Genomic DNA, 57,671 nt, shown 5'->3' with positions numbered 1-57,671 from the left:
CCGCACTTGAAACTTGCCCGGTGAGCAACACAACTTGATTGAAAACATTCACTTGGACACTCGAAAATGCAAATTTCGGATCGCGCACAATTCTCTTATGAACAAGATGGAAAATTCGAGCATCTTTTTCGATTTCAATCAGGTTCCTGCTATCATACACCACCGCTCCAGCAGCAGCCCCAGCAACAACAAACCCTGCACAACGGGTGAGGGACATTAGAATTAGGATGGAAACGAGCAACTTTTTCATTTTTTTACCCCAACAATTGGTTGAATAACATTTGTTCGATTAAGTCGGCTAATCCATGTAAAATAAATAAGTGGATTTCTCTAATCTGTGCCGCATGCTTCCCTGGCGCTCTTAATTCAATATCTTCTGGCCCAAGATGATTGGCTAATATACCACCATCCCTCCCACTTAAAGCAATGGTGTCCATTCCTCGATCTTTTGCTGAATTAACGGCATTCAAGATTGAATCGGAATTTCCTGTTGTGGTCAATACAATGAGCAAATCATGTTGATGACCAAGAGCCTGCACCTGTCTTGAAAACACTTGATCATAATGAGACTCATTAGCAATTGAACTGATGCTGGCACTATCCACGCTTAAATTAACAACCGGCAAGGACGGGCGTTCAACACTATAGTGATTCAGCAAAGCTGAAGAAAAATGGCAAGCATTTGCAGCTGATCCGCCACTCCCACATATAAATATCTTCCCATCTTGCACTAAACAACTTGTTAACCGACTGGCTGCTTGTACAATTTTCTCTGATAGCAAATCAGCTGCAGCAATTGTATTTTCAATGCTAATACCAAATTGGTGGCGAATACGTTCTTCTGCCGGAGTCATGAATATCCTCTTGTTAATGCGAAAATGCGTTTTTTATCCAACAAACCTGCTCAAGGCTTCCTTGAAATGCGATGACGTCAAATCGATACTCACAATCATAGCGTTGGGCATTGTATTGAAGAAAATGCTGTGCAGTACGCCATATTTTTTGCTGCTTTGCATAAGTGATGCTCCCTATGGCCCCACCATAGGCCTGAGAACGTCTATGGCGTACTTCAATAAATACTAAATCATCTTTATCCAGCATGATTAGATCGATTTCGCCCATTTTACACAAATAATTGCGCTCAATCGTGGTTAAGCCCTTCGCCTGCAAGTATTGCTCTGCAGCTTTCTCTGCTTGCTTTCCAATGAGTTTCGACATTAACTGATGCGCTGTGCTTTCCCTTCCACCATTTGCCCCCAATTTGATTGGTAGGTTATCTGTGTTGGTGTTGATAAATAAACAGTATCATCCCCATCTTGTAAATTTATGGCAGGAAATTGAACGATCTTCTCTAATTTTTGCGAAATTAAGAAACTATCACGTCCTATTGCAAACAATCGATTATAGCTATTTAATTTTTCAGGCCACCGTCGAGGAATGAGTTTATCTTGCTGATAAATATAGGCAACATCTGAAAACACAACGCCATCCAAATCACGATTGTCCGCAACTCGTAAATCGGCTGAGTGAATGGTTGAGATACCATAAATGGGGGTTTCTCCAATGTAGTAATATTTTAATAACGGAACGATTTGTCTTGCTTTCGAAGGGTGCGTCATCAACACCACGACATCAAAATCCTCTCTTCTGCGCAAATTGCCTTTTACATCTCGGCCTAATAATTGTTTTAAGGATTTTTCTCGTTGAGCGCTACTATCAATATGTAATAATCGGCGAACTGCCTCGTTATAATGGGTGTCTTTTGCGACAGCTAATTCATCTACAATCCGATTACCATTCTGCAACCATTTTCGATTAAATGCTGATTTAACTTGATCACCCCATTCACCTTGAGAAGTTATCAAAATAGCGTGCTTAAAGCCCTGCTCTGTTAATTTATCCGCCAGTTGAAGTGCTTCATAACTGGGCGACAAGCCAAATTCCCAAGCATTAGCTGACACCGATGAAGATGCATAATTAAGCAAAAGTGTTGGGACTGGATGGGATTGACTAGCGATAATATCGACTTGATTTTTACTTAATGGCCCAATAACCATGTCTGCGCCGTCTTCTATGGCTTTATGGTATAACGCTAATACCGATCCTTTAGCCACATCATAGGTTTTCACTGATATGGATTTGGGATATTGATTTTTCGCATCCAAAAAGCCATCTTTGATGGCCTGTCCTGGCCCTGATAAACTACCGGTCATCGGCAATAATAAGGCTATATTTTTTGCGCCAGTTCGTGGCAAAAGATGCTGCCTGGTTGCATAAATCAATTGATTTGCTTGATGAGCTGGATAAGATGTTTGCCATTTATGGATAGAAGATATTGAGTTTAGTTGTTGTGCAATGGCGGCTAAACTCGCCCATCCCTGAACGATTGGATCATTGGCTTCAATGGCCAGTGTTTGTAGCTCAGCTTGTGGCATATGGATGAGATCCATCCAAATGCGCATATTATTTGCAATTCTTGCATCAGTCTGTTGGAGATGATCATTAAGCTTAATCCGCTCCTCAACAGCTTCAATTGACCTTCCTTTCCGTTCATAGCTATCAATTAATAGACGTCGGTATAGATTTTGATAGAACGGGGATAGCTGATTACTGTTATGAACTTGTGCTAAATATAATGAGGCCTGTTTCGGATTATTGACCATCATATTTGCTTTAGCCATCAAGACATTTTTTTCATCCGCTTGCTCGGGGTGATTGATTGACAGATTTTTTAAGATTGCGACGCCATCTTGAATCTGTCTATCGTAGATTAATCGCCCAGCTGCTTTGATTTTCAGCTCATTCTTTTCTTCCAATGCAGCACTTTTAGCTTTCGCCAAATAAGCATCTGCCTGCTCAACAAACGGGACATTATGGGAAATTTGTGTCGTTTGTTGTTGGGGAACCGTGCTACAATTGGTCAGAGATAATAAAGAACACACGTATGAAAATACTGTGAGAAGATAACATTTTTTATTCATAAACTTTTTTACCGTTGGCCTTGAACGACAGAGCTTAAACTATGAAGAATCTTTCATCAATAGGATACGGAACAATTTTTGTTATTGCCACCCCAATCGGTCATTTAGATGATATCTCTAAACGTGCCATTGACACCCTTAAATCCGTGGACTTCATTGTTGCTGAAGACACCAGACATTCGAAAACGCTTTTACAAGCTTATCAAATTAATAAGCCGATGTATGCCATGCATGCTCATAACGAGCAACAGAAAGCTCAATCGATCCTCAACCGCGTTAAAGAGGGCGCGTCTATTGCCTTGATCAGCGATGCAGGCACACCATTAATTAGCGATCCGGGTTATCCTCTGATTCAACTCGCCCACCAACAACATATTCCCGTCAGCCCCATTCCAGGAAGTTGTGCACTAATTGCAGCACTTTCTTGCGCTGGCATTCCTTGCCAGCAATTCACCTTTTTAGGTTTTCTGCCACATAAATCAGAGCAGAAGATGACACTGTTGCGTCAGTTTACACAACAGGGTTTAACCCTGGTTTGTTATGAATCACCTCATCGACTTTTGGATACCCTCTCCTGTATTGACCAGTTATTTGATCAACACTATCACTTTGTTCTGGCCAAAGAGCTCACGAAAGCATTTGAGACTATTCGTTATGGAACAGCAGAACAACATAGACAATGGTTAGTATCGGATTTAAATCACCAAAAGGGTGAGTTTGTTCTATTGTTTCCGCCAATGATTATCGAAGAAAAAGATAATTCGGAAACAATCTTAGCGTTATTATTATCTGAATTACCTGTCAAACAAGCCGCTCATTTATGTGCCAAAATCACTGGAAAACCCAAAAATAAGCTCTATCAATTGGCGCTGTCGTTGCAAAATAGCAAAAATTAACTGTTATTGCACCATCCAAGCCTATTATGATAGGAACTTGTCCTTTTATAACCTGTAGTTGGCCATTATTACCAAGCTAAAAATCACTTTGTAAACTATATTAATCCTATGTTTACTAAACAACCAGTTTACTATGTTAAATCGCAAAAAATATTGTTTCCTATTTATCTATCTGCTCCTCCCTTTGCCTTTTATAAGTCTTTACTTGGGTGGTATCTATGTGTTGTTGCCATTTTTTGTCATCTATGTGGGGATACCTCTACTCGATTATTTCGTGATTGATGCGAATAATCCGACGCTAGAACAAGAAAAAATCTTGTTGAATGATAAATTTTTTCGGCGGATTGTCTTGCTCTACGCTCCGATGCAAATCAGTATAATTGCATTAGGATGCTATGCTGTAACTTATCAAACGTTAACGCTACTTGAATGGTGGGGTTTTACATTGTCTATTGGGCTATTGACTGGCGGTGTCGGGATTACCTTATCCCACGAATTAATCCATAAAAAAAATAACGTGGATCAAGCATTGAGTAAGCTTCTTCTTTGTTTTGTCTGTTATGGTCACTGGTCAATTGAGCATGTCAGAGGCCACCATTTTAATGTTGCTACAAAACAGGATCCTGCTTCAGCACCGCTTGGAATGAATGTCTACCGTTTTTTGCTAAAAACACTCCTTGGCACGGTTCGTTCTTCCTGGAATATCGAACAAAAAAGACTACAACGAAAAGGGTATTCGCTTTTTAGTTGGCATAATAATTTTTGGTGGATTATCTTTGGTCCTATAGCCATTATCGTAGCAGTTACTGCTATTTTTGGGGCTTCTGCTCTCGCTTTTTTTGTGGTTCAATCGATAACAGCAATCTTGCTATTAGAAATTGTCAATTATATTGAACATTATGGTTTAGAACGTCGTAAGCTAGCCAATGGTCGTTACGAGCCAGTATCACCTATCCACTCCTGGAATGCCAATCATTGGTTTAGTAATTTAGTCCTCTTTCATCTGCAACGTCACTCTGACCATCACACTTATGGTGCTAAGCCCTATCAGGTGTTAAGGCATCTCGATGAAAGCCCGCAACTTCCTTCAGGGTATTTGGGCATGATGTTGTTGGCAGTTATCCCACCCTTATGGTTTTGGGTTATGGATAAGCGTGTGTTGACGTACCGAAATGAGCTGTCTCGTAAAAATTCCTTGGAAGAGGTAGGTAGTGCGGTGAGTGTTTAAAATGTTTAATCCAGCATCACCCAAATGATGAATAACTGTTTGGGTGATACTGTTTATGCAAAGCCGGGCTTTTGCGCTTTGAATGTTACATCTTTATCAGCTTCTTCAACCAAATTTGCTGCTATATGTTGTTGATAATATTTAAATCCTTCAACAACAAGATAACTAACCGTTAAAACAAGAGCCGCTTCCCAACACACCAAGAAGGTTCCAATCAAAATTGAAGGGACGACAGTATTTTTCACTAAGTTTTTTACTAAATCCTGTCTGGCCTGCTGATATTCTTTCTCAAGCACTGCTTTATCCAATTCCAATGCGTCTGCATGTTCAATTTTTCCTTTAATTGCTTGTAATTTCCCATAATCATTACCTGCCAAAATCATCGATACGGCTACTAAGCAAATTGAATAACAGGCAATGACCACAATGGGTGAGGCAACGAGAATTGAAAAACTAAACCCTGTGCCAAGCATCAAAGCAGCCAATGTTTGGAAATTATAAACAGCCGCTGTTTGTCGCCAATTGATTTGGTTATACATTTTTTGTTTTTCTAATACCTTTAATTGCATTAAAAGGGAATTTTTTTCTACTTCCGATAGAGATTGTGCACTGAGGCTATCAAGCAACGCCTTGATTTCTTGATCATATTGTTGCTGCTTTTTAATATAAACTTGCTCATCACAGTATTTTAAGTATAACAAAACAGCCACATCAAAAAACATAAAACCGGCGGTTATACCCATAGAAGCAAAGGCAGACATACCAAATAATTGATAATTTGTGACACCATTGATCACCACCCAAACGCTGTCATTCAGTAACGCGCCTTTCTTCTGATAGAGCTGGTGATATAAGCGACTTAACACATCAGGCAACGCTTTTTTTGCCTCTTCCGTTGGACAAAATGTGAAATAGAAAGTTGCAGCAAGATTTCTTACCAACCTCGAACCAAACATGATGACACTCAAGGCATTAAATAGCCCACTGACGGTTCCCATCTTTGCAATGATTTCTGCAGAAGTGATATTTCGATTAAGAAGTTTACCGAGTTTTTCGAGAATTTTATTCTCTTCAAGCACCACAAAAACTTGGCTTAAACTTAACCGTGACAACACTAAAACAATTCTTGATAAATTGATATAACCGATTGTTTGTGCGAATTTTCCTGGGTTAAGCACTGACTGCTTAGCCTCATCCCATGTATCTTGGAACGTTTGCGACAAGGCAGCTAAGAATTGTTTTCTTTGTTCAACGTTTTGCACATTTTCAACGCGATTTAACTTGTCAATTAAGGCTTGTGCCTTTTGTTTATAATGCTGCGTTTTGTAAAAATCACCGCATGCGGCATGATATTTTTCCAATAAATAGCAGCAATATAATGAGAAATAGAAAAACTGCTCCGTGTTTTCATCGACATTCATCGTATCCAAAACGGCACTTAGATCGTCGAATTCTTGATGTATAACATCCTGATTAACAAATAATTCTGATGATGTCATGTGATCGGATAGCAAGGCAGCATATCGCACTTCATTTTTTGCTGAGCCATCGAAAAAAGACTTTTTATGAGCGTAAAAAGGGACTATTTTCTCTTGAGCAGCAGTAGCTGTTATATTTGTCATTAACATACACTCATAAAAAACAGACAGACTAAAAATATACCACTTTATTTCTTTTTACACAATACTGTTTGTATAATATGAGTGCTTATCCATGACTCTTTTACAACGTTACTCCTCAAAAGTTAATCATTTATCCTATTTTCCAATACAAAACGATGAAAAAATCTCGCCTAACAGATCATCTGCGTGATACTCACCGGTGATTTGCGAAAGGGCGCGATGAGCGTGGGTTAAATCATCCGCAAGCAATTCACCTGCTTTATGCTGATGGAGCTGTTCCTTCCCATTAACAAGCAGTTGCAGGCATTGAGTTAGGGCATCGACATGTCGTCGTCTTGCCATAAATTGCCCTTCGAAATCATATTGGCCAATGAGTTGTTTAATTTTCTGTTTCAATGCATCTAAACCAATTTCTTTTTTTGCACTGATATAGGCTGTGTTTTCAGATATTTTTGCTGGCAGTTTTACCGTATCAATTTTATTATACACCCGTAAGATAGGTGTCGATTTGGCTAGCTTTTTTTTTATCTCTGCTGTCAGAGGATGCTCCTCATCATGTTCGTTGATATCAATCAAATATAAAAGACAATCTGCCTGCGCTAACGCTTGCCATGCTTTAGCAATACCAACCTTCTCAACAGGATCATCACTTTCCCTTAAACCAGCTGTGTCAATGATATGCACCGGGATATCATCAATTAATATATATTCCCGCATTACATCGCGTGTTGTTCCAGCGATATCTGTGACAATGGCAACTTCTTTTTCAGCCAAAGCATTAATTAACGTTGATTTGCCAACATTGGGTTGCCCAGCTATCACAATGGTAACCCCTTCTCGCATCATCACACCTTGTCCAGCTTGAGAAATTATTATTCGGACTTGTTCAATAATACTATCCAGCTGTTCAGCAACATGCCCCTCGCTAATAAAATCGATTTCTTCTTCTGGGAAATCAATAGCTGCTTCAACATACATTCTTAAATGAATAATCCGTTCATTTAACTCATTTATTCGGCGAGAGAAATTACCCTGCAATGATTGGCCTGCCATTTTCGCTGAAGTAAGTGATTGTGCAGCGATTAAATCAGCGATAGCTTCTGCTTGAATCAAATCGATTTTATTATTTAAAAATGCACGCAGTGAAAACTCTCCAGGTTGAGCTAGTCGAGCGCCTTCTTCCGTGATTTTTTTGATAATTGCGTCGAGCATTATTGGTGAACCATGTAGCTGCAGCTCAAACACATCTTCACCTGTAAAGGAATGCGGTCCAGGAAAATAGATCCCAATTCCTGAATCTAACGTGTTGTCATCTAAATCGTAAATATGGATATAGGTTGCATAACGCGGCTTAAACTGCTGTCTTCGAGTCAAAGCTTTGATGAGTGATAGTGTTTTTGGTCCGGATATTCTTAAAATGCCAACACCACCTTGTCCAGGTGGTGTTGCACAGGCCACAATGGTGTCATCGCTCATAATTAAGCTTTTTTCAATTTTTTCAATGCCTTATTTTCACTGAATTTATTGGTGATATACCACTGCTGCAAAATTGAAAGGGTATTATTGACTATCCAATAGAGTACTAAACCAGCTGGGAATCCCCAAAATAAGGCGGTGAAAACAACAGGCAAGAACATCATCATCTTCGCTTGCATTGGATCGGGCGGAGCGGGGTTTAACTTTTGTTGAATAAGCATCGTCAAGCCCATGATGATTGGTAATATGTGATAAGGATCGGCGACAGATAAATCCTGTATCCAGCCAATAAAGGGGGCTTGACGTAATTCAACACTTTCTAATAATACCCAATACAAGGCAATAAACACAGGTATTTGAACAAGGATTGGTAAACATCCCCCTAATGGGTTTATCTTTTCTTTACGATATAAAGCCATCGTTTCCTGGCTTAGTTTGGCTTTATCATCACCATATCGTTGGCGTAATGCTTCGAGTTTAGGTTGGAGTTTACGCATATTAGCCATCGACTTATAGCTCGTCGCCGATAGTCGATAAAAGGCGAGTTTAATTAACACCGTTACTAACACGATTGACCAGCCCCAGTTTCCAACCACACTATGAATTGCTTTCATGACGGCAAATAATAGTGACGATAGGAACCATAACAAGCCATAATCAATGGTCATATCTAAACCTGGCGCTATTGTTTTAAGCACGCTGGTAATTTCTGGTCCGATATAGATCTGTTGATTAAACTGATGGGATTTTCCTGGTGATATTGCCACAGAAGGCCCAACTAGTCCGATAGTATATAATTCATTGGAAGAGCGGGTAAAAATAGTGTTCTTTTGATTTGCTTCGGGTACCCATGCCGTTAAGAAATAATGCTGTTGCATAGCAATCCAACCACCTTGCGTTTTCACATTGAGGTTCGATTTAGTCATTTGTTTAAAACTGACTTTTTGATACAGCTTTTCCCCAGGGTTAGAGTAGGAGGCCCCTGTAAATGAACCTATATGAAATAACCCAGATGGATCTTCTTTAGGTTGTTCACGAACAATCTGATTAATCTGATAAATTCGCTTTGTTGTATTTGTACTGTTGTTGAAATCATAAGAGACATTTACTAAATAATCGCCTCGTTTCAAATAGAAGTGTTTTTTAACTTGATTGCCTTGTTTATCTCTACCAACTAATGTAACGGTTAACTGATCATCGCCTGTGTTAAGTTGATAATCACTCTTTGCAGTTTGCCATTCAATCTTTAATGGTTTAGGTGCTTTATTTTCTAAAGCAACCATTTGGCTACGTGCTATATATGTCTCATTTTCACTGTTATTTAATAACGTGATGGGTTTGTTTTTTTGTTCAACACTTACGGGATAATCCAACAGTTTTGCTTCAACGATATCCCCATGGGCCAGATCAATTTTCATACTTAAAACATCGGTTTTGACGGATATAAGTTGCTGTTTATCAGCTAATTTATCGATTTCAGGTGCACTGGTGTCTACCGACGCTTGCTCTTGATTTGGGTTTTGGGTTTGAATCACTTCCCCATGAGGCATTGGTAAATCAGACGAAGCGGTTGAAGGGGTGCTATTCGTTGCACTCAGTTGGGAGTCAACTTTCACAGGGGGATAATCTTGTTGCCAAGCAATCCAAAGATTATAAACAATTAGCGCTAAAATCGAATATAAAACAACACGACGTAAGTCCATAATTAATTCTCTTCAGTCAATTGAACGGGATCGTACCCCCCTTTACAACCGGGGTGGCAGCGACATAAACGATGAAAAGTTAACCAAATCCCCATGACAATCCCGCGATGTTGAATCGCATCAATCGCATACTGTGAGCAACTGGGATAAAATCGACAATGCTCCCCAAGAAGAGGGCTGATAATTAGTTGATACAATTTTATTGGTAAACAAATTAGATGGCGTAATACTGTGTTAATTTTAACCATATCTTACCTAATTGCCTAAATAAAACGGCGTTTTCTTGTAGTTCTCCCCCAAAATGAGCGATAACAACCACATCAACCGCTGGGAGATGTTGCTGCCTAAACGATTCTCGGACAATCCGTTTAATCCGGTTACGATCGTGGGCTTTGGCAATTTTCTTTTTTGATATTGCCAAACCCAATCGACTTTCTAATGTTAAACCCGGCTTATGTAATACCAGGAACGAGGGGCTTTTGATTTTGTTTGCCTGATCAAAAACAAATTTAAAATCGGATGCCTGAACTAATCGCTTCGTTTTAGGGAATGTGTTCACTACGCGGATAGACGTTTACGTCCTTTAGCTCTACGCCGACTTAGAACAGCTCGTCCACCACGAGTGGCCATGCGTGCACGAAAGCCATGATCACGCTTACGTTTTAAATTACTGGGTTGAAATGTACGTTTCATGATAAATCATACCTTTGACTGAATTATATAATTAGGTAGGCAATAATAGGGAATATGATGCCTTGTGTCAATTTTTTTCATCTTTTTTTCGTTGAGTGAAGAAAAAATGTCGTTGTTAGATAGCCCTAGTGAATAGGGAAACAAAATTTATAAAATGAAACCGATAGTTTGCCAAAATATGATTTACTAATAATAAAATAAATTAAGAAAAAATACTTATATTTGTTATTATGTTTTAAAATTCTGTGGTTAACTCATAAATAATATTAATTATCATATGGATACGGGAATTAATACCTGTTTATATTCCATGAATAGTGCAGTGTTATTCTGATAATAACTTTTAACTTTTGTCAGTGACAACCAATTTATTATTAAGTTATTCACCTCTATCCACAGATCAATATTCAGGTTATTATTCTACGAAATGGTTTTTAAAATCGAAAAAGATTGTTCTATTTTAAATGATAAGGCATAATTTTTTTTACAAACCCGTTGACCTGTGGATAACTTAAATCATACACTGATGATTCATACAGCCATTATCAATTAATCGTGTGTTGAACTTTCTAGTTATGTAATTCTGTTCCTCACACCTTAGGATAACCCTCAAATTCTGGAGTTTTTGGTGACTATATCGAGTAACAAAAAACTTGATGTTTGGGATAGGTGTCTTCAAATATTGGAAGACGAATTCTCTGAACAACAACTTAATACTTGGTTAAGACCACTTCAGGCTGATATTACTGATTCAATATTAACTTTGTATGCACCAAATCGATTTGTTGTGGATTGGTTAAAAAAACACTTTTTAAATCGCATTATTGAGCTGGTTAATCATTTTGAACCCACGGCCATACAAGCCGTTTCAATAGAAATTGGTTCTTCCAACACGAACATTCCTGCAAATAAAACTAAGAAAATTAATAAGGTTCCTGAGCTAAATGAAGTCACAGACCGTCCTTCAACGTCTGTTCGTAAAGTCATGAAAAAGGCCGCTGATTATAAACATAGTCATTTAAACCCTGATTTTCGATTTGACCGTTATGTCGAGGGCAATTCAAACCAGCTTGCACGTGCTGCTTCACTTCAAGTCGCTGAAAAGCCAGGTGGTGCTTACAATCCGTTATTTATTTATGGAGGTGTTGGCTTAGGCAAAACCCACCTAATGCATGCCATAGGAAATGAAATTCTTAGTAAAAACCCTGATGCAAAGGTTCTTTATTTACACTCGGAACGTTTTGTTGCTGATATGGTTAAAGCGTTACAAACCAATACTATTAATGAATTTAAACGGTTTTATCGTTCACTCAATGCATTATTGATTGATGATATTCAGTTCTTTGCTGGAAAAGATCGATCGCAAGAAGAATTTTTTCATACTTTCAATGCGTTACTGGAAGGGCAAAAACAAATTATTTTGACGTCAGATCGCTATCCAAAAGAAATCGAAGGCATGGAAGAGCGGCTGAAATCACGATTTGGTTGGGGGTTAACGGTTGCTGTTGAGCCACCTGAACTTGAGACTCGTGTGGCTATTTTAATTTCAAAAGCAGAAGCTGCTAATATTGAACTTCCATATGAAGTTGCTTTTTTCATCGCTAAACGCATCCGCTCCAATGTGAGAGAATTGGAAGGGGCTTTACGGCGTGTTATAGCCAATGCACACTTTACTGGCAAGACAATTACCATCGAGTTTGTGCATGAAGCATTGCGGGATCTTTTAGCGCTACAAGATAAATTGGTTACCATTGAAAATATTCAAAAGACCGTTTCTGATTATTATAAAGTAAAGGTTGCTGATCTTTTATCTAAAAGACGTAGTCGTTCTATTGCTAGACCTAGACAAATGGCAATGGCTTTAGCCAAGGAATTAACCAATCATAGTTTGCCTGAAATTGGTGATTTGTTTGGGGGGCGCGATCATACGACGGTGATACATGCTTGCCGAAAGGTTAAAGATTTAGTTCAAGAAGATTCTGATTTTGCAGATGATTATAAAAATTTAATGCGTACCTTGTCGTCTTAGGAGATGGGTTATAATGTTTCAATTTTCTATTGATAAAGCAGCCTTACAGTTGCCTTTGCTAACAGTAGCTGGCGCAGTCGATCGAAAACAATCAATGCCTATTTTGTCTAATATTTTATTAACATTAAATCATGAAGAATTAATTTTATCGGCAACTGATCTTGAAATTGATGTAACGGCAAGGTTGAAGGTTGATAATGCTAATGGTACTGGTCAGACCACAGTACCCGCTAAAAAATTTGTTGATATTATCCGTTCTTTGGATGATGATGCAAAACCACTTATCGTTGTTGAAGAAAAGCAGCTTGTTATCCGGGATAAACATAGCCATTTTAAGCTTGCCACGTTACCAGCAGATGGCTTTCCTATTAGTGAGCAGCCGCAAAATCTTGTTGAATTGAGTCTTTCTAAAGCTCGGTTGACTCATCTTTTACAATCCACCTATTTTTCAATGTCACAACAAGATGTCCGTGTTTTTCTAAATGGCATGCTGTTATCGTTTGATGCCCAAGGTACCACTGCCGTTGCAACGGATGGTCATCGGCTAGCTATTTGTCATACGGATGAAACACGAGTTGAGATTCCGCATCGTATCATTGTTCCTCGAAAAGCTGTTCTTGAATTGCTCCGTTTATTATCGGCTATCGAGGATGAAAAGGTCGATATTTCTGCCGGGGAAAGTCATTTTTGTTTAAAAACTAAGATTTTCTCGTTTAATACTAAATTAGTTGAATCTCGTTATCCTCCCTACCAAAAGGCAATTCCAAAACAGCTAAACACGTTTGTCCTGCTGGATCGTGATTCGTTAAAGAAAGCGTTAAATCGAATTACCATTTTGGCGCATGAAAAGACAAAAGCAATAGTTGTGTCTGTACAATCTGGGCAGTTACAGTTGACTGCTAATAATCAACAACAAGAAGAAGCCAAAGAAATTGTTTCAGCTGAAGTTGATGGCCAACCTATACAATTAGGTCTGAATGCTGCCTATTTACTGGATGTGATTAATCATTGCCAAGACGGGTTGATAAGGTTGTCCTTTGTTGATGAAAATAGTAGTTTACTTTTTGAAAGTTTAGCTGATGAAGCGTACCAATACATTATTATGCCAATGAAGCTATGATTCTTCAGCAGTTGCAAGTACATTCCTTACGATCTTTTAATACAGCCAAGCTGACATTTAATAACAAATGTAATTATATTTTAGGTGAAAATGCCACCGGTAAAACAACCATACTTGAAGCTATTTACCTACTTAGTAGTGGGCATTCATTTAAAACCAGAGAGATATCCCCTTTAATTCAACATGGTCAAGGGCAGTTAGTTATTCATGGCAATGACGGATACTCGCATTTAATGATAGCTAAATCCCTAAATATGCCTACTATTGTAAAAATTGATGAACAACCTTGTTTATCCACCAGTCAACTGGCTTATTTGATGCCTTGTCAAATCTATTACCAAGATATATTTCAAATCATGGATGCAGGACCAACCATTCGGCGTGCTATGTTGGATTGGGGAATGTTTCACGTGAAACATGATTATCTGCAATATTGGAAACGGTATAAACAAATTCTTAAGCAGCGCAACAGTTTATTAAAACAAAAACCTAAAAAGGAGTTGCTCAATCCCTGGGACGATCAGCTGGCGCAAGTTGGTGAGCGCATTTCATCAATGCGTTCAGATTATATTAAATTATTAAAAATTGAGTACACTACAGTACTAAAGCAATTAAGCAATCTAACTATCCAGTTGAATTATGACAAAGGTTGGGATAAAAAAGACAGCGGTTTATCACTGAGAGAATCCCTGGCAAATAACATTGAAAGAGATATACACAGAGGATATACCAGTGTTGGAATCCATCAGGCAGATATTTTGCTAGAAACAGATGAAACACAAGCAAAGAAAATATTATCCAGAGGACAGCAAAAAATTGCGCTTATCGGGCTAAAATTGAGTCAAAGCCAACTATTAAACAAACAATGTATCCATTTAATGGATGACATATTTGCAGAACTGGATGCGCAGCACCAAAAACAACTTGCTAATTATATTAAAAACAGTGACGATCAATTTTTTTTGACAGTATTAGCGCATGACAAACAGAAGTTAGATGTATTTCCAGAAGGTAAAATGATAGAACTACCCCTTGAAAAGTCAAAAAACGGTAATCAAATTGTGACACTGTAACTATTACAAAAAAAGTAGAAAAGCTGGTATAATAAGGCTTTGTCAATAAGCGCATCTCTTATGCAATAGAGGATTTTCAATGAGTGTTAATGCAAGCTATGATTCGTCGAATATTAAAGTATTAAAAGGATTGGATGCTGTTCGCAAACGACCCGGTATGTATATCGGAGACACCGATGATGGCACCGGTTTGCATCATATGGTATTTGAAGTCGTTGATAACTCCATCGATGAAGCATTAGCTGGCTATTGCTCGCAGATTGACGTGTTCATTCATAGTGATGAATCCATTACAGTTCGAGATAATGGACGCGGTATACCTGTCGATATCCACAAAGAAGAAGGGCGTTCAGCCGCCGAAGTAATTATGACAATCCTCCATGCTGGTGGGAAGTTTGATGATAATTCATATAAGGTTTCTGGGGGATTACACGGCGTTGGGGTGTCTGTTGTTAATGCTTTATCGGAAGAATTGAAGTTAAAAATATTTCGTGAAGGATCGATTCATGAACAAAGTTATGTCAATGGTGTTCCTACGGCGCCTTTGGCGATAACTGGAAAGACAGATCTTAGTGGTACCGAGGTGTGGTTTAAACCAAGTCCTGCGACATTTACCAACATCAAATTCCATTATGACTTACTAGCAAAACGATTGCGTGAGCTTTCCTTTTTGAATTCAGGTGTAAAAATTCGTTTAAAAGACTTGCGCAATGATCAGGAAGATATCTTTGAATATGAAGGGGGAATTAAAGCATTTGTTGAGCACCTTAACAAAAAGAAAAATCCCATCATACCGGAAGTATTTTCTTTATCGGGTGAAAAAGACAATATTGTCGTTGAATTATCCATGCAGTGGAACGATTCCTTTCAAGAAAACATATTTTGTTACACCAATAACATTCCCCAAAAAGATGGTGGAACTCATTTAGCGGGATTTCGTGCTGGATTAACAAGAACATTGAATCAATATATAGAATCTGAAGGTCTGGCAAAAAAAGCAAAAGTTGTGACAACAGGGGATGATGCACGGGAAGGGTTAACAGCCGTATTGTCAGTGAAGGTGCCAGATCCCAAATTTTCTTCACAAACAAAAGATAAACTCGTATCGTCTGAAGTGAAAGCAGTGGTTGAATCATTAGTTGCCCAGCATCTAAATGATTTTCTTCTTGAAAATCCAACGTCAGCCAAATCGATTGTGGGTAAAATTGTTGATGCTGCTAGAGCGCGGGAAGCTGCCAGAAAAGCAAGAGAGATGACTCGACGAAAAGGAGCTCTCGAAATATCTGGGCTTCCAGGAAAGTTGGCCGATTGCCAAGAAAAAGACCCCGCCTTATCAGAATTATATATTGTTGAGGGTGATTCAGCGGGTGGTTCGGCTAAGCAGGGGCGTGATCGACGCTTCCAGGCAATATTGCCACTGAAAGGTAAAATCCTGAACGTTGAAAAAGCACGCTTTGATAAAATGCTATCCTCTCAAGAAGTTGCCACGCTAATTACCGCGTTAGGTTGTGGCATCGGTAAAGATGAATACAACCCTGATAAATTGCGTTATCATCGAATCATAATTATGACCGATGCCGACGTGGATGGATCCCACATCCGCACGCTCCTATTAACCTTCTTTTATAGGCAAATGCCCGAATTGATTGAGCGCGGTTACATGTATATCGCCCAGCCGCCTCTCTACAAAGTAAAAAAAGGAAAGCAAGAATATTATGTCAAAGATGATGATGCGTTGTTTGAATATTTAACACAAACAGCATTAGAAGGTGCCTCACTATATCCGGGTGGCGACGTGCCTCCTATTTCTTCTGTAGCGTTAGAAGATCTCGTCAGGGAATATCGAGGTATTGAGAAAATTGTTAGTCGACATACTCGAAAATATACGGTAGACGCGTTGTGGCGGATGGTCTACTTAACTGCCATGGAGGTATCGGCACTGAAGGATGAGACCAAAGTGTCCAACTGGTGTGAAAAACTGACTTTGTCGTTGAATCAACTGGGTAAAAAAGGAGTTGAATATCGAGTCACCGCTAAAATGAATGGCGAAGGCTATTATCACCCGGAGATTGCCATTATTCAACATGGTTTAACCACAGCAATCAACCTTCCCCCAGAATGGTTTTCTTCACAAGACTATCAAAAAATGACAGCACTTGGTCGTAAAATAAATAGCCTAATTGAAGAAGGTGCTTATGTACAACGTGGCGATAAAATAGAACCAATTGATAGTTTTGAGCAGGCGCTTAATTGGTTATTAATAGAAGCTAAGAAAGGTCAATCAATACAGCGTTATAAAGGCCTTGGTGAAATGAATCCCGAGCAACTTTGGGAAACAACCATGGACCCAGACGTAAGGCGTATGCTACAGGTAAAAATCGAAGATGCCATAAGCGCTGACGAAATATTCACAACCTTGATGGGGGATGACGTTGAGCCACGTCGAGAATTCATCGAAGAAAATGCGTTAGACGCAGAAAATATTGATGTTTAATGAAGCTGATGTATGGGAAAATAATCACAAGACGATAAGGACACTCTCAGCAACCCGTGAAATTCTGTGATTTATCGTGGCTGATACAGATAATGCACCTATAAATTCTCACTCTGTGTAAAAGTTATAAAATTTTTAAAAATTTACTTGAGCATTTTGTTAAAGTTCGCCATGATAGATCATGGGTAGTGCTATTCTTCTCTGCCATGGAAAGCCTTAGAACCTGTTTCAATCACGTTTATTAAAGAAACAGTTACTGTAAGACAGACGGATATGGAGGATAGGATGAAACAATTATCCGATCAAGAATTGCAGCAAATAAAGGACCTGCTGAGACATACTGGCGAATTTATAGCCTATTTTGAATTGGCAGAAACAAAATTGGTGGCTTGGCGTCACCAACAACAGGAATCATTTGATAATCAACAATCACGTTTCGATCAGCAGCAACAAGCGATACAAAAAGACTTAGATAGCGTGAAAGATACGCTCTCAGAAGCAGGGATAGCTCGTCTGAAAGTCCAACTTAATGAAGCAATTACCTTATTTGAAAAAAAAATAGCAAGTTTAAGCGACCTGCAACAGACCATCTCAGATATATTTGGCCATGAAAAATTAAGTTTGTCGAAAGCCGTGAGTCAATGTACAAGAGAAATAGAAGAACATTGTCAAGAAACGGTCAATAAAATTGAGGCACAGTTATCTGATTATGATGTGGATTACTTCAGGCGAATAGCCGCTGATAGTTGTGATCAGGTAGAGCAAGTCGCTCAAACAGCGGTTCAGACTAGCACAAAAATGATGCGAAATTTTCAATGGCGCACCGCAACTTTGGTTTTGATTACAACGTTAGTCACCTCATTAACAATCGGTATGTACATCAGTGATGAATGGCCATGGGAAATCCATCAAGTTGCATTAAATGAGCGAGAAGCAGGCAAAGTATTGATCAAAGCTTGGCCATCATTGAGTCATCAAGAACGAGAGCGGATTTTAACGCATGAAGTCAACAATTTGGGATAGCCTATGGTTAGTGTTAGCACTTGTAAGCATTATGGTCCTACTTTTGCCGGCGTATTTTCGTAATAACCGATTGAAAATATGGCGAAAAGAGCTCGACATTGACAAGCATGAATCGGTATTTAATGATTTATACTTAGAAATAAATGGTTTCGAAGCATCGAAGTTAGCTAGGCAGCAAAAGGATGAATTTGCATTAACTTATGGGGAGATACGATTTCAGTCGTTTATTGCACTCCTCAGTTTGTGTAAGCCTGGCCAAGAAACCATTTTTTATGATTTGGGCAGCGGCGCTGGCAAAGCAGTAGTGGCAGCTGCAATGGTATTTCCTCTAAAAAAAGCGACAGGGATCGAACGTTTGAATACCTTAGATGAACAAGCTCAACAAATTAAACAACGACTGATTACACATCCAAACTATATCCATAAAGAACCGGTTATCCATTTTAACCATAACGACTTTTTGTTGTGTGATTGGTGCGACGGAAATTTAATATTTATTAACTCAACGGCAATCATCGGGGATTTATGGTCACAGTTAATGGATAAATTAGCGCTTCTTAAAAATGATGCCATTGTGATAACCACGACCAAATCCATTCCACTTGAATCCTATACGATAATCTACTGCACAGATGTGCTCATGAGCTGGGGGATTGTAAAAGCATACATTCACAGAAAAAAATCTAACTAGCCTATAAGCTTGTGAATGTTCTATCGTAATAACCTAATACAAGAAAGATAAAATCATGATGCTAAAATTTGAATAAATTTCATGCTAGACTATACTTTAATAATCAACATGTTAACGGGCATGTATGATAGGTAGATCTGACTACGTGTTGTCAAATACAGCAGTGAAAGTCGTTGAAGGCGTTAGTCAATGGTTCGATAAGGCAAGCTGAGGTCTATATGATAAAATCAGAACTAATTGCAAAACTATCATCAGATATGATGCATTTACCAGAAAAGCAGATAGCAAAAGCTGTCAATTATATATTGGAGCATATGAGTGATACCTTAATGGGTAAAAAACGCATTGAAATAAGAGGGTTTGGTAGTTTCTGTCTGCACCATCGCCCACCAAGAAATGCCCATAATCCAAAAACGGGTGAAAAAGTGGTTACGACATCAAAATACAGTCCTCATTTCAAACCAGGAAAAGAACTGAAAGAGCGGGTTGATGCGTCCAGAAATAGCCATCCAATTAAAGAAGTAGACGAATAGCATATCCCCCATGCTAAAGGATAATGCATGGGGATTCTTATCATCATCGGATTCTCTAAGCCTCGGGTAGGGTGACACCAGTTTGGCCTTGATATTTTCCTGATCTATCTTTATAGCTAACTGAGCATATATCATCAGATTGCAAGAATAACATTTGCGCAACCCCTTCATAGGCATATATTTTAGCTGGTAAAGGTGTTGTATTGGAAAATTCCAAAGTGACGTGTCCCTCCCACTCAGGTTCAAGTGGCGTCACATTGACAATGATCCCGCAACGCGCGTAAGTGGATTTACCTAGACAGATAGTCAGAACATCTCGAGGAATGCGAAAATATTCAACTGTTCTGGCAAGTGCAAAAGAATTGGGCGGGATTATACAGACATTTGATTGAACATCGACAAAGCTCTTTTGATCAAAGGCTTTTGGATCGACCATTGCCGAATTAATATTTGTAAACACCTTGAATTCATCGGCACATCGGACGTCATAGCCATAGCTCGACAAACCATAAGAGATTGTTTTTGCTTGGCCATGTTCGCGAACTTGGCGTGGCTCAAAGGGACTAATCATCTGATGTTCCTCTGCCATTTTTTTTATCCAGTTATCTGATTTTATCGTCATAGTGCCCCCGATGAATAGCTTCGTTGTAGGGGGTTTATGCCTGATAATGATGAATATGTCAATGGCTACTCCCTTAGCCGGAGGCAAAAATTTGGATGATAAAAATGATTTTCTCACTCGTTATGGATGAATCCTTTGATAAAATAAGCTTGAAGTTATATTTTTGCTAAAATTATAATATAACTAGATATAAATGCTCATACTGAGCGTTGGAAATGTTGGGATGAGCATCAGTATAAGAACAAAGGAGGCTGTATGGAATCTTTAATTCTACATCCAACTGATATGAGCCAGTGGCATGCCTTAGTGAATGAAGCCCAACAGCGTAGCCAACTAATGTTAAAAGAAAATACCGAAAGTTATTTGGTGCTGATGTTAATGCGATATGCGCAAAAGCCTCGTCTAATCGAATCGATCTTGGCGATTGATTACTTCCAGTCACTTGATAAGCCCAAAAAGATTCAAATTGATTTGTTGCAAGATTTAGGTGATAAAAGTTTATTATTTTGTGGGCTATTTCCTGGTGTGGCCAGTCGAAGAAGAGTCTCTATTTCCTATTACGCCAAACTTGGCCGTTCAGCCTACTACTCAATCAGTGAATTAGTCCAACAGGATGATAATTTGTTCTATCATTTAGGCCATCAATTTCAAGATTTACAGATGGTATTAGAACATTTGCGTATTGAGTCATGGATTGATAAACAATTAGAATTAATCCAGTAAATTATCGTTTGAATACGAAATAGCACGCACAATAAACCACGGACCATTCAAAACACTTGCTTTTTAAGGTGTATTGAGTATAGTTATCACACCACAAAAGCCGAGGTGGTGGAATTGGTAGACACGCTAGCTTCAGGTGCTAGTGGGGGCAACCCCGTGGAGGTTCGAGTCCTCTTCTCGGCACCACCTAAATACAAAAAATGCCCATCCTTTGGCTTTATATGCCTGCTTATCTCAGTCTATGATTGGCTGCCCCGTAAAAATGCCGCTTTGTTTATTGGACTGTCACAGTTTATTGGCACCATGGGGCCCATGTTAGCTGCTGGACCATTGGATTGATAATCATTGTATTTGCCGTATCGGAAACATTCTGTAAATCACGTAAAACAAATACCAAATTAAATCTGACATAGGACGTATCCACATTCTTGCTCCATCGAATGGCATGAGGAAACGCCCTAGCTTAGAAAGTTTGCTTTTAGCGTTGGCTTTGCAGGAAGTTAAGGACCTCATCAACATGACCAGGGACCTTGACTTTGCGCCATTCTTTAACGCATACGCTGTTAGGATTGATGATGAAGGTGCTCCTCTCAATGCCTCTTACTTGTTTGCCATACATGTTTTTCATTTTAATCACATCAAACAATTTGCATAGCATTTCATCAGAATCACTGATTAACTCAAACGGGAAAGATTGTTTTTGTTTAAATGTTTCATGAGAAGCCAAACTGTCACGTGAAATACCAAAAATGGTTGCCTGAGACGCTGTAAATTCACTGAATTTATCGCGGAAATCTTGCCCTTCAGTGGTGCAACCGGGTGTTGCGTCCTTGGGATAGAAGTAAAGCACTAACCAGCTTCCTTTAAAATCGCCAAGCTTTCCAGCGAGGTTGCTGGTCGCTTTAAATTCAACCGATTCAACGGATTGATCAAGCATATATAACCCCTCTTATCTAAAATCAGCATTCTGACAAGATAGATAATCAAAATCAAGTAATCGTCAACGTGTTGTTTAGGCTGAATTAACGACCACCATCAACGCATAAATGTTGGCCGGTAATAAATGGATTGCTAATTAGGGCATACACAGCTTGGGCAATGAAATCAGGGTGGCCATGCTTTTTAAGATACGTTTTATCAATGATGGATTGCTGCTGTGCTTTAGATAAAGCATTCGCCTCTTCAGGCCAAGCAATGGCGCCAGGAGCAACGGCATTCACGCGGATATCTGGGGCAAATTGCTTGGCTAAAGCGCGGGTTTGCATGGCGAGCGCTGCTTTGCTTTGGCAATAGATCGTGTAGTCTTTCAGCGGTGTTAAGCTATGAATATCGGTTATATTAATAATGGCGCCTTGATTTGCTTTTAACATTGGCTGAAAAGCAAGGCTTAATGCATAAGGCATTTTGGTATTGATGTGAAATTGCGCCTCCCAACTGTCTAAGCCATTAATAGACTCGTCATTTTTAATAAATACAGAGGCATTATTGATTAAGTAGGTGATAGTAAGTCCCAAGGATTTAACGTGTGCCAAAATTGCTTCAGCCGCTTGGGGTTCTGATAAGTCTTGTTCAACTAACCAAGCCGATTGTAATCGGGTTTGGTTTAGTTCGTCGACCAAGGCTTGGCCTTGTTGGCGAGAGTGGTGGCAATGGATAATCACATCAACGCCATTATTGTGAAGGTATTTGGCGGTGTGGGCACCGATTCGTCGGGCGCTGCCGGTAATTAAAGCGATGGGGTTAGACATAGATGGCCTATTGTAACAAGTGGTGACTTCTTACACTTTGCGTTAAAGCGTGAAAGTCGTTCAATTTAATATACAGTTAATTATACCCAAGTTAACTCAAATTGCTCAATATGATTGACAGCAATACCCAGGTCGTTTAAAGTCAATTTATCAGGACTTACGAAAAACCCCCAATCTCTTCGTTATAAACATGTTTCAATTCGGTCATTTAGTTAGTCTAAACTCCCTCATTGAAAAATGTTTATGCCTCGGCCTTTGGGTTTTTCATAAGTCCTGTTTATATTATCCATTATTAAGATGCTCATGACGAAATTAGGACGACCCTTAGCGTTCTATATGTTCATTCTTGGACTGAGCATCCTTGCCTGGTTTATTCATGATACACCCCGCTATGCGATGTGGTTCGGGTTTGCCGTCGCTGGATACAGTGTGATAGCCAATGACAGCATACAAACACTCGGAACATTTCTAACCAGCACCAAAAAAATCTCGGGTTACATGTTATGGATCTTTATCGGTGGGTTATTGATATTAACGTTATCCTATGGTTGGTATCAAGGAAACGGCGATTTGGCCTATGGTCGTCTACAATCAATCCCTCAACCCACGACATTTGATTATTTAGAACTTTTAAGCCCAATTGTCCTTGTTGTGCTAACGCATTGGCGTATGCCTGTTTCAACTACCTTTCTTGTCCTGAGTGTTTTTGGTTCTAACGATACGATCGGTAAGATTATTGTCAAATCCCTGTTTGGCTATGGCATTGCCTGTGTTGTCGGCTTGCTTTTATTTTGGATTTTAAGCAGCGCATTTGCAAAAACGAAAGCGTTAAATGATGCACAAAATCGACGATGGCAAATAGGGCAGTTTTTGAGCACAAGTTATCTTTGGGTGATTTGGTTAATGCATGATAGTGCTAATGTTGTTGTTTATTTGCCTAGGCATTTATCGGCATGGCAAGCGATGATTGTTATCGGATATTTATTTTGCATTCTGGGGCTATTTGTCTATCTCAGAGGTGGGCGAATACAGCAAGTTGTCGCACAAAAGTCATCCGTTAGCGATTATCGATCGGCCACACTTATCGATTTAATCTTTGCTTGTAACCTCTATTTTTTAAAAATATGGAGTCATATCCCAATTAGCACAACTTGGGTTTTTTTAGGCCTGCTCGCTGGGCGTGAAATAGGGCTTCGCTTTGCCAAACAATCCGAAAGAAACTACCTCGAAATTGCTTGGGTAATTAGTCGGGATATTCTGTTGGCGGGTGTCGGTTTGGCTATTTCACTGGTAGTCGCCTATCTGACGTAAAATGAAGTGTTTTGGCAAACGATGATATCGGTTATAATCTAGGATGTGTCCACATTCTCGCTACAACGCATGGAATAAGGACACGCCCTAGAATTTTTGATGTATTATGAGATTTAATGAGTTATGACGCAGATGCTAGATTGGGTGAAAGCCAACCAACCCGTTCGCTTCGTTGACTATATGCAGCAGGCATTATATGCCCCTCAAGGAGGGTATTATACCGCCAGTACCCCAAAGCTTGGCCGACAAGGTGATTTCATTACCGCGCCGGAACTAACCCCCCTATTCGGCCACACGCTGGCCAATCAATGTTTGCAAATTTTAACTAACCTTAAACAAGCAAGCATTCTCGAGTTTGGTGCCGGCACAGGACGTCTGTGTGTGGATGTGTTAACGGCCTTAGAAAGGGATGATGCCCTGCCGGCTAATTATTATATTCTTGAAGTCAGTGGCAGCTTAAAAGCCAAACAGCAACAAACCATCCAACAAGCACTGCCTCATTTAATAGAGCGGGTGCATTGGTTATCGGCCTGGCCTGAAACATTTACGGGTGTCATGTTGGCAAATGAAGTCATTGATGCGATGCCTGTTCATCGGTTCAAATATGATCAAGAATGCTTGTGGGAGAGTTATATCGGCGTTGATGAACAAGGCGATTTACAAGAAACTTGGCAGAAAATGGATAATGGCAAACTTCGTCACTATATTGAGCATGTCATTCTACCTCTCAATTTGCCCCAACCTTATTACTCCGAGGTCAACTGGTTAGCAAAGGGATGGATCAATCAAATCGGTAGTTGTTTAAACCAAGGAGCGCTTATTGCCATCGATTATGGGTTTCCGCGTCATGAATATTATCATCCAGATAGAAAGACCGGTACCTTGATGTGCCATCATCAGCACCACACCCATCCTGATTTTTTACATAAACCAGGTGAACAAGACATAACGGCTCATGTGGATTTCACCTTGATTGCTGAGTCGGCCTATGAGTCAGGGATGCATGTCGCTGGGTTTACAAACCAAGCTGCTTTTTTAATGAATAATGGTTTGTTAAGCTTAAATAATTCGGCAAATGATGAGACGGCTCTCATTCAACAATCCAAAGCAATCAATTACTTGACTCATCCAGCGGAAATGGGTGAGCTATTTAAAGTCATGGCTTTAACAAAAGGAATGGATATTTCTTTAACGGGGTTTACCCTATTTGACAAACGAGCGAGCTTATAAATGACCCAACCCTATTTGACAACAGTCGAATTACAAAAAGAAAGCATGAAATTCTCTGCAGGACATACCACCATTTTTTCTGCGACTGAGCGAGAGCCACTTCATGGTCATCTCTATACCGTGTATCTGGGCATAACAACCTGGGTAAAAGACAATGGCATGACGTTTGATTATCGATATTACAAACACAAAATTCAGAATTTATGCCACTCTCTCAATCAAACGTTTTTAATGCCCACCCAATCTCCTTATTTATCGGTGTCGGAAGATGATGAGTATTATTATTTTACTTTTAACCAGAAAAAAATACCCTTTTTGAAGGAAGACGTCACACTATTGCCGCTAACAAATATCACGGTTGAAGAGTTATCGCGATGGTTTATCGATAAATTAATTGAGGATAAGGACGAACTGATTCGCCACCGGGTGGAAAAAATGAAAGTGAAAGTTTTTTCTGCGCCAGGGCAGTCAGCTTGCCATCGTTGGCGAAAGTCAGATAAGGCGCAAAGATGATTGGTGGCACCCCTATTTGTCAGGTTTGTATCGCCAATACCATGCGTGATTATTACGATTATGCCTATGGTGATAATAAGCCTGAAGTGGGTGCGAGAGTGTTGGTTTCTTTTCGAGGCAAAACAAAAATAGGGATTGTCCTTGGCTTTAGCCTCAGTGAACTAGAACCCGACAAAATTCTAACAATCGATGAAATTTTAGATAAAAAGCCACTATTGGATCATGCCTTTTTCGATTTATTAACGTGGGTTGCTCACTATTATCAATCCCCTTTGTCCGAGGTGATGGCCACGGTATTACCCAAGCAGTTTCGATTGGGGAAATCGATTGAAACGTGTTGGGAAAATGACTACCAATTAGACCCTTCGGCATCCCCAGAAAGTAACCCGCTTGATAACCGGAAGAAAAAGCTTCGACAACTGGTGGACTGGTTAGCCCAAGTGGATCATCCCGTGAATGAAGCCATGATGCGCCAGGCTGGATTTAGCAAAGTGCACTGGGAGACCTTACAAGAAAATGGTTTAATTCGGGCAACAAAATCCCTCGTTCCCCCATTGCACGCATGGCAAGAAAAGCCCTATCCAAAGTTAAACAACGAGCAACAACAAGCCGTTGATAGTATTGTTTCACACTTAAATCGTTACCAATGTTTCTTACTGCAAGGAGTCACCGGTTCGGGTAAAACAGAAGTCTATCAGCAAGTCATTGAGCATGTGATTGCAGCGGGTAAGCAAGTGTTGCTGTTAGTGCCAGAAATTGGCCTTACCCCACAATTATTAGCTCGATTTCAGAGGCGGTTTAAACACCCGATGATGATGATCCATTCCCAGTTGAATGATAATGAGCGGTTTCGAGCTTGGGTTTTAGCGCGAGAAGGGAAAGTTTCCTTGGTCATTGGTACTCGAACGGCATTATTTACACCCTTACCAAATCTCGGGTTGATTGTGTTGGATGAGGAACATGATGCCTCATTTAAACAGCTAGAAGGGGTGCGATATTCTGCGCGAGACAGTGCTATTTATCGAGCAAGTTTAGCCAACGTGCCGGTTATATTAGGATCAGCCACACCCAGTCTAGAAAGTTTGCAAAATGTGGCACTAGGTAAATATCAACGATTGGTCCTTAAGCAGCGTGCTATTAGCACCCATCCAGTTCACTACCAAATAGTCGATTTGCGCCGCCATCAACCGGATCATGGCTTGGCAAAGCCAACATTAGAGGTCATGAAAAAGCACTTAGACGCTGGTAACCAGGTATTGGTATTCCTTAATCGCCGAGGCTTTGCCCCGGTCATTTTATGCCACGTTTGTGGATGGATTGCCGATTGCCCACACTGCGATAGTCATTTGAACTTTCATCGCCAAGATGAACGCTATCATTGTCATCTATGCGGGTATCATCGCAGGCCGATGGTGAATTGCCAAGCATGCCAGAGTACGGAGCTGATTTCAGTGGGTGCCGGAACACAGCGCTTAGAACCCTTTTTAACCCAAACGTTTCCAGACTATCCCGTGTTGAGGGTGGATAGAGATCAAGTCAAGCACAAAGGCGATTGGGCGGAGAAATTATCTCAAATTGCCGATCAATCGGTGAAAATCATTGTTGGTACTCAAATGCTGGCAAAAGGGCATGATTTTCACCATATTACCTGCGTGGTTATCGTCGATGCTGACACGGGCTTATTGCAGTCTGATTTCAGAGCGGTGGAAAGAATGGGGCAGTTATTGATCCAAGTATCTGGAAGAGCTGGAAGAGGGCATAAAGCCGGCGAAGTGATGTTACAAACTCACCAGCCTCAGCACCCCATGCTCAATCTCTTAATTCAATACGGCTATGAACGTTTTGCCGAGGGGCTCCTAGCGAATCGGCAGTTGGCAAAATTGCCGCCTTTTTCTCATCTTGCTCTATTTCAAGCAAAAGCGAGAAAGGCTGGCACAGTCCTCACTTTTTTGCACAAAGTTAAACAGTGGTTATCGAATTCACCCGTCCAATGCTTAGGACCGGCCCCTGCACAAGTGGCCAGGCAGGCCGATGAATATCGTTATCAACTGCTATTTAAAAGTGACAATCGAGCCCATTTGCAACAGACCTTGACCCTGCTTCGAGATTGGCTGACAATCAATAAGTATGGCAGTAATGTGCGTTGGATAATTGATAGAGACCCACAGGATATGTTATGACAATTACCTTTCATGAGAGGACGTTCGATATTGAATGGGGTGATATGGATGCCCTTGGCCATATCAATAATGCCCGGTATTTTGATTATTTCCAAGAGTCACGCATCCAATGGCTCGGAACATTGGGGTTCACATTAGGGGAGAAAAAAGGCCCCGTCGTTATCTCGATGACAGCAACGTATTTCAAAGCGGTCGTATACCCTGCTACTCTCACCATTAGGAGTAAAGCCCATAGCCCTGGCCGATCAAGCTTTTTGATGGATCATGAAATATATCAAAACGATATATTAGTGACGCAAGGACAAAGTAAAATCGTTTGGGTCGATTATAAGAAAAATCAATCAATACCTATCCCCGATAAAATTCTGAAATTGTTTGAGACGTAAGTCCTGCTTTTTATATTCCGCACAACGCCCTTGAGTTGCTATTTGGTAAAATAGTGTCAATTGATAGGGAATAGTCATTGCAAAAGGAGGCATTTTTCGATAAAACTGTAATCAAGCTGTTTAATCCAAGGAGTAACCATATGGTCCGCAAATTACTTGCATCGCTGCTATTAGGTCTCAGTGCTTTATCGAGCCAGTCAATGCCCCTCAACCAATTTGATTCCCTTGTCATGTTTGGTGATAGCCTCACCGATAATGGGAATCTCTACGCTTATATGTGGGGCTATTTGCCAATTTCCCCGCCCTATTATCAAGGTCATTTTTCCAATGGACCGATTTGGGCAGAATATTTATACCAAGATTGGTACGGCGAACAAAATGTGGGTGGTTTCCAGGATTATGCTGTGGGTGGTGCGGGTGCCGTGATTTCCAGAAAAGGAAATTTACCTTTTACATTATCCATTGAAGTGGATGATTACCTTTACTGGCATACCCATGATAAGCCCACGACAAGCTTATTTGCTATCTGGATAGGAGCCAATAACTACCTCAATGGACCCTCGAATGTTGATTCAATCACCACGGGGGTTGTCAATGCCATTGGCGATGCAGTTGAAACCCTTGCGCGCAATGGCGGAAATAAATTCCTGGTCGCCAACTTGCCGGATTTAAATGCCTCCCCATTTGTGCAAAAATATGGTAACCCAAGCTTGCTGAAAGAAATAACCGATGTTCATAATCGAAAATTAGCGGATAAAATTGAGGAGTTAAGAGGAAAATATCCTGATATTAAGCTTATTTTCTTTGATGTAAATGCCGCATTCGAAAAGGCCATGGCTGATCCTGCGGCATATCACTTAACCAACGTAACCGATCCATGTTATTTTGGAACGTACAGTGGATGGTATAATGCTGTGCAAGCTGCCCCAGATTTGATATACTCCGACCTTAAAAAAAGAAGTGCTCAGTTTGATAATAGCCACTGGGAAATGATAAAGGACAACCCGGAGCTCATGACAGCCGCTCAATTTGGGTTTATTTATAACCAGCATCCCATGAGTGCATTAGAAGAGCCTTCGACGTGTTATGGGTATTTGTTTTGGGATCATATTCACCCCACGACGGAAGTCCATCGTGTGATTGCGGATGAGGCGAAAAAACTGATTAAAGAAGCTGGGTTGACGTCGGCAATGCCCGATCCGGGCGAGGCGGTAAAAAATAAACCCTTTAAATACGATGTGCATCGCAATCGAAAGAATACTTCAATGTCGTAAAAAAAACTTAGCCCTCGTAGGTCGGGCCTTGGCCCGACAACTATTTGATTGATAAAAGAGTAATTAACGTGTCAGAAGATTCAGAATGGGTAAGTAAAAGCCAGCGAAAACGCGATGCGGATGCGGTACTTGATTTGGTTAAAAATTTACTCGAATTAAAAGCCAATGAACTTAGCCAGCTTCCTTTATCGGAGGCCGCTTTGCAAGGCCTAGCCGACGTAAAAAAGATACACCAACATGGTGCTCATAAGCGTCATATGAAGTGGTTAGCGAAGCAATTACGTCAAGATGACTTAAGCGACATTGAAGCTGCCTACCAAGCTATCTTGAGTTCCAGACAAGGCGAAACCGCGGATTTTCATTTGGCAGAACAATGGCGTACTCGATTGATTGAAGAGGATAACCAAGCTCTTGCGGAATTTATTAGTCAATATAAACCCGATGACATTCAACAGCTTCGCCAAGCCGTTCGCCAAGCAAAAATGGAATATGCCAGTCAGCAAAATCATGGTGCACAGCGAAGCCTTTTTCGACTCATTAAGGCCATGATGCAATGAATTATAATGTATTTGTTAGCTGCCCAAGAGGGTTGGAATATCTGCTCAAAGATGAAGTGACTTCTTTAGGATTGCATGTCGATACGGTGAGTCCTCAAGGGGTGTATGGCTATGCCCCGATTGGAATTTTATACCAGCTTTGTTTATGGTCTCGCATTGCCAATCGCGTGCAGGTTATCTTATTCTCAGGACAAGCCCATAATCAAAGTGCGCTATTACAATTATGCCAACAGTATCACTGGCAAACTGTTTTTAATGCTGATAAGACATTTGCCGTTGAATTTCATGGCAGCTCCAAGGAGTTTCGTAATACCATGTTTGGCGCCCAAGTGGTCAAAGATGGCATTGTGGATTATTTTGCTAGACAGGGAAAGCGCCCTTCAGTTGATAAGCAAAATCCACAAATCCGATTGCATGCATTTATCAAGCAAGATGAAATAACCATCAGCTTTGATTTAACTGGCTATAGCTTACACCAGCGTGGCTATCGTCAACGGGCCGGCGAGGCGCCTATTAAAGAAAATGTTGCTGCGGCAATGTTAATACGAGCCCAATGGCCAAGTTTGGCCAAACAAGGTTATTCCTTTCACGATCCTTTTTGTGGATCCGGGACGTTGGTGATTGAGGCCGCTAAGATGGCTGCGAATATCGCACCTGGATTATTGCGTGAAGATCAAGCGTTTATCCATTGGAATCAACATAATCCCACTTTGTGGGCTAAGCTACGTCAACAAGCGCTGACACAAGTTCACCGTATCGAAGGGGCTATTACCGGATCGGATACGAATAAAGCTTTAATCAAAACGGCAATGGACAATGCCCAGCGAGCCGGCGTTAAGCCGATGGTTCGCTTTTTAACTCAGACAGTTGATAAGATAGAAAATACCCATAAAGCGGGTTTATTAATCGCCAATCCCCCTTATGGTGAGCGGTTAGGGGATATGAATGCATTGATACCTGTCTATCAGCAACTAGGGCAAACCATGGCCCATCAGTTCCAAGGCTGGCGAGCAGCCATATTGACATCCAGCCCCATGTTGGCCAAAGCAATCGGTCTTCGCTCGGATAAGCAATACACGCTTTATAATGGCCCTATCGAATGCAAGCTTTATCTATTTCAGATAAGCGACAGAAACACGTTAAAATCGGCTCAGCCGGATAAACTATCTGACCGAGCACAGATGTTTTATAACCGATTAAAGAAAAATGCCCAACATCTAAAAAAATGGGCTGGAAGACAAGCCATTGATTGTTATCGCGTGTATGACGCAGACTTGCCAGATTATGCCTTTGCTATCGACTGTTATGGAGACTGCGTGGTGGTTCAAGAATATGCGCCACCTGTGACAGTCCCTATCCACAAGGCAGAGCAGAGAAGCTTAGAGGCCATGCAGGTCATACCTTTAGTGTTAGATGTGCCCCCTGGTCATATTTTTGTTAAGCAACGACGACAACAAAAAGGCAAGCAACAATATGACAAATTGTCCGACAAAGGCAAGGAAGTCATCGTTCATGAAGGCGATATTCAAGTCAAAGTCAATCTAACCGATTATTTGGATACGGGGCTATTTCTCGATCATCGACCCATGCGCAAGCGATTAGCCAAAGTGGCAGCCAATAAGCGGTTGCTCAATTGCTTTTGTTACACAGGCGTAGCTAGTCTTCACGCTGCCAAAGCGGGTGCCCACACAACCAATGTTGATTTATCGAAAACTTATTTAAATTGGGCAAAAGACAATTTTCGTCTCAATCACCTGACGTTTAGTGATCATCAATTCATCCAAGCGGATTGTCTGGATTGGCTGAAAAATACCAAAGAAAAATATGATGTTATTTTTTTAGATCCCCCCACTTTTTCCAATTCAAAACGAATGAAAGACACCTTTGATGTTCAACGGGATCATGAGGCAACAATCATTGCTGCGATGCGGCTTTTAAAAGAAGATGGTGTTTTGTATTTTTCCACTAATCTCAGGAAATTTAGTTTATCCCCACAAATCATAGCCCGCTATGAGGTAAAAAATATCAGCAAGGAAACCATCGATGAGGATTTTAAGCGCAGGGCTAATATTCATCATTGCTATGAGCTAAAACGAGCCAACAAAGAATAACTATTTTTTTCTATTATCTATATGATTTGAGTGGCTATTGAGCATGCCTGGCTCTATCGGAGCCAGAAAAAACAAAAAATATCCACTATAATTTTCTTATAAGGCTTAATATTTCCTTAATTTAACCGAGTTACACTATAAGTGTACATATAGATAAAGTGAGCATGATTCGATGGCAACACGATTCTTTCATCCACCAAGTTTAGGCCAAAAGAGTGAAATCACCCTTGACGCTAGCTTTCGTCAAGATGGTTTTGTTCGCGCATTGGCTTTAACCCTTGTTGATCGTTGTGTTTCACGCAAATTTGAAAATAAAGCGGCAGCCGAATTATTAATTGATAAATTGAATCAGCACTTTCCTGAAAGTGTCCCCAATGCCGCCCATGCCACGGCCATTGAAACCCTTGAACTAATGACCAGCACGCCTCAAAAAGCGTCAAGAACAGCACTCGAAATTACCTGGGTGTTGAGACAATTGATGGTTGATGCCATGAGCCAAAATTTGGTGCAATATCTTCCCGCTTTTTATCAACAAGGCGAAATTATAAAGCCAACAGAATTGAGAAAAGCGGGCACACCGATTGATAAAGCTGGATTATCGGCTTTAGCCAACTTATTGAATATGACCCTAGTGGTCCACCAGACAGAAAAAAATGCATCGCTTCCTGCAAAAGTAACTTATGGGCACGGCTGTGAAACAGTTCATCTCGATGAAAAAGAGGGACGATTTAGTCCGAGGGTAAAAAATAAGGAAGCATTCCGACCTTTACATTCGATTTCTAATGTGAGCCATTCGTTGCCTGTTGATCAATTTCATGATGATACCGTGGTGACGCAAGTACAATCATTATTAAGCCGAATTGAGCAAGCCAATTCAGAAAATAGCAATTGGTTAGCAAATATGCTCGACGATGGCAGTTTAACCTATAATGACTTGCTTCAACTTTATACAAGCGCTGCAGATACCGTGACATGGCAGCAAGCATTTGTTGAATCCACTACCGAATTTAAAACGCTTTTAATCAACGTCGCTGCGATGATGATCAGTTTTGGGATGACCACACGAGAAGACTTATTTGCAGCAGAAGTTGAAACAACCCCTTCATCTCCTTCAATGGTATAATTCCGGTACCATTGATATTTTTTAAGGTCGGGCTTCCACCCCGACCTTTTTTTTGGTGCAAACTTTCAATAATTACTTTATCCCAAACATGGATTTTTAATTGTTGATATATGATGACATCATTAAAAGCCGGGCACAGGCACGAAAAGAATCTAGCCCCCACATTAGCCGCAGGCGTAATCTGACTCTTCTACACAAATATAGAAATTACGGGGAAACGTCAGATTTGAGTTCAGGTCGGAAGAAAAATATGGCGTTCCAATGAGATGTGACCAAGATACAGGGCATAATGGGGGAGGTAACCCATAGGAACGATGGCTATTTTGGATTTGCCACCGATAAACCCGAGACGTTTTGCAAGCCTCGTGGAAGGCGGTTACCTCGTCGACCTCTTTCGCCTTGATAAGCCTCAATATCTTGGCCTTTTATGGTGAAGTGACGTTTGCCTGCATGCACGACTAATTCATCTTCGCTGGTTAAAATGGCCGTGGCAACGACAGCATCTTCGCCTTGTTTGATTTGAAGAGGCGGGATATTAATTAGCTTATTGCCTTTCCCTTTGCTTAATATCGGGAGATCTTTTGCTGGGAAAATTAACAATCGGCCAGTCGCTGTGGCGCAAGCGACAAGGCTTTGCTCAATATCAGCAACCGTATGTGGGGGCAATATGTGAGCGCCTTCGGCAAAACGCAAGCAGGCTTTTCCGTTTTTGTTTTTAACCAATAAATCCTGGGTCGGTGCAATAAAACCATAACCCGCCGATGAGGCTATTAAGAGGTGTTGTGATTCGGACGCAGCGATCATGGATTCAAAGTGTTGACCCTCCGATGGGTTAAGCCATCGAGTCAGCGGCTCTCCTTGGCTGCGTGCAGAGGGGAAAATATGACCCGGCAACGAATAGACTTTGCCTTCGCTATCAAAAAATAATACCGGTTGATTCGTGCGAGCATTACACTGGGTTTTGAAGCTATCACCGGACTTGTAGCTTAACTCAACCCCATTCATATCATAACCTTTGGCTGCACGAATCCAGCCTTTTTGCGATAAAATCACCGTCATGGGTTCATTGGGAACAATGGCCGCTTCGCTCAACGCTTGCGACTCTTGTCTAGCGACGATGGGTGAGCGACGTTTATCTCCAAATTCATCTCGGTCAGCAGCTATTTCTTCACTCACCAAGTTTTTTAATTTACCTTCATCGCCTAAGACGGATTGTAAATAATCCCGTTCTTGGTGCAATTCATCCAGCTCGCCTTTGATTTTAATTTCTTCTAATTTTGCTAAATGACGCAATTTCATTTCTAAAATGGCTTCGGTTTGGCGATCGGTGAGATTAAAACGCTGCATCAATACGGGTTTTGGCTCATCGTTTTCACGGATAATGGCGATGACTTCATCAATGTTGAGATAAGCGGTTAATAAGCCTTCTAAAACGTGAATTCGGTCGAGCACTTTTTCTAAGCGGTAAGTTAAACGTCTACGAACCGTGGTTAGTCGGAAGGTTAGCCATTCGGTTAGTAAGTTAACAAGACCTCGAACACGAGGTTTGCCGTCTAAACCGATTAAATTAAAATTAACCCGATAATTCTTTTCCAGATCGGTGGTGGCAAACAAGTGCGACATTAGTCCATCGCTATCAACGCGATTTGAACGAGGAATAATCACCAAGCGAGTCGGGTTTTCATGATCGGACTCATCGCGTAGATCTTCAACCATCGGCAATTTTTTACTTTGCATTTGTGCTGCAATTTGCTCAATCACTTTGGCACCGGATACTTGATAGGGCAGTTCGGTAATCACAATGTTGGACTGCTCCTTTTTATAAACAGCGCGCATCTTGACGCTGCCTGTTCCCTGCTCATATATTTCAGTAATCGTGTTTCGGGAACTGATGATCTCAGCTCCTGTGGGGAAATCGGGCCCTTGAATATGTTGCATGATGTCAGCCAAACTGGCGTTTGGATGCTTTAATAGGTGAATACAGGCATTGGCCACTTCGGTTAAATTATGCGGCAGCAAATCAGACGACATACCAACGGCAATTCCCGTTGCGCCATTTAATAATGCGTTTGGCAGCCTTGCTGGAAGCAAAGAAGGCTCTTTCAAAGTGCCATCAAAATTATCCACCCAATCAACGGTGCCCATGGGCAATTCTTGCAGCAAGAGATTGGCATAGGCAGATAAGCGGGCTTCGGTGTAGCGCATGGCAGCAAAAGATTTGGGATCATCGGGCGAGCCCCAGTTACCTTGCCCATCAACAAAAGGATAGCGATAGGAGAACGGTTGAGCCATTAATACCATGGCTTCATAGCAAGCCGTATCACCATGAGGATGAAATTTACCGAGAACATCCCCGACAGTACGAGCCGATTTTTTATATTTTGCCGTTGATTTTAAACCTAGCTCGGACATGGCATAGATAATGCGACGTTGGACTGGCTTTAAACCATCGGCAATATGGGGTAACGCACGGTCTAAAATGACATACATGGCGTAGTCAAGATAGGCCTTTTCGGTAAACTCGCTTAAGGGTTGTTTTTCGATACTATTATTCATAAATCCTATTGGTTCAATGTGCTTTTAATACTTCTGTTGATAAAATTTTTGGATTTAATGCCGCATCAAGCGAAATGTGCTTTGTTATCATCATTTCAGCCGCATCGAGATAAAGTTTCATGGTTCCTTCATCAGGGGTGTAGCTACTTTTAACGTCCAATGATCCTAGAAAGGAAAAGCTAACAACGCTTTGTTTAGTTCCAATGGTTGCTTGTGAGCATAAAGAGGCTAATCCAGATCGTAAATTCTTGATTCTTTCTAAGACCATCTTCTCAACCCTTTCGGTGTAATCGGGCAAATCTTCTTTTAAACCATCTATGGTATTTTGACAGCTCAGATAACCTTCTACAAATAATCGTTCTTTTTCGCCAGATAATTTTGGGTGGCCATTACTGGAATCATTAAGCCCATAACGCGCTAGAACTTGCTCGACCAAGTGCTCAATTTTATATTTGCAACAAAAGTATGAAAGTACAGAGGCTGGTAACTCACCTGACACTTTGGACAAATCAGCATTTTCCATTCCCATCCTTGCGATAAATAGGTAAGTTCTAGTAATTATTGAAAACCCATTATCAAGGGCATGTTCAGTAACCCCTTCACTTTTATTGTGAGACTGGCAAGTCGCAATTAGTATGTCTTCATAGTCATATAGAAGCTTTTCTAGGAGCGTTTTCAATTCTAAATCGGTGCCCTCGTGTTTTAAATCATAAAGCTTTCTAATAAGTTCATTTAATTTAACTTTCTTTTCGCCGGACAATTTTGTATTCCGTAAGTAGGCGCCTAACCCGGAATCTTCTGATACGGATCTATCGTGAATGGCTTGAACAAACTTTATCAATCCATTTTTAACCAAATTAAAATATATCGTTTCCATGTCTGCGACTCCCTAACTTCAATTTTGAATATTTCATTAGCCGTTGTATGATAAGCGACAACACTTAATAATCATGAACCATTTTTAACCATTTAGGCCAGGATTACAAGACATGTCACTACAAATTGTTATTCTCGCTGCCGGCAAAGGCACGCGCATGTACTCCCATGATGTCAAAGTTCTACAAAAGCTTGCTGGTAAACCCATGTTGCAATGGGTTATCGAGCGAGCACGATTGTTAAACCCTGATGCTGTCCATGTTATCGTTGGTCACCAAAGCCAAACAATTGTCAGTGCAATCAATGATAATACACTTAATTGGGTAGAACAAGCAGAACAATTAGGAACGGGCCATGCGGTGATGCAAGCGCTACCTTATATTGATGATAAATCGTATGTCCTAGTGCTTTCCGGGGACGTTCCTTTAATTGATGCGGCCATTTTGCAGCAACTGATTCACCGCATGGAACAAGCCAAAAAGGAACCCCTGGTGTTATTAACGGCAAAAGTTGACGATCCAAGCGGATTGGGACGGATTATTCGAGACAAAGAAGGTTACGTTCAGGCGATTGTTGAAGAAAAGGATGCCGGTGTTGCCGAAAAACAAATTAATGAGATATACAGTGGCATTTGTTGTGCGCCGGCGCGATCGTTAAAACAATGGTTGCCAAAGTTGTCGAACAAGAATGCCCAAGGGGAATATTATTTGACTGAAATCATCCAGCTGGCTGTGGCAGAGGGGTGCCCGGTTGAGGCGGTGGTGACGGATAAAATTAGCTCTATTCTAGGCGTCAATAATCGCTTGCAATTGCATCAATTAGAACGCTTATGGCAGAAAGAACATGCGCAATCGTTGCTACTTGCCGGCTTGTCTTTGGCGGATGCCAACCGGTTTGATGTGCGAGGCATATTAACCCATGGCAAAGATGTTTTTATCGATGTCAATGTTGTCATCGAAGGCCAAGTGACGCTAGACGATGGGGTGCATATCGGTCCAAACTGTGTCTTAAAAGATTGTCAAATTGGTAACAATAGCCATATTCATGCCAACAGTGTGATTGAAGGGGCTTTGATCGGTCACGCCAATGAAATCGGACCATTTGCCAGGGTGCGTCCTGGTACAGTCCTTGCCAATCATTGTAAAATTGGTAATTTTGTTGAAACCAAAAAAGCAACCTTTGCTGATGGCAGTAAAGCCAGTCATTTAAGTTATTTGGGTGATGTTATGATTGGTTCAAATGTCAATATCGGAGCGGGGACGATTACGTGTAATTATGATGGTGCGAATAAATATCAAACCATTATTGAAGATGGTGCATTTATAGGATCCGACACACAACTCATCGCCCCTGTCACGGTGGGAAAGAATGCAACCATTGGAGCAGGCAGTACCATTCGCAAAGATGCACCGCCGGATGCGCTAACCTTAAGTGCTTCTGTGCAGCGCACGCTAATGGGCTGGAAGCGGCCCCAGAAAAAAGAAAAAAATTCTTAGTAAAGATTTCATGGCTCTAAACAATAATCACTGAACAAATACGTGCCTTTGAGCGTGCCCGTGCCCGGGTTTAAATGGACACGCTCACGGGCAGGTAGTTATTTGCCTGGTAAGAATGTTTTGTATTTCGTTATCCATCATACTTTGCTATACTTAGTTAGGGTCCGGTAGTACAGATTTATGAACCAACACGTAAATCTAGGGACGCATCCTGATGTTGGTGTTGTGCAAGCCTGCCTCGTAGTAGGAAGCCTGATCCAACACATCCGCCTCCCACTTGAACCTTGGGTTCAAAGTCTAAAACTGCCGGGCTTTCCATCATTATCCTATCAATGTTACCATTCAAATCTTTAAGCCTAAATGATCGTAGGTATTTTTTAGCGACTTTGTCAGTACGGGGACAATAATGAGTTATTCTTTTATGAGCGACAACAATGCGCCAGTCCATCCTTCCGTGCTAGCATCCATCAATCATGCCAATACAGGGTATGCACCAGCCTATGGGGAGGATGAATTCACCGCCCAGGCCCGCCAACTAATACAAGCACATTTTGGCGGTCAATGTGAGGTCTTGTTTTCTACAACAGGCACGGCTTGTAATGTTATTAGCCTAAAAACACTACTGGAGCCTTATGAGGGGGTAATATGTCCCAAATCTGCGCATTTGAATGTGGATGAGTGCGGTGCGCCTGAAGCCGTCGGTGGTGTCAAATTAATAAGCTGTGAAACAATACAAGGTAAAATAACCCCCGAAAACATTCTTGCTTGCCTACAAGATGTTCGCATGGTACATCGCATCCAACCCAAAGTGGTTTCCATCTCTCAGTGCACCGAGTGGGGAACGGTCTATACTTTAAACGAGTTACAAGCGATAAAGGATATTTGTAGTCGCAATAATCTGTATTTGCATGTCGATGGTGCGCGCCTTGCTAATGCGGCCTGTGCGTTGGATGTCTCATTAAGTGAAATTTGCTTAAATGGCGGCGTTGATATTCTTTCATTTGGCGGCACTAAAAATGGATTAATGGGCGCAGAAGCGATCGTGTTATTTCATCCACACATGAAGCAACGTGCCGCTTTCTTCCATAAACAAATGATGCAATTAAGTAGCAAAATGCGCTATGTTTCAGCTCAATTTATCGCACTTTTGAGTCATGATTTATGGAAAGAAAATGCAAGCCACGCTAATCAAATGGCCAAACAACTGGCAACCTTAGTGAAAGATGATGTTGCCATTGTCATGCCAGTTGAAACCAATGTCGTTTTTGCACAATTACCCAAATCAATCATCGCGCCGTTGCAAAGCCAATATCCGTTTGCTACGTGGGTCTCAGCACAAGGGATCGTTCGTTGGATGACCGACTTTGCCACACCGATAGATGCTGTGAATGAATTTGCAAAAGCCATCAAGGAAGCGTTGAACACAAAAGTGTCAGGGTAATTATCCTGAAATATCGTTAAAGGATTTGAAAGAAGGGAGGCTATATGTATCTGTTATATTCGTTTAATACCCCCAATGGGCTTAAGCCTACCATTCTATTGGAGGAGTTAGGTGTGGATTATAAGATAAAAATAATCGACATCCGGGAAGGAGAGCAGTTTAAGCCTGAATTTTTGAAAATCTCTCCCAATAATAAAATACCTGCGTTGGTTGATGAAGAAACGGGGTTGAGTTTATTTGAGAGTGTGGCTATTTTACAGTATTTAGCAGAAAAGCACGGCAAGTTTTTACCAACCGATTTGACAGAGAAGTTTAAGGTTATGCCATGGTGTTATTTTCAAGTCGGACATGTTGGACCGATGTTTGGGCAGTTTGGCCACTTCCATAAGTTTGCAAAAGAAGATGTTCCTTATGCAAAAAAACGTTATGCCGAGGAAAGCATGCGTATTATGGGCGTCATGGAGCGGCAGTTAGCAACGCATGAATTTATCAGTGGAGAACACTATACCATCGCTGATATGGCGATTTGGCCATGGATTTATGGTTATCAACGCTATTATGAAAGCGGCATTGATAAAAAGCAATTTCCAAGTTTGACAAGATGGTACGAGCAGATCGGCAAGCGAAAAGCAGTCAAAGCAGCGCTTGCTGCTTATGAATGATTTAACCGAACCGTTTTTAAGATGGCTTCAATGCCTTCCCAGTCTTTCGCTTTTATGAGATGGGATGGTGTCAAAGCACTCATGCCAATGCTGATAACGTTGCTTAGATTTAAATAGTGAGCGGCGTTATCAAAACTAATCCCCCCAGTTGGGCAGAAGCTAATTTCAGGGAACACACTGGCAATCGATTGAAGCCAAGGGATTCCGCCAACCACTTCGGCAGGAAATAATTTGAGGCAGTTTAACCCAAATGCTTTGGCTTGCATCACGTCTGATGGCGTTGCAACACCGGGAAGATAAGGCAGAGAATACATGGAGGCAAGGCTTGCTATGGATTGCGTAAACCCCGGGCTTACGGCAAACTTCGCTTTACTTTGCACCACCTGTTCCATGGTATCAATGTCTGTCACCGTCCCTGCCCCAATGGTTAAATGGCTAAACTCTTCGGCAAGGACATTGATAATCGATAATGCGTTGGCGGTTCTTAGGGTGATTTCTAAGGTATTAAACCCATAACGGTGTAATAATTGAGCCAACATACACGCATCTTCAACATGATCAATGGTAATGACAGGGATGATGGGGGATTGTTTTAGGATTTCTTTCATAAAAGTAATGACATCAATAAACATCGCTCTATAATAACCAATATTTTATTGATCACAAGGACATGGATTGAAAATCGCAGCCGTGGGTGAATGTTTAATTGAATTAACGGAATATGCCGATAATCTGATGGCATTAAATTATGCCGGTGATACCTACAACACTTGCTACTATCTAGCCCAGTTAAATAAGCAATGGCAAATTGCCTATGTGACGGCATTAGGGGTGGACCCTTACAGTCAGGCTATGTTGCAAACCTGGAAAAAACTTGGCATTCACTCGGACCTATGCTTGCAATTTGAAAATAAAATTCCTGGTTTGTATTTAGTGAATACCGATGATTTGGGTGAGCGATCGTTTTATTACTATCGTCATCAATCCGCCGCCTCGCAATGGTTAACCCATCCCGATATCAATGCCTGCTTGGAGGCCATTTTAGATTATGATTATCTGTATTTATCGGGCATTAGCTTTGCTATTTTGATGCCAGCTGAGCGGGTGCGGTTGTTGGAGTTTGTGAGTGTTGCCAAAACAGCCGGAGTGGGCATTGTTTATGACAATAATTACCGTCCTAAATTATGGAGCAACCCAAATGATGCCCAGCATTTAGCGAAACAGATGTGTCAGCTATCGGATTGTTTTTTTGTGACCCACGATGATGAAGCGATTTTATTTGGTGATGCTAATGCCAACGCAACGTTTGAGCGCTATCAAGCCTATTCTCCGCCACTATTGGTCGTTAAAGATGGTGCAAGGCCTTGTTTGGTTAGTGATAACGGACAAATGATTCGCCAATCCCCGCCCGTGATTGAAAAAGTCATTGATACAACCGGTGCTGGGGATGCCTTTAATGCGGGATTTTTAAGCGCTTATTGGCAGGGAAAAACGATTGAAGTGGCCATCAAAAAAGCAAGCCAATTGGCCTCTGCAGTGATTCAATGTCGCGGTGCTATCTTACCCATGGGGCATTTTGAACAAAAAGCTGGGCTTGCCGATGGCTAATGAATCATCTAGGAAAAGATAGCCATCTTTATCCTGAGGCGTACCTTCGAGCCCCATCGATGCGGATGTGATGCAAAGTTGTTGATAATTTTCCCCGCCAAAGCAACAACTGGTCGGTCGTTTCACGCCCATCGGAATCACTTTATCGACATTACCGTCAGGCGTATAACAGGTGATGCAACCCCCATCCCAATGCGTACTCCAAACACGGCCTTGGTTGTCCACAGTTAACCCGTCGGGATAGCCTTTAGTAATTTGAGCAAAGACCCGTTGGTTATGGATTGTGCCGGATTGGCTATCAAAATCATACTGATAAATCTGCTGACGTGGGGAATCCGTATAATACATAACGGCATTATCCAAGCTCCAATCGGTGCCATTGCTGACAATCACATTATCTTGTTTAAGCGATAGACGATAGCCATCAAAACAATAAAGGGCAGCAATCGGATTTTGCTCTGAGATGTCCTTTGTCCCAACCCAAAGTCGCCCCATACAATCGACCTTGCCATCATTAAACATCACGTTGTCTGGTAGTTCAGGGTGGTAAAGTGGGTGAATTTCTTGGGTCGATAAATTGACTTCAACGATGTCTCGAGCAAGTGCGGCAATTAAATTACCATTGTCAGCAAGCACAATGCATCCCACCGGCGAGGGCAGGGAAATGGTTTCGATAGTTTGCAAATCGTGTAATAAAGTATGGATGCGCATTTGAGTGATATCCACCCAGTAAAACTGCTTTCGATGTGGGTGCCAAGCAGGACTTTCCCCAAGTTGGTTGCGTGTTTGAGTAATACAGATCATCGGTAATCCATTTTTTTAAAAGTTTGATTTTAATCGAAATAAGAGCTTGCATTCAAGGCTGGATATTTTTATTATGCCTGATAATTTAGGGGTGTGGGGTAAACTAGCCCGCCAATGAACATGTTATCAAGGAAGAAGTGTGGTGCATCAAAAAGCGATATATCTAATCAGTTCCGTTGCCGCGTTAGCAGGATTGCTATTTGGATTTGACACCGGCGTTATTTCTGGCGCTATTTTATTTATTAACAATGACTTTCAACTATCCCACGTCCAAACGGAAGTGGTGGTGAGTGCTGTATTATTCGGTGCTTTTTTTAGTGCACTCATGAGTGGCAGACTCTGTGACATCCATGGACGCAAAAAAGTGATAATTTTAACCGCACTGACCTTTATCGTGGGTACGCTAGTTTGTGCATTTACGCCAAATGTGAATGGCTTGGTTTTAGGACGGTTAATTCTTGGGCTTGCCATCGGAATTGCCTCCTATGCAGCACCGCTTTATTTGGCAGAAATATCACCCAAAAAAACCCGAGGATTTATTGTAACCTTAAATCAATTGGCTATCACCGTCGGGATTTTATTTTCTTATTTAGTCGATTATGCCTTTAGTTATCAGGAGGCCTGGCGGGTAATGTTGTTTGTTGGCATTGTCCCGGCTTTATTATTATTTGTTGGCATGATGTATTTACCGGAAAGCCCTCGTTATTTGCTGCTGAAAAAGAAAGTTGAAGAAGCCCGTCAATTATTAGCTAAAATCCGCCCTGCGAATGAAGTCGAAGACGAATTGAGTGCTATTATTCATAGCCAGGAAGCAAAATCAATTCGAGGTCGCGATTTATGGATGAATAAGCGATTTCGTGCGATCCTGTTGGTTGGTATTACCTTGGCGATATCGCAGCAAGTCACGGGGATTAATACCATCATCTATTATGCGCCAACGATATTTCAACGAGCGGGATTTCACACCACCAATGCGATTTTAGTGACGACTATGATAGGTATCGTGAATGTCGTATCAACGCTGATAGCCCTCCCACTCATCGACAGGATCGGTCGAAAAACCCTGCTTCTCGTGGGTGTGTCAGGCATGTGTATTAGCTTAGTGATGATGGGGTATGCATTTACGCAGCACGTCCTCAATGACAGTCTGCGATATTTGTTAATAACCAGCATGATGGCTTACATTGCTTGCTTTGCCTTCAGTTTGGGACCGATGGTTTTTGTCATTCTTTCGGAGATTTTCCCATTGGCTATTCGAGGCCGTGGCATGAGTTTGGCTATGAGTGGCAACTGGGGCGCAAATACTTTAGTAGCGCTGTCATTTTTATCGATTATTCATCAAATTGGCATGACGCAAACGTTTTATCTATTTGCCCTGATGTGCGTGCTAACCCTTTGTTTTATTTTTTATTTTATACCCGAAACCAAAGGTATTTCGTTAGAACAAATCGAGCGTAACATTGTTGATGGTGTTGCAAGCAGGCACCTCGGTCAGCCAGGAGAAGCCCATGTTGTTGAATGAAAAAGTCATTGTCGTTACCGGTGCTGCTCGAGGAATCGGTTTGGCAATCGCCAAATTTGCCCATCAACAGGGCGCAAGCATTGTGTTGCACGATAGGCCGAAATCCCAATTGCAATCGATAGCTGAGCAGTTTGCTGATCAGGTGACTTATATTGAGGCTGATCTTGCGGATGAACACAACGCCGAAAGGATCATCAATGCGGCAGTTGAAACGTTCGGTCGCATCAACGGGTTAGTTAATTGTGCTGGCATTTATCCTCGAAGCGATATCGATACAAGCCGTTCGTTATTTGATTCGGTGATGGCAGTCAACGTCAAGGCCCCGATGCTGCTTAGCCAACACGCGGTCAAGCATATGAAAATGCAAAAGCAAGGTGGCAGTATTGTCAATATTGGCTCGATAAATGCCCATTGTGGTCAACCCGATTTGCTGGTTTATTCCATGTCCAAAGGGGCATTAATGACCATGACGCGGAATCTTGCAGATGCATTAACAACCGATGGCATTCGCGTCAACCAATTAAATGTTGGTTGGACAGCAACAGAAACGGAAGTTGCTTTGAAACAACGTGAAGGATTAGGCAAAGACTGGCAACGACGAATCCCCACGTTATACGCGCCGCGCGGTCAAATTTTAAAACCAGAAGAGATTGCCCCCCATGTTGCATTTTGGTTATCGGATTGGTCTGCCCCCGTCTCAGGAGCCGTTTATGAACTGGAGCAGTACCCGGTTATTGGTCGCAACCGTATCTGCGATATTTCCCTGTCTTAACTGATTGTCGTTTTAATGGAGTCGTCATGAAAATTATTGATGCAAAGGTCTTTGTCTGTTCTCCAAACCGAAATTTTGTCACCCTCAAAATTATCACCGATGAAGGCATTTATGGCTTAGGAGATGCTACCTTAAATGGCCGTGAGTTGTCCGTGGTCTCTTATTTAGAAGATCATATTCTACCTTGCTTAATTGGCCGCGATCCTTCTCAAATTGAAGATATATGGCAATATTTATATCGCGGGTGTTATTGGCGTCGAGGGCCCGTGACGATGGCTGCTATTGGCGCAGTAGATATGGCTTTATGGGATATCAAAGGAAAAGCACTTAACACGCCTGTCTATAATTTACTCGGTGGTAAAAGCCGTTATGGGGTGATGGTTTATGGTCACGCAAATGGTGCTGATATTAGCGAAACCGTCGAACAAGTGGGTCATTATATTGAGCAAGGCTACCATGCCATTCGTTGTCAATCGGGGATTCCGGGTTTAAAAAATAGTTATGGGGTTGGCAAAGATAAGCTATATTATGAGCCTGCCACCAAGGGCATGCCGGAAGAATGTGAGTGGTCAACGGAAAAATATTTGAATTACACACCAAAATTGTTTGCAAAAATTCGGGATACCTATGGTGATGAGCCCCACTTGCTTCATGATTGCCATCATCGGTTGACGCCTATTGAAGCGGGACGGCTAGGTAAGGAACTGGAGCCCTACCACTTGTTTTGGCTGGAAGATACCGTGCCTTGCGAATTACAAGAAGGCTTCCGCATCATTCGTCAACACACCACCACCCCGCTAGCCGTTGGTGAAGTCTTTAATACGGCCTATGATGCAACCACCTTAATCACTGAACAATTAATTGATTATTTGCGTATGGCCGTGGTGCATGGTGGCGGCATCACCCCAATGAAAAAAATTGCGGCAATGTGTGAGTTATATCACATTAAAACCGGTTGCCACGGGGCAACGGATTTATCGCCCGTTACCATGGCAGCGGCATTGCATTTTGATATCGCTATCAATAATTTTGGCGTTCAAGAGTATATGCGCCATACCGCTTTGACCAATGAGGTATTTAAGCCGACCTACCAGTTTGATAACGGTTATTTAATCCCCAGTGATGCCCCCGGATTAGGCATTGATTTTGATGAGCAGTTAGCGGCCAAATATCCTTATGAGCGCGCCTATTTACCCGTTAATCGTAAATTAGACGGCACGCTATTTAATTGGTAAAGTTATCTTTTTTCGGTCTTAGCGATGGCTAAGACCGAATCCCAACACAGGACATGGGTGATTGAGCAAGGATTGTTGTATGAGGAAAGCCGTTTTAGGGTTGTTAATTTTAGGCTATCTCTTATCCGCTTCCGCTCATGAACCAACAGACGCCTTAATTCAGCAATCCATGCTCTACCAGTCCAAAAAGATTCGGCAAAAACTTGCAGGCAGCCATCACCAATGGCTGCATTCTTATATGAAGCCATCGGTGGAGCGTGTGCTTACAAAAAATGCAGTTTGGTTTGATGCCTATCCCGATGCCATGATTCATGAGGAAGGCCAAACGATTCTGGCTTTTTTTAGTCAAAAAAAATTATGGCGACTCTTTAAATATATTGGCATTGATGCCATTCATACCGGACCGATGCAGCAAGCGGGGGGCTATGAAAGTGGTCAATTGACCCCGAGTGTCGATGGCGGATTTGATCCCATCAGCTTACACATTGATGCTCGTTATGGCACCGACAGCCAATATCGTCAAATGACCCGTCTTGCTAAAGCCTACGGTGGCATGATCATTAGCGATTTAATTCCAGGACATACCGGCAAGGGGATTGATTTCTATTTAGCTTTGCTTGGTTTCAGTGATTATCAAGGTCTTTATACCCTCATTGAAATCCCCAAACGCTATTGGGCTAAACTACCGACGGTTGAAACGGCTTGGCATAGTATCAATTTAACGCAGCCGCAAGTGGAATGGTTAAGCCGTCTGGATATCCTGCCAGGCCATTTGCAACGGGTCTTATTTTCAATGCCAAGCCAGCCTACAACGGGCTGGGATATCACTGGGGAGATTCAGGGCGTTGATGGGAAGATGCATCGCTATGCCTATTTGCATTATTTTAAGCCAGGTCAACCGACGCTGAATTGGTTAGATGCCAGTTTCAGCGCACAGCAGTTGATAAGTGCCCAAATCATTCAGGCCATTGTCCTACTCAAAGCAGATATGTTACGCATTGATGCGAACCCTTTTCTTGGGTTAGAGCGCATTGATAATAGTACGCAAACTCATTCCGAAGGAACGCCATTGGCAATAAATGCCAGCAATACGATTGCGCAAATGATTCGTAAATGGGGCGGCTATTCGTTTCAAGAACTCAATTTATCAGTGGAAAAAATGAAGCAATTCATGGAGCATGGTGCGGATTTTTCCTATGATTTTATTACAAGACCAGCCATTGAACATGCCGTTTTAACAGGGGATGCAAGGCTTCTAAATACTATGATGCAACAGCTGATAAAAGCGCATATTGACGTCAGGCGCTTAGAGCATGGCTTGCAAAATCATGATGAAATTACCTATGAGCTCGTTGAATTGACTGACAACCCCACAAAGCGCTATCTCTATGGGGATAAGCCATTATCGGGCTTTTCGATTAAACAGCAAGTCATTGAGCAGATGCGTCAGAAGGCACTGTCTAAGCCTTATAATGTGATTAATAATAATGGCTTATGTACCACCATGGCAGGATTAGTTGCGACGCGATTGGATATTCAAGATCCTTATCATGCAACCCCAGCGCAAATAGCTAAAATTCAGCAAGGCATGTATTTACTCTTTGCATTTAATGCACTGCTGCCGGGCATCGTTAATATATCCGGTTGGGACTTAGTGGGGGCTTTACCGCTTCGTCGAAATGACAACAGTCCCTATCAAGTCGATTCTGATTGCCGCTGGCTAAATCGAGGCAGCTACGAATTATTTGCCACTAAAAAGCCGCAAGCCACCCTAGCGAAGGCAAAAGCCCTATTTCCACCACTAGCGCAACAAACGAAAAATCAATTATCGTATGTGGGTCAGATAAAAACGTTATTAGATTTTCGTAAACGACAGCAGCTAGCGAAGGCTAAACTGGTAAACGTATTGAATTTAGGGCCGCAAATTAGTGCATTTGTCACCGAGTACCAACAGCAACGCTGGTTGATGGTTTTTAACTTTTCAGATATGCCGATCTCCTTTCATTTGCCGCCACACTTCCAAATTAAAGGCATCGCATTTCACCAACAAGCCACTGGCCAATTGACAAAGGTGAACGCCCTGGATTTTGTTGTTTTCAAACTATCAGTTTAGGTATCCTACTAATCTCTATGAAAACAATGGGTTATTGAAAAAAGAATCCTTTGTTTGAGCTTGTTGGCATGGTTTATATGGACTATACTCTTTACTTCCAATAGATTCAGGAGCGATTTCTATGATTAAACGAGGGATATGTTTAGCCGCGGTTTTTACCGTTGTTGTTTCACCCATCATTTTTTCCAATGCAACGTTTGCGGATGATGCACCTAAAACCAACCAATATTGGTGGCCCAAGCAGCTAGATCTCAGTCCGCTGCGACAAAACGATCCAGCATCCAATCCCATGGGCAAAGAGTATAACTACGCCGCTCAGTTTAACACCCTTGATTTAAATGCAGTGAAGAAAGACATTGAGCAAGTGTTAACAACGTCCCAGGAGTGGTGGCCAGCCGACTATGGCAACTATGGCCCGTTTATCATTCGTATGACCTGGCATGCGGCAGGGACCTATCGAACCATTGATGGTCGGGGTGGTGCCGATGGTGGCATGCAGCGGTTTGCCCCGCTAGACAGTTGGCCTGATAATGCCAGTCTTGATAAAGCACGCCGTTTGCTTTGGCCCATCAAAAAGAAATATGGCGACAAGCTTTCTTGGTCGGATTTGATGGCTTTCGCAGGCAATGTCGCTTTAGAACAAATGGGATTCAAAACCATCGGATTTGCCGGTGGACGTGTGGATGCATGGAAGTCAGAAGAGGTGAATTGGGGGTCGGAAGGCGAGTGGTTGGGTAGCAATCGATTCAGCGGAGACAGACAACTGAAAAAACCATTTGGCGCAACACAAATGGGACTCATCTATGTTAATCCAGAAGGCCCCGATGGCAATCCGGATCCGCTGGCCGCGGCAAAAGACATTCGCGAAACCTTTGGGCGGATGGCGATGAACGATGAAGAAACCGTTGCTCTGATTGCCGGTGGACATGCGTTTGGTAAAGCGCATGGGGCTGCTAATCCAGCAAAATACGTGGGACCTGCTCCTGCAGGCGCACCGATTGAGCAGCAAGGATTTGGCTGGAAAAATAGCTATGGCACTGGCAAAGGTGCTGACACCATTACCAGTGGATTAGAAGGTGCTTGGAGTGTTAGTCCCATCAAATGGAGCCACAATTATTTACAAAACTTATTTAACTTTAATTGGGTTAAAACAAAAAGCCCTGGCGGTGCGACCCAATGGATACCGGATAACAAAGCTGCTGCTAACTTGGTGCCCGATGCACATGACCCTAATAAAAGGCATGCGCCGATCATGTTTACAACCGATTTAGCGCTTAAATTTGATCCAGCGTATCGCAAAATTTCTGAGCGGTTTATGAAAAACCCAGCGGAGTTAGATAGGGCATTTGCCAACGCTTGGTTCAAACTCATCCATCGAGACATGGGGCCACGCTCACGTTACCTTGGCTCCATGGTGCCAACAGAAGTATTTATTTGGCAAGATCCCGTCCCTGCAGTGGATTATGTATTAGTGGATAACCAGGATGTTGCTAAGCTAAAAGGAGAAATTTTAAAATCTGGACTCACGGTTCCAGAACTTGTTAGAACTGCTTGGGCTGCGGCTTCTAGTTTCCGTGGGACGGATATGCGTGGTGGCGCTAATGGTGGACGGTTACGGCTTGCTCCCCAGAAAGACTGGGAGGTGAATAATCCGGCCGAGATAGCAAAAGTGATTAAAGTGCTTGAAGGGATTCAGCAGAACTTCAACAAGGCGCAAACGGGCAATAAAAAAATCTCATTGGCCGATGTCATTGTCCTTGGTGGAGCTGCAGCCATTGAGCAAGCGGCAAAACAAGGTGGTCAAAGTATTCAAGTGCCTTTTACCCCAGGCAGAACGGATGCAACCCAAGAGCAAACCGATGCTGTGGCGATGGAAGTATTGAAGCCGACGGCAGATGGGTTCCGTAACTTCTACGACAAAAGTAACAAACGTTCCCCGGAACAGATGTTGGTGGAAAAAGCGACCTTCTTAAATTTATCCGTACCGGAAATGACGGTATTAGTCGGTGGCCTCCGTGCATTGAATGCCAATACTGGGCAGACAGAATATGGCGTTTTAACCAACAAACCCGGCGTTTTGACCAATGATTTCTTTGTCAATCTAGTGGATATGTCGACGCAGTGGCAAAAATCACCGACAACAGAAGGGATCTACGAAGGTAAAGATAGAAAAACGGGCCAATTGAAATGGAAAGCCACGGCGGTGGATCTGATTTTTGGGGCTAATTCAGAATTAAGGGCCGTTGCTGAAGTGTATGCCACTGACAATGCACAAGCGAAGTTTACCCAAGATTTTGTCAATGCCTGGGTCAAAGTGATGATGCTCGACCGCTTCGATCAACAAAATCCCGCCAACCAGTCATAAATATTGATAGGTCAGGCCTCGGCCTGACCTATCCTCATTACGCTAATCCGCACCTTAAAAAATAACTGTTAAAAATTGTAAGCAATTAATTTAATTTGCATTTTTACCTGTACAAATCCAAAAAATCTTCTAAATTGTAATTAGGGGATACATAAACATCAATCAAGAAAATGTCTCAATCCCCCATCAGATGTTAATGCCGTGAAAACTATACGCTCATCAATCAAACAAAATCGATAGAAAGCGTGGTGATTAATTTAGCTAAAAGGAGTTAGCATGTCACAGCAACGACAAGAATTACCTAAAAAAGATAAAGTAACCATTAGTCTGTTTAGTGTCGAAAATAAACAGGGAACTTACAACCGAGGAATGTTTTCCGCAGAAACAGTCGAAGATATTAAGAAAATAAAAGACGGATTGACAGAAGCGGCTCGCAAAGCAGGCCGTGAACCACCAGAAGTCGTGTTATCTGTTATGCTAATCCCTGATTGGACAAGAGAAGATAACGCATACACGGATGCAACCTATTTAGGTATCAAAGAAACCTTCATGGAAGAAGTAGGTGAGACCTTTGGTGATATCGCAACCGTTCATGACTTTTATAATCAAGCAAACTTAACCCAGGATGAAAAACAATATTTGCATGGTATGGGTATTCCGGGGGTTGGCGGTTTAGGAAGCTGCGCTGATATGATTAAGACCCACTCAATCTACGACAATCGGGATCGTCGTCATTTAAACATCGACAGCAATACAAAAATTGTTGATTTTGATGCATTCTATCGAGATACTTTTGGGGCCGAAGACCAACAAGATTTGTTGAATGCCAGTTACTATGATCCAAATTATGTGTCTGTTCATAACAAAATTGTTTATACCCATCCACAGGGTGCGTTAGCTCAAGAACTGGGTGTCGAACTGCAGGGCTATTGCGCTGCCCATAAAAATGATGCTGCGGATAAGCTGAAAAATTCCGTGTATGCAAAAGCGTTTACTGCGGCAACAACCCGACTAGGTATAAGCGATCGGGTGCAAGTAGGTGCTGACCGCTTTGTTCATCGAGCCAATTTAGAGCACCCAGCTTTTGGCTTAACTCAACATGTGGTGACTGCCATCAACATGTCTTGGGCACCCGCTGGTGCGGAAGGGAATTTGGATCATTTAAAACAAATACGACCAATAGAAGTGGGTCATACAAAAATTGATTTTCAGGCATTCCAATACATTGTTAAGAAAAACACCAGTGTCATGTGGCATGAAGAAGTTGGCCTAACGGAACATGATAAACCTGCTCGCAAAGCGTTACTCGACATTTCAAATGTGCCGGCCGATGATCATTATGCGAGAAGCTTTTATGATCACACTTGCAGAGTCGCTCCGGAAAAGGCCGTTGATCTGGTCAACATGATACCCAATACCCCGGATGGGGAGCGATTTTGTCGACGGGCATTCAACTGTTCGTTATTGCAATTAAAGCTGCATGCCCAATCCGTACATCTTGACCATTTGCAAGAACGTCTGCAGACTATTGGTCATTCGCTTGATAATATTGGACATCGTTTACAGGCCTTGGACAGAGATCTCATTGCACTAGATCGGCGCTTAGATAGCCTATCGCAGCGATTGGAAGCCTTCGATCACCATCTCTCCCAGTTAATGACGCACACACATGGTGAGTTAGCTGACAAGACAATCGGTATGAAAGCACAGCTAGCCCATTTGAAAGAGGGGGATTCCCCTAAAGCAGAAATTTCGGTTCATATAAAGTAAAAATCGATAAAAAATGAAATTTAATTGAAATGTAAAACAGTCTATTGAAGGAGATACCATGTTTAGAAAGAACGAAATGAAAGAACAAGATTTGAATGAGCTAATTGATATTGAAAGAACGCAGCAAAGCCAATTATTAACCTTGGTTGACTTAGGGCAATTTAAGCAATTAGAAGCACTGTTAGAGAATGGGAAACAAGATATCAATAAACCTAATGAGTCCGGCGATACAGCAGCTATTCTGGCTGCAAAACGTAACGATCTGGACATGCTAAAGTTATTGACGAGCCATGGTGCGGATTTAAGCTGCGAAAATTTCTTTCATCAAAGCGCTAAGACGTGGGCTGAAAAATATCAGAATAAAGATATGATTAGTTTTATCAATGATCACCCAACACCAAAATCAGGACTTAATATCTAGATTGTCAATAATAGTTAACCTTTCTTCAAGGGGCAGCAAGCTGCCCCTTTATTTCTTGTTTTGAACGATGGATCGCCAGATACCAGCTTGGCAGGACGATCAACGTTAATAGTGTTGAAGAAATTAGACCACCGATGACCACCGTGGCAAGAGGCCTTTGGACTTCAGCCCCCATTCCCATCGATAAGGCCATGGGCAAAAAGCCCAAGGCAGCCACTAATGCCGTCATTAATACAGGGCGAAGGCGCGTGGCAGCGCCCCGAATCGTTGCATAGACTAGCGTGTGGTTCTGTCGACGTAATTGTGCAATAAATGAAATCATCACTAAGCCATTTAATACGGCAATACCGGACAACGCGATGAAACCGATGGCCGCTGAAATGGATAACGGTATCTCGCGAAGCCAAAGAGTAATCACCCCGCCGGACAATGCCAAAGGAATGCCAGTAAATACCAAGAGCGAGTCACGCGTATTCCCTAATGCGCTGAAAAGTAGAATAAATATCATGACTAACGTGATCGGGATGATAATGGCTAGTCGTTTTGTCGCCGAGGTAAGGTGTTCAAATTGACCGCCATATTCGATCCAATATCCTTCCGGAAGTTGTATCTGAGATTGAATCGCTTTTTGGGTATCTGTGACAAACGCTTGTAAATCTTGCCCCCGCACGTTGGTGCTAATGATAATGCGTCGCTTGCCATTCTCACGACTAATTTGATTGGGTCCTTCCTTTTCGACAAGGCTAGCCACCTCGCTTAAAGGGATCATGTGTTTAATATGATTGGGCCTGGGCGGCAATTCGATATAAATCCTATTCAACACACTGGGGTCGGAACGATGTTGTTCGGGTAGGCGCACCACTAAATCAAAACGCTTGTCTCCTTCATAAACAACACCTGTGATAGTGCCGCCCAAACTGGCTTGAATCGCATCTTGAACCGTGGCAATCTGCAAGCCGTATAATGCTAAACTGTTGCGATCAATGGTGATATTTAATGTCGGTAAACCTGCCACTTGTTCAATGCGGCTGTCTACCGCACCAGGGATTTTTTGTACAACAGCTAAAATTGCCTGAGCCTTGTTTAATAATAGCTGCAGATCATCGCCATAGACTTTAATGGCGACATCTGCTCGAACACCGGATAATAATTCATTAAAGCGCATTTGGATGGGTTGAGTAAATTCATATTGATGGCCAAGCTCCTGGGCGAGTGCTTTTTGCATGTCTTCGATTAATAGCGACTTGCTAAGCGACTTGTTTGGCCATTCGTTTCTGGGTTTTAGTATGACAAACGTGTCGGCGACATTCGGGGGCATTGGATCGGTGGCGATATCGGATGTCCCTATTTTAGAAAAAACCCGTTTTACTTGTGGGAATGTTTGCAAACGATGTTCAACCTTTTTTTGCATGGTAATGGATTGGCTTAAGCTGGTTGAAGGAATGCGGATGGCATGAAGTGCAATGTCTCCTTCGTCTAATGTCGGAATAAACTCAGCACCCATACGCATCATCAGAAAGAAGCTGGCAAGAACGAGTAGAATGGCTGATAGGCTAATCCATTTTCCTTGACGAATACTGAGGCTAAGAATGGGATGATAGACGCTTCTTAACCAACCCAACAAGCGATTGCGGTGAATATCAAGTCTTCCGGATAAAAACACGGCTAACGAGGCTGGTATGAAAGTTAGGCATAAAAGGATGGAAGAGGCTAAGGCGATAATCACTGTTTGCGCCATCGGTTGAAATAATTTTCCTTCAACCCCTTGAAGGGTTAAGATGGGGATATAGACTAACATGATAATCGTCACCCCAAATAAGCTGGGGCGAATGACTTCCGTTGCACTGGTTTGAGTAAGTGTTAGCTTTTCTTTGAGAGAAAGTTTTCTGCCTATTCGTTGCTGTTGCTGCCCTAATCGCTTCATACAGTTTTCAACAATGATCACTGCCCCATCAACAATCAGACCAAAATCAAGCGCACCCAGACTCATGAGATTGGCACTGATGGATTGACTCACCATGCCGGTGATGGTCATGAGCATGGTCAATGGGATGACTGCTGCTGTGATTATTGCTGCGCGCATATTGCCAAGGAAAATAAACAGAACAACGATGACTAGCAAAGCGCCTTCGATCAAATTCTTTTTCACCGTGCTAATTGTTTCATTAATGAGATAAGTGCGGTTATAAACGGGTACGGCCTTGACGCCTTTCGGTAAGCTTTGATTAATGACCGCTAGTTTTTTATTGACGGCCTGCGAGACAACGCGAGAATTTTCACCCATCAACATAGAAACCGTCACAATGACGGTTTCTTTACCTTCGGCTAAGCCAGCACCTTGGCGCAATTCATGGCCGATACCGACTTCTGCGATATCCCCCACACGAATCGGAACGCCCTTTTTGGTTTTAATGACGACCCGCTCGATATCGTGCATTGAATGTAATTGTCCAGGAGCACGCAATAAATACTGTTGCCCCTGCTTTTCAATATAACCGGCACCGATGTTATCATTGTTTTGCTTCAAGGCATTTTCAACGTCTTTCAATGTTAATCCCGATTGCAGTAATTTTGTTAAATCAGGTGCGACTTGATATTGTTTGTTAAAGCCGCCTATGGCATTTACCTCAGCAACGCCGGTGATGTTGCGAAGTTGGGGACGGATGACCCAATCCTGAAGGGTTCGCAATTTTAGCAGTGTGTATTTCTCAGGTTGCGTTGTTTCTAGGCGATACATATAAATTTCGCCGAGCCCCGTTGTAATCGGACCCATCATGGGTTGGGCATTTTCAGGCAAGCTCTGATGGATTGCTTGTAACCGTTCAGCAATTTGTTGACGGGCGAAATAAATGTCGGTTCCTTCCTGAAAAACAACGGTTATTTGTGATAATCCATAGCGAGACAGCGAACGAGTATAGTCCAATTTGGGCACCCCGCTCATAGCGACCTCAATGGGGTAGGTGATACGTTGCTCAACTTCCAATGGCGTATAACCGGGTACTTCTGTGTTGATCTGGACCTGAACATTGGTGATGTCGGGAACGGCGTCAATGGCAAGTTGCGTTGCTTTATAAACCCCAAGGATGGCTAATAACAAAACAGCAACTAGGATGAGCCAGCGATGGTTAATTGAAAAACGAATAATCCGGTTAAGCATGGTGCATCCTTAATGGCCTGTCTCTTGGTCACTTCTCACCGAAACGTCATATTTGGCGCATCTCGAGAGAAAATGATTCAAAAAAGTGCTCACATACTGATGTATGCTGCGCATTTTTTGAATCATTTTCTCCCGACCTGCACACAAATCTGACGTTTCCCCGTAAATTCTATATTTGTGTAGAAGAGTCAGCTTAATGGCTGTGAGCCGCTTGATCTTTTTCTAACTCAGCTTTTAACAAGAAGCTCTGCTTCGTTGCATAATATTGGCCTTGTTTTAGACCCGATTCGATTTGGGTATATTTATCCCCCCGAATACCAAGTTTGACCGGGCTTGCTTTAAACCCTTTATCCGTCCGCACAAAAACAACGGGTGTTTGCTCAATAGTATGAATCGCCTCATTAAGCACAGCAATGGGGACTTTTTGCTCTTTAATCGTAATGTGGGCATCGACATATAATCCAGGCAACCAGGTTAATCGGTTATTACGGTTATCTAGTTCCGCTCTTGCCAGGACTGTTTGGGTGTGTTCCACACCAAGTGGCGAGACATAATTGATCGTTGTCGTTTGGCCCAGACCATTGTGTTGATCATGGTATATTGTCACGGATTGTCCCGTATAGATAGCACGCGCTTGTTTTCGATAAATAAATAAGTCTACCCATACCTTGGATAAATCGGCCAATCGATAAATGGCGCTGCTATTAGTCACATGTTCGCCAGGATTGGCCGTTTTATTGACAATATAGCCCGAAAACGGTGCAGTAATTGAATACGTTTGTAAGGTGTGATCACTTTCAATAGTTGCCAGTATGTCGCCTTGTTCAACTTTATCGCCAAGTTGTTTGGTAAGCTTTTGAATAATGCCATCATAGCGGGGGTAAATATACAGCGTTTTATTTGCATTTGGCACAATTTTACCAACAACTTCGAGTGTGATTAGAATGGTTTGCGGGCCTGCTATTGCTACGTGGATTTGATTGTGATCAACGGCTTCGTTTGAGACAGCCACGGCGCGATTTTCTTCAGGTTGGTTAAAGTCACTGGCAAAGACGTTTTGGATTAACAGAAAAATTAAGAGGCCATATCTCATAAAAAGTCCTTATTGGATGTCCCAAGCAGTAAGCCATGCATCATGATACTTGCTCGTTCTAGATCAGCATGTGCTTCAATGTAGTGTTGTTGTTCATTAATCAAGCGACGCATGGCTAATGTTAAATCAGCAAATGTGTACAACCCTTTACTGTAACCAATCATTGCTAATTTCTGGGCATTTTGTGCCATGGGTAATAATTTGGTTCGCACGATGTTTGCTTCGATAGCTCGCTGCTTGGCGTGCAGATAGTTTTTATAGAGTTGTTGTTCCAAGGATAATTTTTGTGCATGGAGATCTTTTAGAGCCTGGGTATATTGTGCCTCTGCGGTGACAAGATTACCTTGGTTGGTCCGACCCGGATACATCGGTAACACAAGTGACCGGATACATAGGTAACAGTTAACATATTCTCAGATGAACGCTTAGGAGTCTGAGAT

51 protein-coding genes, 1 tRNA gene and 1 other RNA gene (1 of these 53 running past the window's edge) are annotated in these 57,671 nt (G+C 41.8%); 33 read left to right on the top strand and 20 right to left on the bottom strand.

Annotated elements, in window-relative coordinates; genetic code table 11:
- The 4 genes in view from AB3348_RS13045 to AB3348_RS13030 are tightly spaced (at most 13 nt apart) and all read right to left on the bottom strand, a layout consistent with a single transcriptional unit that may run on beyond the window.
- A protein-coding gene (locus tag AB3348_RS13045; protein WP_367608042.1) for a BON domain-containing protein crosses the window boundary here: on the bottom strand, positions 1-250 show its 5' end (the start). The gene continues 311 nt to the left of window position 1, outside the view; the window shows 250 of its 561 coding nt (coding positions 1-250); the start codon lies at positions 248-250; the stop codon falls past the left edge of the window.
- A 4-nt stretch (positions 251-254) separates the two neighbouring features.
- Entirely contained in the window at positions 255-854 is a 600-nt protein-coding gene (locus AB3348_RS13040) for an SIS domain-containing protein (protein ID WP_367608041.1), read from the bottom strand.
- A gap of 13 nt (positions 855-867) precedes the next feature.
- Positions 868-1,218, bottom strand: coding sequence for a YraN family protein (locus AB3348_RS13035; protein ID WP_367608040.1), 351 nt, complete (start codon positions 1,216-1,218; stop codon positions 868-870).
- Positions 1,218-2,981 carry a penicillin-binding protein activator gene (locus AB3348_RS13030; protein WP_367608039.1) on the bottom strand — a complete coding sequence of 588 codons (1,764 nt, stop codon included), beginning with the start codon at positions 2,979-2,981 and terminating at the stop codon, positions 1,218-1,220. Before AB3348_RS13030 ends, AB3348_RS13035 begins: the two co-directional genes overlap by 1 nt.
- Positions 2,982-3,022: 41 nt before the next feature.
- On the opposite strand from AB3348_RS13030, the gene rsmI reads away from it, so the two are divergent.
- Both rsmI and AB3348_RS13020 read left to right on the top strand, forming a co-directional pair.
- A complete protein-coding gene (gene rsmI, locus AB3348_RS13025; protein WP_367608038.1) occupies positions 3,023-3,877 on the top strand; it encodes a 16S rRNA (cytidine(1402)-2'-O)-methyltransferase in 855 nt (284 codons plus the stop codon).
- A gap of 133 nt (positions 3,878-4,010) precedes the next feature.
- Positions 4,011-5,105, top strand: coding sequence for an alkane 1-monooxygenase (locus tag AB3348_RS13020; RefSeq protein WP_367608037.1), 1,095 nt, complete (start codon positions 4,011-4,013; stop codon positions 5,103-5,105).
- A gap of 53 nt (positions 5,106-5,158) precedes the next feature.
- Here AB3348_RS13020 and AB3348_RS13015 read toward each other — a convergent pair whose 3' ends face one another.
- The 6 genes from AB3348_RS13015 to rpmH form a co-directional block, all read right to left on the bottom strand.
- The gene (locus tag AB3348_RS13015; RefSeq protein ID WP_367608036.1) at positions 5,159-6,727 is read right to left on the bottom strand and encodes a hypothetical protein; all 1,569 of its coding nucleotides are present in this window, start codon (positions 6,725-6,727) and stop codon (positions 5,159-5,161) included.
- 135 nt (positions 6,728-6,862) lie between these two features.
- Complete coding sequence (gene mnmE / locus AB3348_RS13010; protein ID WP_367608035.1) at positions 6,863-8,203, bottom strand: tRNA uridine-5-carboxymethylaminomethyl(34) synthesis GTPase MnmE; 1,341 nt, start codon at positions 8,201-8,203, stop codon at positions 6,863-6,865.
- Positions 8,204-8,205: 2 nt separating this feature from the next.
- Complete coding sequence (gene yidC / locus AB3348_RS13005) at positions 8,206-9,906, bottom strand: membrane protein insertase YidC (RefSeq protein WP_367608034.1); 1,701 nt, start codon at positions 9,904-9,906, stop codon at positions 8,206-8,208.
- 2 nt (positions 9,907-9,908) lie between these two features.
- Entirely contained in the window at positions 9,909-10,154 is a 246-nt protein-coding gene (gene yidD, locus AB3348_RS13000; RefSeq protein WP_367608032.1) for a membrane protein insertion efficiency factor YidD, read from the bottom strand.
- On the bottom strand, positions 10,121-10,465 hold the full coding sequence (gene rnpA, locus AB3348_RS12995; protein ID WP_367608031.1) for a ribonuclease P protein component: 345 nt from the start codon (positions 10,463-10,465) through the stop codon (positions 10,121-10,123). The genes yidD and rnpA overlap by 34 nt, the downstream gene beginning before the upstream one ends.
- Positions 10,465-10,599 (bottom strand): 50S ribosomal protein L34, encoded by a 135-nt coding sequence (gene rpmH, locus AB3348_RS12990; RefSeq protein ID WP_367608030.1) that lies wholly within the window; start codon positions 10,597-10,599, stop codon positions 10,465-10,467. Before rpmH ends, rnpA begins: the two co-directional genes overlap by 1 nt.
- Before the next feature lie 634 nt (positions 10,600-11,233).
- On the opposite strand from rpmH, the gene dnaA reads away from it, so the two are divergent.
- The 7 genes from dnaA (at position 11,234) to AB3348_RS12955 (ending at position 19,562) form a co-directional block, all read left to right on the top strand.
- Positions 11,234-12,628, top strand: a complete 1,395-nt coding sequence (dnaA, locus tag AB3348_RS12985) for a chromosomal replication initiator protein DnaA (RefSeq protein WP_367608095.1) — start codon at positions 11,234-11,236, stop codon at positions 12,626-12,628.
- A gap of 13 nt (positions 12,629-12,641) precedes the next feature.
- Entirely contained in the window at positions 12,642-13,748 is a 1,107-nt protein-coding gene (dnaN, locus tag AB3348_RS12980; protein WP_367608029.1) for a DNA polymerase III subunit beta, read from the top strand.
- On the top strand, positions 13,745-14,821 hold the full coding sequence (recF, locus tag AB3348_RS12975) for a DNA replication/repair protein RecF (protein ID WP_367608028.1): 1,077 nt from the start codon (positions 13,745-13,747) through the stop codon (positions 14,819-14,821). Before dnaN ends, recF begins: the two co-directional genes overlap by 4 nt.
- Before the next feature lie 79 nt (positions 14,822-14,900).
- Positions 14,901-17,315, top strand: a complete 2,415-nt coding sequence (gyrB, locus tag AB3348_RS12970; protein WP_367608027.1) for a DNA topoisomerase (ATP-hydrolyzing) subunit B — start codon at positions 14,901-14,903, stop codon at positions 17,313-17,315.
- Between the two features lie 285 nt (positions 17,316-17,600).
- Positions 17,601-18,338 carry a hypothetical protein gene (locus AB3348_RS12965; protein WP_367608026.1) on the top strand — a complete coding sequence of 246 codons (738 nt, stop codon included), beginning with the start codon at positions 17,601-17,603 and terminating at the stop codon, positions 18,336-18,338.
- A complete protein-coding gene (locus AB3348_RS12960) occupies positions 18,316-19,029 on the top strand; it encodes a hypothetical protein (protein WP_367608025.1) in 714 nt (237 codons plus the stop codon). The genes AB3348_RS12965 and AB3348_RS12960 overlap by 23 nt, the downstream gene beginning before the upstream one ends.
- A 218-nt stretch (positions 19,030-19,247) precedes the next feature.
- Positions 19,248-19,562 carry an integration host factor subunit beta gene (locus AB3348_RS12955; protein WP_367608023.1) on the top strand — a complete coding sequence of 105 codons (315 nt, stop codon included), beginning with the start codon at positions 19,248-19,250 and terminating at the stop codon, positions 19,560-19,562.
- 55 nt (positions 19,563-19,617) lie between these two features.
- Here the strand turns inward: AB3348_RS12955 and dcd are convergent, their stop codons facing one another.
- A complete protein-coding gene (gene dcd / locus AB3348_RS12950) occupies positions 19,618-20,184 on the bottom strand; it encodes a dCTP deaminase (protein WP_367608022.1) in 567 nt (188 codons plus the stop codon).
- 255 nt (positions 20,185-20,439) lie between these two features.
- Between dcd and AB3348_RS12945 the strand changes: the two genes are divergently transcribed.
- From AB3348_RS12945 to AB3348_RS12935, 3 genes are all read left to right on the top strand, one after another.
- Complete coding sequence (locus AB3348_RS12945) at positions 20,440-20,907, top strand: hypothetical protein (protein WP_367608021.1); 468 nt, start codon at positions 20,440-20,442, stop codon at positions 20,905-20,907.
- Positions 20,908-21,006: 99 nt separating this feature from the next.
- Positions 21,007-21,093: transfer RNA gene (locus AB3348_RS12940), tRNA-Leu, on the top strand.
- On the top strand, positions 21,064-21,246 hold the full coding sequence (locus AB3348_RS12935) for a hypothetical protein (protein WP_367608019.1): 183 nt from the start codon (positions 21,064-21,066) through the stop codon (positions 21,244-21,246). Before AB3348_RS12940 ends, AB3348_RS12935 begins: the two co-directional genes overlap by 30 nt.
- A 139-nt stretch (positions 21,247-21,385) precedes the next feature.
- Here AB3348_RS12935 and AB3348_RS12930 read toward each other — a convergent pair whose 3' ends face one another.
- Positions 21,386-21,844 carry a peroxiredoxin gene (locus AB3348_RS12930; protein ID WP_367608018.1) on the bottom strand — a complete coding sequence of 153 codons (459 nt, stop codon included), beginning with the start codon at positions 21,842-21,844 and terminating at the stop codon, positions 21,386-21,388.
- An 85-nt stretch (positions 21,845-21,929) separates the two neighbouring features.
- On the bottom strand, positions 21,930-22,655 hold the full coding sequence (locus AB3348_RS12925) for an SDR family oxidoreductase (RefSeq protein WP_367608017.1): 726 nt from the start codon (positions 22,653-22,655) through the stop codon (positions 21,930-21,932).
- A 303-nt stretch (positions 22,656-22,958) separates the two neighbouring features.
- Between AB3348_RS12925 and AB3348_RS12920 the strand changes: the two genes are divergently transcribed.
- From AB3348_RS12920 to AB3348_RS12880, 9 genes are all read left to right on the top strand, one after another.
- Positions 22,959-23,966, top strand: coding sequence for a hypothetical protein (locus AB3348_RS12920; protein WP_367608016.1), 1,008 nt, complete (start codon positions 22,959-22,961; stop codon positions 23,964-23,966).
- A gap of 123 nt (positions 23,967-24,089) precedes the next feature.
- The gene (locus AB3348_RS12915; protein ID WP_367608015.1) at positions 24,090-25,196 is read left to right on the top strand and encodes a class I SAM-dependent methyltransferase; all 1,107 of its coding nucleotides are present in this window, start codon (positions 24,090-24,092) and stop codon (positions 25,194-25,196) included.
- On the top strand, positions 25,197-25,709 hold the full coding sequence (locus AB3348_RS12910; RefSeq protein ID WP_367608014.1) for a 6-pyruvoyl tetrahydropterin synthase family protein: 513 nt from the start codon (positions 25,197-25,199) through the stop codon (positions 25,707-25,709).
- The gene (locus AB3348_RS12905) at positions 25,706-27,889 is read left to right on the top strand and encodes a primosomal protein N' (protein WP_367608013.1); all 2,184 of its coding nucleotides are present in this window, start codon (positions 25,706-25,708) and stop codon (positions 27,887-27,889) included. Before AB3348_RS12910 ends, AB3348_RS12905 begins: the two co-directional genes overlap by 4 nt.
- Positions 27,886-28,275 carry an acyl-CoA thioesterase gene (locus AB3348_RS12900; protein WP_367608012.1) on the top strand — a complete coding sequence of 130 codons (390 nt, stop codon included), beginning with the start codon at positions 27,886-27,888 and terminating at the stop codon, positions 28,273-28,275. Before AB3348_RS12905 ends, AB3348_RS12900 begins: the two co-directional genes overlap by 4 nt.
- Before the next feature lie 140 nt (positions 28,276-28,415).
- Positions 28,416-29,549, top strand: coding sequence for an SGNH/GDSL hydrolase family protein (locus AB3348_RS12895; RefSeq protein WP_367608011.1), 1,134 nt, complete (start codon positions 28,416-28,418; stop codon positions 29,547-29,549).
- 68 nt (positions 29,550-29,617) lie between these two features.
- A complete protein-coding gene (gene yjgA / locus AB3348_RS12890) occupies positions 29,618-30,106 on the top strand; it encodes a ribosome biogenesis factor YjgA (RefSeq protein ID WP_367608010.1) in 489 nt (162 codons plus the stop codon).
- Positions 30,103-32,217 carry a bifunctional 23S rRNA (guanine(2069)-N(7))-methyltransferase RlmK/23S rRNA (guanine(2445)-N(2))-methyltransferase RlmL gene (gene rlmKL, locus AB3348_RS12885; protein WP_367608009.1) on the top strand — a complete coding sequence of 705 codons (2,115 nt, stop codon included), beginning with the start codon at positions 30,103-30,105 and terminating at the stop codon, positions 32,215-32,217. Before yjgA ends, rlmKL begins: the two co-directional genes overlap by 4 nt.
- A 172-nt stretch (positions 32,218-32,389) precedes the next feature.
- Positions 32,390-33,340, top strand: a complete 951-nt coding sequence (locus AB3348_RS12880) for an OTU domain-containing protein (RefSeq protein WP_367608007.1) — start codon at positions 32,390-32,392, stop codon at positions 33,338-33,340.
- A 318-nt stretch (positions 33,341-33,658) separates the two neighbouring features.
- Here AB3348_RS12880 and parC read toward each other — a convergent pair whose 3' ends face one another.
- Together parC and AB3348_RS12870 are read right to left on the bottom strand one after the other, a co-directional pair.
- Positions 33,659-35,896, bottom strand: a complete 2,238-nt coding sequence (gene parC / locus AB3348_RS12875; RefSeq protein WP_367608006.1) for a DNA topoisomerase IV subunit A — start codon at positions 35,894-35,896, stop codon at positions 33,659-33,661.
- Between the two features lie 13 nt (positions 35,897-35,909).
- Positions 35,910-36,773: a hypothetical protein gene (locus AB3348_RS12870; protein ID WP_367608005.1), complete on the bottom strand. Its 864-nt coding sequence runs from the start codon at positions 36,771-36,773 to the stop codon at positions 35,910-35,912.
- A gap of 112 nt (positions 36,774-36,885) precedes the next feature.
- Here AB3348_RS12870 and glmU point away from each other — a divergent pair, with 112 nt between their 5' ends.
- The 4 genes from glmU (at position 36,886) to AB3348_RS12850 (ending at position 40,371) form a co-directional block, all read left to right on the top strand.
- Complete coding sequence (gene glmU, locus AB3348_RS12865) at positions 36,886-38,268, top strand: bifunctional UDP-N-acetylglucosamine diphosphorylase/glucosamine-1-phosphate N-acetyltransferase GlmU (protein WP_367608004.1); 1,383 nt, start codon at positions 36,886-36,888, stop codon at positions 38,266-38,268.
- A gap of 159 nt (positions 38,269-38,427) precedes the next feature.
- Positions 38,428-38,584, top strand: a non-coding RNA gene (gene ssrS / locus AB3348_RS12860) — 6S RNA.
- Between the two features lie 90 nt (positions 38,585-38,674).
- Entirely contained in the window at positions 38,675-39,709 is a 1,035-nt protein-coding gene (locus AB3348_RS12855; RefSeq protein WP_367608003.1) for a low specificity L-threonine aldolase, read from the top strand.
- A 44-nt stretch (positions 39,710-39,753) separates the two neighbouring features.
- A complete protein-coding gene (locus AB3348_RS12850) occupies positions 39,754-40,371 on the top strand; it encodes a glutathione S-transferase N-terminal domain-containing protein (RefSeq protein ID WP_367608002.1) in 618 nt (205 codons plus the stop codon).
- Here the strand turns inward: AB3348_RS12850 and eda are convergent.
- Positions 40,362-41,003: a bifunctional 4-hydroxy-2-oxoglutarate aldolase/2-dehydro-3-deoxy-phosphogluconate aldolase gene (gene eda / locus AB3348_RS12845; RefSeq protein ID WP_367608001.1), complete on the bottom strand. Its 642-nt coding sequence runs from the start codon at positions 41,001-41,003 to the stop codon at positions 40,362-40,364. The genes AB3348_RS12850 and eda overlap by 10 nt on opposite strands.
- 43 nt (positions 41,004-41,046) lie before the next feature.
- On the opposite strand from eda, the gene AB3348_RS12840 reads away from it, so the two are divergent.
- Positions 41,047-41,979 carry a sugar kinase gene (locus tag AB3348_RS12840; protein ID WP_367608000.1) on the top strand — a complete coding sequence of 311 codons (933 nt, stop codon included), beginning with the start codon at positions 41,047-41,049 and terminating at the stop codon, positions 41,977-41,979.
- Here the strand turns inward: AB3348_RS12840 and AB3348_RS12835 are convergent.
- The gene (locus AB3348_RS12835) at positions 41,932-42,783 is read right to left on the bottom strand and encodes an SMP-30/gluconolactonase/LRE family protein (RefSeq protein ID WP_367607999.1); all 852 of its coding nucleotides are present in this window, start codon (positions 42,781-42,783) and stop codon (positions 41,932-41,934) included. The two genes, AB3348_RS12840 and AB3348_RS12835, sit on opposite strands and share 48 nt — an antisense overlap.
- Before the next feature lie 139 nt (positions 42,784-42,922).
- Here AB3348_RS12835 and AB3348_RS12830 point away from each other — a divergent pair, with 139 nt between their 5' ends.
- The 7 genes from AB3348_RS12830 (at position 42,923) to AB3348_RS12800 (ending at position 52,981) form a co-directional block, all read left to right on the top strand.
- Positions 42,923-44,305: a sugar porter family MFS transporter gene (locus tag AB3348_RS12830; RefSeq protein ID WP_367607998.1), complete on the top strand. Its 1,383-nt coding sequence runs from the start codon at positions 42,923-42,925 to the stop codon at positions 44,303-44,305.
- The gene (locus AB3348_RS12825) at positions 44,292-45,077 is read left to right on the top strand and encodes an oxidoreductase (RefSeq protein WP_367607997.1); all 786 of its coding nucleotides are present in this window, start codon (positions 44,292-44,294) and stop codon (positions 45,075-45,077) included. The genes AB3348_RS12830 and AB3348_RS12825 overlap by 14 nt, the downstream gene beginning before the upstream one ends.
- A 26-nt stretch (positions 45,078-45,103) precedes the next feature.
- Positions 45,104-46,312, top strand: a complete 1,209-nt coding sequence (gene manD, locus AB3348_RS12820; protein ID WP_367607996.1) for a D-mannonate dehydratase ManD — start codon at positions 45,104-45,106, stop codon at positions 46,310-46,312.
- A 79-nt stretch (positions 46,313-46,391) separates the two neighbouring features.
- A complete protein-coding gene (locus AB3348_RS12815; protein WP_367607995.1) occupies positions 46,392-48,425 on the top strand; it encodes an alpha-amylase family glycosyl hydrolase in 2,034 nt (677 codons plus the stop codon).
- A gap of 121 nt (positions 48,426-48,546) precedes the next feature.
- Positions 48,547-50,790 carry a catalase/peroxidase HPI gene (gene katG, locus AB3348_RS12810; RefSeq protein ID WP_367607994.1) on the top strand — a complete coding sequence of 748 codons (2,244 nt, stop codon included), beginning with the start codon at positions 48,547-48,549 and terminating at the stop codon, positions 50,788-50,790.
- Between the two features lie 276 nt (positions 50,791-51,066).
- The gene (locus AB3348_RS12805; RefSeq protein WP_367607993.1) at positions 51,067-52,560 is read left to right on the top strand and encodes a hypothetical protein; all 1,494 of its coding nucleotides are present in this window, start codon (positions 51,067-51,069) and stop codon (positions 52,558-52,560) included.
- Between the two features lie 58 nt (positions 52,561-52,618).
- A complete protein-coding gene (locus tag AB3348_RS12800; protein WP_367607992.1) occupies positions 52,619-52,981 on the top strand; it encodes an ankyrin repeat domain-containing protein in 363 nt (120 codons plus the stop codon).
- 25 nt (positions 52,982-53,006) lie between these two features.
- Here AB3348_RS12800 and AB3348_RS12795 read toward each other — a convergent pair whose 3' ends face one another.
- From AB3348_RS12795 to AB3348_RS12785, 3 genes are all read right to left on the bottom strand, one after another.
- The gene (locus tag AB3348_RS12795; protein ID WP_367607991.1) at positions 53,007-56,138 is read right to left on the bottom strand and encodes an efflux RND transporter permease subunit; all 3,132 of its coding nucleotides are present in this window, start codon (positions 56,136-56,138) and stop codon (positions 53,007-53,009) included.
- A gap of 193 nt (positions 56,139-56,331) precedes the next feature.
- Positions 56,332-57,231 (bottom strand): efflux RND transporter periplasmic adaptor subunit, encoded by a 900-nt coding sequence (locus tag AB3348_RS12790; RefSeq protein ID WP_367607990.1) that lies wholly within the window; start codon positions 57,229-57,231, stop codon positions 56,332-56,334.
- A complete protein-coding gene (locus AB3348_RS12785) occupies positions 57,228-57,599 on the bottom strand; it encodes a hypothetical protein (RefSeq protein WP_367607989.1) in 372 nt (123 codons plus the stop codon). Before AB3348_RS12785 ends, AB3348_RS12790 begins: the two co-directional genes overlap by 4 nt.
- Positions 57,600-57,671: the final 72 nt, after the last annotated feature.

It is taken from the genome of Legionella sp. W05-934-2, from assembly GCF_964199965.1.
GTDB lineage: Bacteria > Pseudomonadota > Gammaproteobacteria > Legionellales > Legionellaceae > JAFIFT01.
This window is presented reverse-complemented; position numbering and strand designations above follow the sequence as displayed.

Excerpts from the sequence above, each read along its gene's own strand:
- AB3348_RS13040 (WP_367608041.1), bottom strand. The coding sequence starts at position 854 with ATGACTCCGGCAGAAGAACGTATTCGCCACCAATTTGGTATTAGCATT.
- AB3348_RS13035 (WP_367608040.1), bottom strand. The coding sequence starts at position 1,218 with ATGTCGAAACTCATTGGAAAGCAAGCAGAGAAAGCTGCAGAGCAATAC.
- AB3348_RS13030 (WP_367608039.1), bottom strand. The coding sequence starts at position 2,981 with ATGAATAAAAAATGTTATCTTCTCACAGTATTTTCATACGTGTGTTCT.
- rsmI (WP_367608038.1), top strand. The coding sequence starts at position 3,023 with ATGAAGAATCTTTCATCAATAGGATACGGAACAATTTTTGTTATTGCC.
- AB3348_RS13020 (WP_367608037.1), top strand. The coding sequence starts at position 4,011 with ATGTTAAATCGCAAAAAATATTGTTTCCTATTTATCTATCTGCTCCTC.
- AB3348_RS13015 (WP_367608036.1), bottom strand. The coding sequence starts at position 6,727 with ATGACAAATATAACAGCTACTGCTGCTCAAGAGAAAATAGTCCCTTTT.
- mnmE (WP_367608035.1), bottom strand. The coding sequence starts at position 8,203 with ATGAGCGATGACACCATTGTGGCCTGTGCAACACCACCTGGACAAGGT.
- yidC (WP_367608034.1), bottom strand. The coding sequence starts at position 9,906 with ATGGACTTACGTCGTGTTGTTTTATATTCGATTTTAGCGCTAATTGTT.
- yidD (WP_367608032.1), bottom strand. The coding sequence starts at position 10,154 with ATGGTTAAAATTAACACAGTATTACGCCATCTAATTTGTTTACCAATA.
- rpmH (WP_367608030.1), bottom strand. The coding sequence starts at position 10,599 with ATGAAACGTACATTTCAACCCAGTAATTTAAAACGTAAGCGTGATCAT.
- dnaN (WP_367608029.1), top strand. The coding sequence starts at position 12,642 with ATGTTTCAATTTTCTATTGATAAAGCAGCCTTACAGTTGCCTTTGCTA.
- recF (WP_367608028.1), top strand. The coding sequence starts at position 13,745 with ATGATTCTTCAGCAGTTGCAAGTACATTCCTTACGATCTTTTAATACA.
- gyrB (WP_367608027.1), top strand. The coding sequence starts at position 14,901 with ATGAGTGTTAATGCAAGCTATGATTCGTCGAATATTAAAGTATTAAAA.
- AB3348_RS12965 (WP_367608026.1), top strand. The coding sequence starts at position 17,601 with ATGAAACAATTATCCGATCAAGAATTGCAGCAAATAAAGGACCTGCTG.
- AB3348_RS12960 (WP_367608025.1), top strand. The coding sequence starts at position 18,316 with ATGAAGTCAACAATTTGGGATAGCCTATGGTTAGTGTTAGCACTTGTA.
- AB3348_RS12955 (WP_367608023.1), top strand. The coding sequence starts at position 19,248 with ATGATAAAATCAGAACTAATTGCAAAACTATCATCAGATATGATGCAT.
- dcd (WP_367608022.1), bottom strand. The coding sequence starts at position 20,184 with ATGACGATAAAATCAGATAACTGGATAAAAAAAATGGCAGAGGAACAT.
- AB3348_RS12945 (WP_367608021.1), top strand. The coding sequence starts at position 20,440 with ATGGAATCTTTAATTCTACATCCAACTGATATGAGCCAGTGGCATGCC.
- AB3348_RS12930 (WP_367608018.1), bottom strand. The coding sequence starts at position 21,844 with ATGCTTGATCAATCCGTTGAATCGGTTGAATTTAAAGCGACCAGCAAC.
- AB3348_RS12925 (WP_367608017.1), bottom strand. The coding sequence starts at position 22,655 with ATGTCTAACCCCATCGCTTTAATTACCGGCAGCGCCCGACGAATCGGT.
- AB3348_RS12920 (WP_367608016.1), top strand. The coding sequence starts at position 22,959 with ATGACGAAATTAGGACGACCCTTAGCGTTCTATATGTTCATTCTTGGA.
- AB3348_RS12915 (WP_367608015.1), top strand. The coding sequence starts at position 24,090 with ATGACGCAGATGCTAGATTGGGTGAAAGCCAACCAACCCGTTCGCTTC.
- AB3348_RS12910 (WP_367608014.1), top strand. The coding sequence starts at position 25,197 with ATGACCCAACCCTATTTGACAACAGTCGAATTACAAAAAGAAAGCATG.
- AB3348_RS12905 (WP_367608013.1), top strand. The coding sequence starts at position 25,706 with ATGATTGGTGGCACCCCTATTTGTCAGGTTTGTATCGCCAATACCATG.
- AB3348_RS12900 (WP_367608012.1), top strand. The coding sequence starts at position 27,886 with ATGACAATTACCTTTCATGAGAGGACGTTCGATATTGAATGGGGTGAT.
- AB3348_RS12895 (WP_367608011.1), top strand. The coding sequence starts at position 28,416 with ATGGTCCGCAAATTACTTGCATCGCTGCTATTAGGTCTCAGTGCTTTA.
- rlmKL (WP_367608009.1), top strand. The coding sequence starts at position 30,103 with ATGAATTATAATGTATTTGTTAGCTGCCCAAGAGGGTTGGAATATCTG.
- AB3348_RS12880 (WP_367608007.1), top strand. The coding sequence starts at position 32,390 with ATGGCAACACGATTCTTTCATCCACCAAGTTTAGGCCAAAAGAGTGAA.
- parC (WP_367608006.1), bottom strand. The coding sequence starts at position 35,896 with ATGAATAATAGTATCGAAAAACAACCCTTAAGCGAGTTTACCGAAAAG.
- AB3348_RS12870 (WP_367608005.1), bottom strand. The coding sequence starts at position 36,773 with ATGGAAACGATATATTTTAATTTGGTTAAAAATGGATTGATAAAGTTT.
- glmU (WP_367608004.1), top strand. The coding sequence starts at position 36,886 with ATGTCACTACAAATTGTTATTCTCGCTGCCGGCAAAGGCACGCGCATG.
- AB3348_RS12855 (WP_367608003.1), top strand. The coding sequence starts at position 38,675 with ATGAGTTATTCTTTTATGAGCGACAACAATGCGCCAGTCCATCCTTCC.
- AB3348_RS12850 (WP_367608002.1), top strand. The coding sequence starts at position 39,754 with ATGTATCTGTTATATTCGTTTAATACCCCCAATGGGCTTAAGCCTACC.
- eda (WP_367608001.1), bottom strand. The coding sequence starts at position 41,003 with ATGTTTATTGATGTCATTACTTTTATGAAAGAAATCCTAAAACAATCC.
- AB3348_RS12835 (WP_367607999.1), bottom strand. The coding sequence starts at position 42,783 with ATGATCTGTATTACTCAAACACGCAACCAACTTGGGGAAAGTCCTGCT.
- AB3348_RS12825 (WP_367607997.1), top strand. The coding sequence starts at position 44,292 with ATGTTGTTGAATGAAAAAGTCATTGTCGTTACCGGTGCTGCTCGAGGA.
- manD (WP_367607996.1), top strand. The coding sequence starts at position 45,104 with ATGAAAATTATTGATGCAAAGGTCTTTGTCTGTTCTCCAAACCGAAAT.
- AB3348_RS12815 (WP_367607995.1), top strand. The coding sequence starts at position 46,392 with ATGAGGAAAGCCGTTTTAGGGTTGTTAATTTTAGGCTATCTCTTATCC.
- katG (WP_367607994.1), top strand. The coding sequence starts at position 48,547 with ATGATTAAACGAGGGATATGTTTAGCCGCGGTTTTTACCGTTGTTGTT.
- AB3348_RS12805 (WP_367607993.1), top strand. The coding sequence starts at position 51,067 with ATGTCACAGCAACGACAAGAATTACCTAAAAAAGATAAAGTAACCATT.
- AB3348_RS12800 (WP_367607992.1), top strand. The coding sequence starts at position 52,619 with ATGTTTAGAAAGAACGAAATGAAAGAACAAGATTTGAATGAGCTAATT.
- AB3348_RS12795 (WP_367607991.1), bottom strand. The coding sequence starts at position 56,138 with ATGCTTAACCGGATTATTCGTTTTTCAATTAACCATCGCTGGCTCATC.
- AB3348_RS12790 (WP_367607990.1), bottom strand. The coding sequence starts at position 57,231 with ATGAGATATGGCCTCTTAATTTTTCTGTTAATCCAAAACGTCTTTGCC.
- AB3348_RS12785 (WP_367607989.1), bottom strand. The coding sequence starts at position 57,599 with ATGTATCCGGGTCGGACCAACCAAGGTAATCTTGTCACCGCAGAGGCA.